At 47.3% G+C, this 57,671-nt stretch carries 59 protein-coding genes and 1 pseudogene (2 of these 60 only partly in view); 36 read left to right on the top strand and 24 right to left on the bottom strand.

Annotated features, from left to right (window positions below):
- On the top strand, positions 1-117 hold the end of the coding sequence (locus EKM92_RS03140; RefSeq protein ID WP_054715814.1) for a nucleoside triphosphate pyrophosphohydrolase family protein. 171 nt of this gene lie to the left of the window's left edge; the window shows 117 of its 288 coding nt (coding positions 172-288); its start codon lies off the left edge, out of view; the stop codon is at positions 115-117.
- 637 nt (positions 118-754) lie between these two features.
- Here EKM92_RS03140 and EKM92_RS13545 read toward each other — a convergent pair.
- Complete coding sequence (locus EKM92_RS13545) at positions 755-925, bottom strand: SPJ_0845 family protein (protein ID WP_164480464.1); 171 nt, start codon at positions 923-925, stop codon at positions 755-757.
- A 99-nt stretch (positions 926-1,024) separates the two neighbouring features.
- Here EKM92_RS13545 and EKM92_RS03145 point away from each other — a divergent pair, with 99 nt between their 5' ends.
- The 8 genes from EKM92_RS03145 (at position 1,025) to EKM92_RS03180 (ending at position 7,332) form a co-directional block, all read left to right on the top strand.
- Positions 1,025-1,480, top strand: coding sequence for a GNAT family N-acetyltransferase (locus EKM92_RS03145; protein WP_225420704.1), 456 nt, complete (start codon positions 1,025-1,027; stop codon positions 1,478-1,480).
- A 102-nt stretch (positions 1,481-1,582) separates the two neighbouring features.
- Positions 1,583-1,939 carry a dihydroneopterin aldolase gene (gene folB / locus EKM92_RS03150; RefSeq protein WP_125707785.1) on the top strand — a complete coding sequence of 119 codons (357 nt, stop codon included), beginning with the start codon at positions 1,583-1,585 and terminating at the stop codon, positions 1,937-1,939.
- Positions 1,932-2,423 (top strand): 2-amino-4-hydroxy-6-hydroxymethyldihydropteridine diphosphokinase, encoded by a 492-nt coding sequence (gene folK / locus EKM92_RS03155; RefSeq protein WP_225420705.1) that lies wholly within the window; start codon positions 1,932-1,934, stop codon positions 2,421-2,423. The genes folB and folK overlap by 8 nt, the downstream gene beginning before the upstream one ends.
- Complete coding sequence (gene folE / locus EKM92_RS03160) at positions 2,423-2,998, top strand: GTP cyclohydrolase I FolE (RefSeq protein WP_125707789.1); 576 nt, start codon at positions 2,423-2,425, stop codon at positions 2,996-2,998. Before folK ends, folE begins: the two co-directional genes overlap by 1 nt.
- Positions 2,985-4,244, top strand: a complete 1,260-nt coding sequence (locus tag EKM92_RS03165; protein WP_125707791.1) for a bifunctional folylpolyglutamate synthase/dihydrofolate synthase — start codon at positions 2,985-2,987, stop codon at positions 4,242-4,244. Before folE ends, EKM92_RS03165 begins: the two co-directional genes overlap by 14 nt.
- Entirely contained in the window at positions 4,241-4,780 is a 540-nt protein-coding gene (locus EKM92_RS03170) for a non-canonical purine NTP pyrophosphatase (RefSeq protein ID WP_125707793.1), read from the top strand. The genes EKM92_RS03165 and EKM92_RS03170 overlap by 4 nt, the downstream gene beginning before the upstream one ends.
- A gap of 24 nt (positions 4,781-4,804) precedes the next feature.
- Entirely contained in the window at positions 4,805-5,926 is a 1,122-nt protein-coding gene (folP, locus tag EKM92_RS03175) for a dihydropteroate synthase (RefSeq protein ID WP_125707795.1), read from the top strand.
- Between the two features lie 134 nt (positions 5,927-6,060).
- Positions 6,061-7,332, top strand: a complete 1,272-nt coding sequence (locus tag EKM92_RS03180) for a hypothetical protein (protein ID WP_125707797.1) — start codon at positions 6,061-6,063, stop codon at positions 7,330-7,332.
- A gap of 55 nt (positions 7,333-7,387) precedes the next feature.
- On the opposite strand, the gene EKM92_RS03185 is transcribed toward EKM92_RS03180, so the two are convergent.
- The 4 genes from EKM92_RS03185 to EKM92_RS03200 all read right to left on the bottom strand — a co-directional run bounded on the left by EKM92_RS03185 (position 7,388) and on the right by EKM92_RS03200 (position 10,820).
- The gene (locus tag EKM92_RS03185; RefSeq protein ID WP_125707798.1) at positions 7,388-8,764 is read right to left on the bottom strand and encodes an APC family permease; all 1,377 of its coding nucleotides are present in this window, start codon (positions 8,762-8,764) and stop codon (positions 7,388-7,390) included.
- Positions 8,765-8,782: 18 nt separating this feature from the next.
- Positions 8,783-9,436 (bottom strand): lysophospholipid acyltransferase family protein, encoded by a 654-nt coding sequence (locus EKM92_RS03190; RefSeq protein ID WP_125707800.1) that lies wholly within the window; start codon positions 9,434-9,436, stop codon positions 8,783-8,785.
- A 66-nt stretch (positions 9,437-9,502) separates the two neighbouring features.
- Positions 9,503-10,519, bottom strand: a complete 1,017-nt coding sequence (locus EKM92_RS03195; RefSeq protein ID WP_125707802.1) for an NADP-dependent oxidoreductase — start codon at positions 10,517-10,519, stop codon at positions 9,503-9,505.
- The gene (locus EKM92_RS03200; protein WP_125707804.1) at positions 10,512-10,820 is read right to left on the bottom strand and encodes an ArsR/SmtB family transcription factor; all 309 of its coding nucleotides are present in this window, start codon (positions 10,818-10,820) and stop codon (positions 10,512-10,514) included. Before EKM92_RS03200 ends, EKM92_RS03195 begins: the two co-directional genes overlap by 8 nt.
- A gap of 145 nt (positions 10,821-10,965) precedes the next feature.
- Here EKM92_RS03200 and EKM92_RS03205 point away from each other — a divergent pair, with 145 nt between their 5' ends.
- Complete coding sequence (locus EKM92_RS03205) at positions 10,966-12,903, top strand: GTP-binding protein (protein ID WP_125707806.1); 1,938 nt, start codon at positions 10,966-10,968, stop codon at positions 12,901-12,903.
- Between the two features lie 47 nt (positions 12,904-12,950).
- Here the strand turns inward: EKM92_RS03205 and EKM92_RS03210 are convergent, their stop codons facing one another.
- Complete coding sequence (locus tag EKM92_RS03210; RefSeq protein WP_125707808.1) at positions 12,951-14,129, bottom strand: MFS transporter; 1,179 nt, start codon at positions 14,127-14,129, stop codon at positions 12,951-12,953.
- A gap of 112 nt (positions 14,130-14,241) precedes the next feature.
- On the opposite strand from EKM92_RS03210, the gene EKM92_RS03215 reads away from it, so the two are divergent.
- Positions 14,242-14,616 (top strand): winged helix-turn-helix transcriptional regulator, encoded by a 375-nt coding sequence (locus EKM92_RS03215; protein WP_125707809.1) that lies wholly within the window; start codon positions 14,242-14,244, stop codon positions 14,614-14,616.
- Between the two features lie 30 nt (positions 14,617-14,646).
- On the opposite strand, the gene EKM92_RS03220 is transcribed toward EKM92_RS03215, so the two are convergent.
- Positions 14,647-15,060: a pyridoxamine 5'-phosphate oxidase family protein gene (locus EKM92_RS03220; protein WP_125707811.1), complete on the bottom strand. Its 414-nt coding sequence runs from the start codon at positions 15,058-15,060 to the stop codon at positions 14,647-14,649.
- 103 nt (positions 15,061-15,163) lie between these two features.
- Positions 15,164-16,204, bottom strand: a complete 1,041-nt coding sequence (locus tag EKM92_RS03225) for an SDR family oxidoreductase (protein WP_125707813.1) — start codon at positions 16,202-16,204, stop codon at positions 15,164-15,166.
- A 114-nt stretch (positions 16,205-16,318) separates the two neighbouring features.
- On the opposite strand from EKM92_RS03225, the gene EKM92_RS03230 reads away from it, so the two are divergent.
- Complete coding sequence (locus EKM92_RS03230; RefSeq protein ID WP_125707815.1) at positions 16,319-16,861, top strand: TetR/AcrR family transcriptional regulator; 543 nt, start codon at positions 16,319-16,321, stop codon at positions 16,859-16,861.
- Between the two features lie 24 nt (positions 16,862-16,885).
- Positions 16,886-17,218 (top strand): DUF1648 domain-containing protein, encoded by a 333-nt coding sequence (locus EKM92_RS03235; RefSeq protein ID WP_164509876.1) that lies wholly within the window; start codon positions 16,886-16,888, stop codon positions 17,216-17,218.
- A gap of 53 nt (positions 17,219-17,271) precedes the next feature.
- Here EKM92_RS03235 and EKM92_RS13550 read toward each other — a convergent pair whose 3' ends face one another.
- Positions 17,272-17,409, bottom strand: coding sequence for a hypothetical protein (locus tag EKM92_RS13550; RefSeq protein WP_164509877.1), 138 nt, complete (start codon positions 17,407-17,409; stop codon positions 17,272-17,274).
- 566 nt (positions 17,410-17,975) lie between these two features.
- On the opposite strand from EKM92_RS13550, the gene EKM92_RS03240 reads away from it, so the two are divergent.
- The 11 genes from EKM92_RS03240 to EKM92_RS03285 all read left to right on the top strand — a co-directional run bounded on the left by EKM92_RS03240 (position 17,976) and on the right by EKM92_RS03285 (position 29,951).
- Positions 17,976-18,365 (top strand): tautomerase family protein, encoded by a 390-nt coding sequence (locus EKM92_RS03240; RefSeq protein WP_125707819.1) that lies wholly within the window; start codon positions 17,976-17,978, stop codon positions 18,363-18,365.
- A gap of 356 nt (positions 18,366-18,721) precedes the next feature.
- Positions 18,722-18,898, top strand: coding sequence for a hypothetical protein (locus tag EKM92_RS13555; RefSeq protein WP_164509878.1), 177 nt, complete (start codon positions 18,722-18,724; stop codon positions 18,896-18,898).
- A 201-nt stretch (positions 18,899-19,099) separates the two neighbouring features.
- Positions 19,100-19,960, top strand: a complete 861-nt coding sequence (gene ylqF / locus EKM92_RS03245; RefSeq protein ID WP_125707821.1) for a ribosome biogenesis GTPase YlqF — start codon at positions 19,100-19,102, stop codon at positions 19,958-19,960.
- Positions 19,941-20,702 carry a ribonuclease HII gene (locus EKM92_RS03250; protein ID WP_125707823.1) on the top strand — a complete coding sequence of 254 codons (762 nt, stop codon included), beginning with the start codon at positions 19,941-19,943 and terminating at the stop codon, positions 20,700-20,702. Before ylqF ends, EKM92_RS03250 begins: the two co-directional genes overlap by 20 nt.
- 42 nt (positions 20,703-20,744) lie before the next feature.
- The gene (dprA, locus tag EKM92_RS03255) at positions 20,745-21,584 is read left to right on the top strand and encodes a DNA-processing protein DprA (protein ID WP_125707825.1); all 840 of its coding nucleotides are present in this window, start codon (positions 20,745-20,747) and stop codon (positions 21,582-21,584) included.
- A 126-nt stretch (positions 21,585-21,710) separates the two neighbouring features.
- Positions 21,711-23,792 (top strand): type I DNA topoisomerase, encoded by a 2,082-nt coding sequence (topA, locus tag EKM92_RS03260; RefSeq protein WP_125707827.1) that lies wholly within the window; start codon positions 21,711-21,713, stop codon positions 23,790-23,792.
- 130 nt (positions 23,793-23,922) lie between these two features.
- The gene (trmFO, locus tag EKM92_RS03265; protein ID WP_125707829.1) at positions 23,923-25,224 is read left to right on the top strand and encodes a methylenetetrahydrofolate--tRNA-(uracil(54)-C(5))-methyltransferase (FADH(2)-oxidizing) TrmFO; all 1,302 of its coding nucleotides are present in this window, start codon (positions 23,923-23,925) and stop codon (positions 25,222-25,224) included.
- A 679-nt stretch (positions 25,225-25,903) separates the two neighbouring features.
- On the top strand, positions 25,904-26,800 hold the full coding sequence (gene xerC / locus EKM92_RS03270) for a tyrosine recombinase XerC (RefSeq protein WP_125707831.1): 897 nt from the start codon (positions 25,904-25,906) through the stop codon (positions 26,798-26,800).
- Between the two features lie 72 nt (positions 26,801-26,872).
- Positions 26,873-27,397: an ATP-dependent protease subunit HslV gene (gene hslV / locus EKM92_RS03275; RefSeq protein WP_125707833.1), complete on the top strand. Its 525-nt coding sequence runs from the start codon at positions 26,873-26,875 to the stop codon at positions 27,395-27,397.
- A gap of 226 nt (positions 27,398-27,623) precedes the next feature.
- A complete protein-coding gene (hslU, locus tag EKM92_RS03280; RefSeq protein ID WP_125707835.1) occupies positions 27,624-29,027 on the top strand; it encodes an ATP-dependent protease ATPase subunit HslU in 1,404 nt (467 codons plus the stop codon).
- 42 nt (positions 29,028-29,069) lie between these two features.
- Entirely contained in the window at positions 29,070-29,951 is an 882-nt protein-coding gene (locus EKM92_RS03285; RefSeq protein ID WP_125707837.1) for an aldose 1-epimerase family protein, read from the top strand.
- 55 nt (positions 29,952-30,006) lie between these two features.
- Here EKM92_RS03285 and EKM92_RS03290 read toward each other — a convergent pair whose 3' ends face one another.
- On the bottom strand, positions 30,007-31,227 hold the full coding sequence (locus EKM92_RS03290) for an ROK family transcriptional regulator (protein ID WP_125707839.1): 1,221 nt from the start codon (positions 31,225-31,227) through the stop codon (positions 30,007-30,009).
- Positions 31,228-31,451: 224 nt separating this feature from the next.
- Between EKM92_RS03290 and EKM92_RS03295 the strand changes: the two genes are divergently transcribed.
- Together EKM92_RS03295 and EKM92_RS03300 are read left to right on the top strand one after the other, a co-directional pair.
- Entirely contained in the window at positions 31,452-32,792 is a 1,341-nt protein-coding gene (locus EKM92_RS03295; RefSeq protein ID WP_125707841.1) for a PTS sugar transporter subunit IIC, read from the top strand.
- A gap of 44 nt (positions 32,793-32,836) precedes the next feature.
- The gene (locus EKM92_RS03300; protein WP_125707843.1) at positions 32,837-33,766 is read left to right on the top strand and encodes a DUF7916 family protein; all 930 of its coding nucleotides are present in this window, start codon (positions 32,837-32,839) and stop codon (positions 33,764-33,766) included.
- Between the two features lie 115 nt (positions 33,767-33,881).
- Here the strand turns inward: EKM92_RS03300 and plsY are convergent, their stop codons facing one another.
- Positions 33,882-34,502, bottom strand: a complete 621-nt coding sequence (gene plsY / locus EKM92_RS03305) for a glycerol-3-phosphate 1-O-acyltransferase PlsY (protein WP_125707845.1) — start codon at positions 34,500-34,502, stop codon at positions 33,882-33,884.
- A gap of 253 nt (positions 34,503-34,755) precedes the next feature.
- Between plsY and parE the strand changes: the two genes are divergently transcribed.
- The 10 genes from parE (at position 34,756) to EKM92_RS03355 (ending at position 49,748) form a co-directional block, all read left to right on the top strand.
- Positions 34,756-36,771: a DNA topoisomerase IV subunit B gene (gene parE, locus EKM92_RS03310; protein WP_125707847.1), complete on the top strand. Its 2,016-nt coding sequence runs from the start codon at positions 34,756-34,758 to the stop codon at positions 36,769-36,771.
- Positions 36,771-39,224: a DNA topoisomerase IV subunit A gene (gene parC, locus EKM92_RS03315; protein WP_125707849.1), complete on the top strand. Its 2,454-nt coding sequence runs from the start codon at positions 36,771-36,773 to the stop codon at positions 39,222-39,224. Before parE ends, parC begins: the two co-directional genes overlap by 1 nt.
- Positions 39,225-39,603: 379 nt before the next feature.
- On the top strand, positions 39,604-40,773 hold the full coding sequence (locus EKM92_RS03320) for a 2-isopropylmalate synthase (RefSeq protein ID WP_125707851.1): 1,170 nt from the start codon (positions 39,604-39,606) through the stop codon (positions 40,771-40,773).
- Positions 40,774-41,112: 339 nt separating this feature from the next.
- Complete coding sequence (pflB, locus tag EKM92_RS03325; protein ID WP_125707853.1) at positions 41,113-43,371, top strand: formate C-acetyltransferase; 2,259 nt, start codon at positions 41,113-41,115, stop codon at positions 43,369-43,371.
- A 317-nt stretch (positions 43,372-43,688) separates the two neighbouring features.
- Positions 43,689-44,483, top strand: a complete 795-nt coding sequence (gene pflA, locus EKM92_RS03330) for a pyruvate formate-lyase-activating protein (protein WP_420812556.1) — start codon at positions 43,689-43,691, stop codon at positions 44,481-44,483.
- Between the two features lie 105 nt (positions 44,484-44,588).
- Positions 44,589-45,557 carry a LysR family transcriptional regulator gene (locus EKM92_RS03335; protein ID WP_125707857.1) on the top strand — a complete coding sequence of 323 codons (969 nt, stop codon included), beginning with the start codon at positions 44,589-44,591 and terminating at the stop codon, positions 45,555-45,557.
- A gap of 35 nt (positions 45,558-45,592) precedes the next feature.
- Entirely contained in the window at positions 45,593-46,519 is a 927-nt protein-coding gene (locus EKM92_RS03340) for a manganese-dependent inorganic pyrophosphatase (protein WP_125707859.1), read from the top strand.
- A 55-nt stretch (positions 46,520-46,574) separates the two neighbouring features.
- Positions 46,575-47,660: a M42 family metallopeptidase gene (locus tag EKM92_RS03345; protein ID WP_125707861.1), complete on the top strand. Its 1,086-nt coding sequence runs from the start codon at positions 46,575-46,577 to the stop codon at positions 47,658-47,660.
- Positions 47,661-47,887: 227 nt separating this feature from the next.
- The gene (locus EKM92_RS03350) at positions 47,888-48,187 is read left to right on the top strand and encodes a hypothetical protein (protein ID WP_125707863.1); all 300 of its coding nucleotides are present in this window, start codon (positions 47,888-47,890) and stop codon (positions 48,185-48,187) included.
- 1,051 nt (positions 48,188-49,238) lie between these two features.
- Positions 49,239-49,748 carry an AAA family ATPase gene (locus tag EKM92_RS03355; protein WP_225420706.1) on the top strand — a complete coding sequence of 170 codons (510 nt, stop codon included), beginning with the start codon at positions 49,239-49,241 and terminating at the stop codon, positions 49,746-49,748.
- 76 nt (positions 49,749-49,824) lie between these two features.
- Here EKM92_RS03355 and EKM92_RS13875 read toward each other — a convergent pair.
- From EKM92_RS13875 to hisB, 13 genes and pseudogenes are all read right to left on the bottom strand, one after another.
- Positions 49,825-50,338: pseudogene (locus EKM92_RS13875) on the bottom strand (NUDIX domain-containing protein).
- Between the two features lie 97 nt (positions 50,339-50,435).
- Positions 50,436-50,732, bottom strand: a complete 297-nt coding sequence (locus tag EKM92_RS03365) for an ArsR/SmtB family transcription factor (protein ID WP_125707867.1) — start codon at positions 50,730-50,732, stop codon at positions 50,436-50,438.
- Between the two features lie 106 nt (positions 50,733-50,838).
- A complete protein-coding gene (locus EKM92_RS03370; RefSeq protein ID WP_125707869.1) occupies positions 50,839-51,273 on the bottom strand; it encodes an NUDIX hydrolase in 435 nt (144 codons plus the stop codon).
- A 125-nt stretch (positions 51,274-51,398) separates the two neighbouring features.
- Positions 51,399-51,737: a hypothetical protein gene (locus EKM92_RS03375; RefSeq protein WP_125707871.1), complete on the bottom strand. Its 339-nt coding sequence runs from the start codon at positions 51,735-51,737 to the stop codon at positions 51,399-51,401.
- A gap of 173 nt (positions 51,738-51,910) precedes the next feature.
- Positions 51,911-52,450, bottom strand: coding sequence for a hypothetical protein (locus tag EKM92_RS03380; RefSeq protein ID WP_125707873.1), 540 nt, complete (start codon positions 52,448-52,450; stop codon positions 51,911-51,913).
- Between the two features lie 116 nt (positions 52,451-52,566).
- Entirely contained in the window at positions 52,567-53,382 is an 816-nt protein-coding gene (locus EKM92_RS03385) for an HAD family hydrolase (protein ID WP_164509879.1), read from the bottom strand.
- Between the two features lie 40 nt (positions 53,383-53,422).
- Positions 53,423-54,499: a histidinol-phosphate transaminase gene (hisC, locus tag EKM92_RS03390; protein ID WP_125707877.1), complete on the bottom strand. Its 1,077-nt coding sequence runs from the start codon at positions 54,497-54,499 to the stop codon at positions 53,423-53,425.
- 10 nt (positions 54,500-54,509) lie between these two features.
- On the bottom strand, positions 54,510-54,842 hold the full coding sequence (gene hisE, locus EKM92_RS03395; protein ID WP_125707878.1) for a phosphoribosyl-ATP diphosphatase: 333 nt from the start codon (positions 54,840-54,842) through the stop codon (positions 54,510-54,512).
- Entirely contained in the window at positions 54,835-55,167 is a 333-nt protein-coding gene (hisI, locus tag EKM92_RS03400) for a phosphoribosyl-AMP cyclohydrolase (RefSeq protein WP_125707880.1), read from the bottom strand. The genes hisE and hisI overlap by 8 nt, the downstream gene beginning before the upstream one ends.
- Entirely contained in the window at positions 55,164-55,916 is a 753-nt protein-coding gene (gene hisF / locus EKM92_RS03405) for an imidazole glycerol phosphate synthase subunit HisF (RefSeq protein WP_125707882.1), read from the bottom strand. The genes hisI and hisF overlap by 4 nt, the downstream gene beginning before the upstream one ends.
- A gap of 1 nt (position 55,917) precedes the next feature.
- Positions 55,918-56,637, bottom strand: a complete 720-nt coding sequence (gene hisA / locus EKM92_RS03410) for a 1-(5-phosphoribosyl)-5-[(5-phosphoribosylamino)methylideneamino]imidazole-4-carboxamide isomerase (RefSeq protein WP_125707884.1) — start codon at positions 56,635-56,637, stop codon at positions 55,918-55,920.
- Positions 56,615-57,241 (bottom strand): imidazole glycerol phosphate synthase subunit HisH, encoded by a 627-nt coding sequence (hisH, locus tag EKM92_RS03415; RefSeq protein ID WP_125707886.1) that lies wholly within the window; start codon positions 57,239-57,241, stop codon positions 56,615-56,617. The genes hisA and hisH overlap by 23 nt, the downstream gene beginning before the upstream one ends.
- Positions 57,241-57,671, bottom strand: the 3' portion of a protein-coding gene (gene hisB, locus EKM92_RS03420; RefSeq protein WP_125707888.1) for an imidazoleglycerol-phosphate dehydratase HisB. It continues 154 nt past the right edge of the window; only the last 431 of its 585 coding nucleotides appear in the window; its start codon lies off the right edge, out of view; it ends in the stop codon at positions 57,241-57,243. The genes hisH and hisB overlap by 1 nt, the downstream gene beginning before the upstream one ends.

A 57,671-nucleotide genomic window follows, 5' to 3' on the forward strand; every position in this document is an offset into this window, starting at 1 on the left:
ATGGGGGATGTGCTTTGGTATCTCTCCCAAATCGCTTTGTGGGCGAACATTGATTTGGATGACGTGGCCAAGACTAACTTAGAAACTTTAGCCAAAATGTATCCTCAACGCAACTAAATCATGATTTACCGCCAAGATGCTTCTGGATCTTGGCTTTTTTTATGCGTTCAGGTACCAAAAACGCCTACCGAGTCATCGATAGGCGTGAAAAGTCATCATTAAGTAAGGCCTAGTCCCAAAAAACTAGGGTAAAACTAACGTCACCACGGGCACTTTGGGGGCTGCGCCACAGCACCAAGATCACTGTGGGTAATGGTAGCACTTTGGATCCGCGTTGCACATGATCTGATCAATCAAACAATCGTCGAAGCGCACATCCACAACCTGAGGCCAACAGAGCTTTGTGAAGTTGAAGACCATCCATTTGAGGAAGCGTCGCCACGAAAATTTGTTTCAATAGAATAAATCAGCGGTGACTCACTTTGGCCGCAATAGGAAATTGATCGGCAGAACTTTGGCATACCGATAGACTAGCCCGCGGGGAGCAGTGCGTGCGTTCCAGCCGCCACACGTCACTTTGAAACCATGAGTCTGAAACTTTGCCAGGTTGACCCATACCATGATAAGCTGACTTAACATGGTACCGTCATTTTAGCAAACGCTTTCTAAAAAAGTCAAGATGAAACAAAGTGCAAAAGTGCGCAAGTTGATGACAACAAAAAATCCGACTCGTAAGGTCTGAGTCGGATTTGGTTTATTTGGTCGTTTTAGGTTCTGTGTCGCCTTTGGCAGCGGCTTGATCGGCCTTTTTCTTCGGGTCGTCAGTCATGGGAATGTTGACTTGCTTGTCACGCTCTTTGGGCATAGTGGCAAACTTGTCAAACATTTCGTTGAGATCGTTTTGCGCGTTGATATGCAGTGCCATGTTGACACCTCCTGTTTTTGTTAGTATATCACGCATGGCTTAAAGTGGCAAAAAGTCACGACCTGTGGTACGCTGGCGAAAACTGATGGAGGGATCCGCATGTCAATTTCAATTCGTGAAGCGGTTGTTACCGATATTCAAGCATTGCTATCACTGATCGATGGGTATTATGCGTCAAGTCCGGTGCCCCACACTCCAGATCATGAGCAACTCACCACTCACATCACCGCTTTGGTGCAGCCTGACAATCACTTTGGCGGTTTACTAGTGGCCGAGCGTAATAGCCAATTGGTCGGTTTTGCCTTTTTGTACTATCGCTTTGATAAGCGTCAATTGACACCAATCGTCGATTTGAATGATTTATATGTTGATCCCGACGCGCGGCGGTTAGGCATTGCCCGGCAGTTGATGACTGAGACGTTTGCGTGGGCGAAACAACATGGGGCGAATCAAGTGACGTGGATGACGCGCACTACCAATGTCAACGCCCAGCGATTGTATGATCAAGTCGGTGTGCGTGAGACTGGTTGGTTACATTATGGGCATCAGCTGTAAACCGAACATTAAATGCAGAGATAACGTTTTCATTCAGGTGAGTGGTAGTCCACAGCTGTCATCCACGGTATAATAAAAGCATTATGTAAGCGGAGGGCGAAAATGGGCGCGATTCGAATCAAAAATATGCAGTTTCATACGTACAACGGGGTGTTTGCTGAAGAGCAGAAACTTGGACAACGTCTGCAAGTGGATATTGAGTTACGGTTGCCGATCGAAACCCAAGTGTTGCACGATGACCTCAATGAAACCATCGATTATGGTGCGGTGTATCAAGCCATCAATGATTTCGTCACTACGCATCATTATCAGTTGATCGAAATGCTGGCCAATCAATTGCTGAAACATTTAACTGAGCGGTTTGACGTCAGTGGCATCACGTTGACGATCCGCAAAGGTGCGGTGCCGATCGCCGGTATTTTTGATGCCGTCGAAATCGAGGTGTCGACTGATGACTGAAGCTTATATCGGGTTAGGCGCAAATTTAGGCAAGCGGCTTGATCATTTGCAACAGGCGGTGCGCTTACTTGATCAAACGCCACAAATAAAAGTGGTGCGCCAATCGTTGGTGTATGAAACGCAACCAGTGGGTGATGTCCCGCAAGATGATTATTTGAATCAAGTGGTGGTTGTCGAAACTGACTTAAACCCGCAAGCTTTGTTATTGCGTCTGCATGAAATCGAAGCCGCCTTACATCGTCAACGGATCGTTCGCTGGGGACCGCGGAGTGTCGATTTGGATTTGTTGGTTTATGGTGATGTTCAGCTGCAGTCACCTGAGTTGACCTTACCTCATCCAGAACTTGCCAACCGCCGCTTTGTATTGGTGCCATTATTAGAGGTGATCGATGCGCACCATGCAACATGGATCGCTGAATTATTAATGCATACCCTAGATCACAACTGGGTGCGCCCATATTCTCAAGAGAAAGAAGAACTTTGATGGATCAACAACGAATTGAAAATGCTGTCCGGGAGTTATTAGATGCCGTCGGTGAAGATACAACGCGTCCTGGTTTGATCGAAACCCCTGAACGTGTGGCGCGGATGTACCAAGAAGTCTTCGGGTCATTGGATAAACCGGCGGATTTCAAAGATTATAAAGTGTTTGAAACCACTGAAGATCCAGGCTTGGTAATGGTGCAACAAATTCCGTTTTATTCAATGTGCGAACACCACTTGTTGCCGTTTTTTGGTCATGTCACGATTGGGTATATGCCTAGTCATAAACGTATCATCGGTTTAAGCAAACTCGGTCGGTTGGTAGATTTTGTGGCACGGCGCCCGAGTGTTCAAGAAGTGCTGACCACTAGCATTGTCGACCAGCTTCAACAAGTGCTTGACCCTAAAGGCATTGCGGTTTCTGTCACTGCCCGACACATGTGCATGGAAATGCGTGGCATCAACCGCGGCGACTTGTTTACGTATACTTCACGTTACACTGGTGTGTTCAAAACGGATCTCGCGTTGCGTCAAGAATTTCAACAGGAGGCGCAACATCGCAATGGCAACCGTTGATTACCAAAGCTTGCGGGTAAGCATGGATCATCGCATGTTAGCGGCGGATCCTAAACGGGTCGAGGCGTTAAGATCGGTGTTGCACCAAATCGGTGATCCAGACCTTGCATTTCATGTGATCCATATTGCTGGCACCAATGGCAAAGGCTCCACGGGTGCGTTTATCGCTCAAGCTTTACGCAATGCCGGGCATGTCGTCGGACATTTTGCGTCGCCTGCGATCCATGATGAATTAGATCAAAGTAAGATTGGTTCACAAAGTATTGCTGACAGCGAGTATGCGACCTTGATGCTGCAGATCATGCAACAGGCACAATTATCACCTGATGCATTCACTGATTTTGAATGGGATGTGTTGGTGACCCTTGCGTGGTTTGCTCAGCAGCATTGTGACTGGGTGGTGTTAGAAGCCGGTCTTGGTGGGGCGACTGATGCAACGAATGCCATTTCAGCCCCTGATTTGGCGGTGTTCACTCATATTGCCTTAGATCATACTGCGATTTTAGGAGACACCATCGAAAAAATTGCAACGAACAAAGCGCAGATCATCAAAGCTGGGACCCAAGTTGTCGTGGCTAGCCATCAAGCCCCTGAAGCTTTAACAACGATTCGAGCAGTTGCCCAAGCGCATCATGCTGCCGGGGTGATCGATGCCAGTGATGTCGTTTTAACGCCAATGACGACGATATGGACAGGGACATCAGCAGAATTGGCAAATGGTCGCACTGTCATGGTACGGATGCTCGGGGCCTTTCAACTCGCTAACGCCCAAACCGCGATCGCCGTCGGTCAGTGGTTAGTTGCCAATCATGCGTTGACTTCGATCTCCCAGGTGTTTGACGCCTTAAAAACGGTGCAGCTGCCTGGTCGCATGGAAGTAATCCAACACGATCCCATTGTGATCGTCGATGCGGGACATAATCCGGATGCATTTCCGCAGGCGTTAGGTCAAGTTCGGCAATTGTTACCGACTGGTGGCCGCCTGCTGTTAGTGGCAGGCTTTTTGAAAGATAAAGCGGTCGCCGAACTGGCAAAAATCGCCCAAACTGCTGATCAGGTGTGGGTCACCACGCCAAGTCATCCGACTCGTGCATTAGCTGGTGAGCAACTGCAAGCGATGATTCCAGGTGCTCAATTCGTTGATTCCGTTCAAGCAGGCCGTAATGCGGCAGTGGCAGCAGCAAAACCAGAAGATGTGGTGTTAGTCGCAGGTTCATTTTATTTGATCGGAGGGCTACTGCCATGACTGAGTTTTTGATTGCGACACATAACGTTGGTAAGTTCAACGAAATTGCCAAGTTGCTTGCGAACTTCGGGCACACAGCTGAGAAAATCGAAGCTGACTTGCCTGCAGAAGGGGATTTGGACTTGTTGACCAATGCCACTGCGAAAGCGCAAGCGACTCATCGCCTATATCCACATCAATATGTGTTAGGCGATGACTCGGGGTTATTTGTTGATGGCCATCCTGAATTATTTGGAGTGCATACCGCTCGCCAACTGCCTCGCCATGAAACCAACGCTGCGTTATTCACGAAAATTCCGGCAGGCACTGCGGTGAGCTTGCGTTCAACTTTAGTCTTGATCAGTCCAAGCAATCGAGTCCAATCCGCAACCGGGCAATTGCAAGCAACCTTAACCGCTCCGCAAGGCCAAGCAGGTACTGGCTTTGATCAAGTGTTGATCCCAAAAGGAGAAGCCTTGACGTTAGCGCAAATGCCGCCAGCGATCCGCACACCTTATTTACCAAGGCAGCGTGCTTTGGTGCAGTTATTTGCTTGACCCTAACCTTTTGAGGAGGCTATCATGAAAATTTCTGAATTCACGCTCACCCAAGGCAACACGTTAGCGACACAACAGCTTTATGTCTCTGCCCAGCGCCAACGACTCGTCGGCTTGCAATTCTACCCAGAAACTGAAGAAACTGAAACGTTACCGCAATTGCTGCGACACTTCGATGTGGTGCAAGTCGACAATCAAGCCGTCGTGCCGTTTACAGCGTTAACGCCTTTGACTAAGGCCTTTGCACAACGCGGTGATCAAACTGCTGTCGCTGATCTCAATGCGATCCATGACTCCCATCGTGTGTTTTGGCAAGCAGGGCGATTTAACTTTGACGTGACTGAAAAGCCATTGATCTACGGGATCTTAAATGTCTCACCAGATTCGTTTTATGATGGTGGTCGGTTTGTCGCATTTGATGATATGCAACAACAAGTGACCAAAATGGTCGATGCTGGTGTTGACGTGATCGAAATCGGCGGCCAAACCACCCGACCTGGCTTTACGGCAATCGATCCAGAAGTTGAATGGCAACGGGTGGCGCCGGTGATTGACTTTCTGACGAAGCACTTTCCGCATGTGCCACTGGCTTTGGATACCTATAAATACCCAGTGATGGCTAAAGCCGTTGAAGCTGGTGTCGATATCATCAACGATGTGAATGCTTTCGTCGATGATCCGCGGAAACTCAAGTTGATGGCAGACAGTGAAGTTGGGTTGTTGACGATGCACAGCAATCGCGACGTGGAATATACTGATCTTTCAACCGAAATGTTGGCGTTTTTCACGAAGAATCTCGATGATTTGGTTGCCGCAGGGATCAACCGCGACCGCATAGCCTTAGATCAAGGGATCGGCTATGCCAAAGTCGCTGATGGCCAACAAGATTACACCATGATGCGCAATATCGAGTTACTCAATCAATTCCAGCGGCCGCTGATGATTGCAATTTCTCGTAAAGGCTTTGGGGCACAGCTATTCAACTTGCAAAAAGATGATCGCTTGGCGGTGACGTTGATCGCGGAATCAGCGATGTTTTTGCGCGGCGGCAACATTTTGCGGGTCCATGATATTGCTGAAACGGTTCAGTTGCGTAAAATGTTACAAGTGATCGAATCGGCTTACTGGTTACCCACTCAAGCCTAGTTGATATGAAAATTCCGAAAACATCGATGTTTTCGGAATTTTTTTTGCGGTTTGGCGTCTACGAGAGTAAAAATTTGGTGACTTGACGACTTGCCATTATAATAAAGGTATCTCAAGGGAAATGAGGCGAGTTGATGAGACGCGACTTAGATACTGCGATGGTTGAAAACCTCGCAACTTTCCGTGAGGAACCCGAATATGCTGCACTGAGCACCCTTTATTCCGTGCAGATCATTGATATGACACTTTCAGCTTTTGTATTGGTGGTGACGTCAACAACAGAGCAGCCGCCAATCGCGTGGCATGATGTCAAGCTGATTTTAGCGGCTTTGGTTTTACAGTTACCGAACAATAGTCAAAAAAGTACAACCTTTATGATCATCAGTGCTTATTTGCGGTGGCTGTTGCCGACCCGTGTGGATCTAGATGAGGGTTTAACGCAGGTGATCCAAGATCAACGGTTGCGTTTGCCACATTTAGGGCTGGTGATCCCGCAATTACAACGCGATCACTTAAATGCTTGGCATCAAAGCCGATTGCAATTGTGTTGGGAGACGTTTGGCCAAATACGTGCACCGTTGACCATCGCCTCTGTCGACCCGATGTTTGCACGTCGCGTCGACGTCGCTTTGGTGGCGAAAATGTATTTGGAAGGTCGCCAAACCGTGCAACATTTTACCCCAGAAGTGTTGCAGCATGTGTTGCTAGGCGGGATGATCTTTGATGCCGAATTTTTACCCACTGAGTATCCCGCAGTGTTGAATTATTTAACCCAGCTATTTGCGGTATTACCGATTCCCCAAGCCGCGCAACTGCTAGCAGTGATCCCCAAAGTTCGCCCTTATGTCTTGAATGCCGTTCACGATAAAAAGTGGTTCTCGACCAATAAGCGCCAGTGGCTGGTGAAACAAAGTCGGATGCGTCAAGCGCGGCATTTGTTGACGGTGCGGGAAGAGGCAGAAAAGCGTGGGATCAAAATCGTTGGGACGGCCAAACGTTGGCGACTACAGTTAGAATCTGTTGAATCGTTTGACCATGTGGATAAAATCGCTGACCAACACTGGCATGCTAACAATGCGGGACGTGCTCGCAAGGCATTGCTGCCAACCGTGAAGGCAATGCCAGATTCACAATTTCCTGGTCGGATCAATTTACCAGCAGCGATGGCTGGTGCGTTGTTATTAGGAGATCTGATGTATGCCAAACATCTCCAAAGCTTGCGCTATTGGCAACCAGATGCTTTAGAAGATGTGTTGTTGACGATCACGCATCCGCTGCATCAACACACCAAAGGCGACTTTTGCCAGTTCACACGACAATTGCTCGAGGCGCTGGAGGACACTTGGTCGTCGGACCACGATCACGCGTTGATCGCAGTTGTTGATCATTTGTTGACGCAACTTTAATCACATCCATACAAATGGGCTCAAACCGTTATTGGTTTGAGCCCATGTTGTTGAGTTAAGGTTTTGCGTGGCGGAACCCGTAAGCGAAGTAGACGACCATCCCAAAAGCAAACCAGATCAAACTCATGATCCAGGTTTCTGCACTGAGTTGACTCATCAGCAACAAGCAAAATAAAAAGCTGATGATCGGGACGACGGGGTAACCTGGGACTTTGAAGCCGGCGTTATCTATTTTTTCATGCTTCCGTAAGGGAATGATCCCGATAGACACAAAAGCAAAAGCAATCAGCGTTCCGATATTGACCAAGTTGACTAACTGCGTCAACGGCACCAACCCACCCATGATTGCAATGATCAATGTGACTGTCCATAAGGCGTTGAGTGGCAGTTGATGGGTGACTTTCCCAAACCAGCGCGGCAATAAGCGGTCGCGGCCGATTGCATACACTAAGCGGCTGGAAGAATAAATCATTGTCACCATCATGGTAAACATCCCAGCCAATGCACCTAATGCGATGATGCCAGAAAGTTTTGGTTGATGGATCACATTCAAGGCAAAAGATACCGGATCGGCAACATCTAAGCGGGTGTATTTGACGATCCCAGTTAAGACGATCGCGACTAACACGTAGAGGATCGTTGCGACGATCAAGGTACCGATGATCCCGCGTGGTAAGGTTTTTTGTGGCTTTTTGACTTCAGGGGCGGAAGCTGACACTGCATCAAAGCCGAGATAAGCGAAGAACACTGTGGATGCTCCAGCTAAAATGCCTTTGGTCCCAAAAGGTAAATAAGGGTGCCAGTTGGCTGGTTTAATATAAAAAGCCCCGACTAACACGAATAAAATAATGATCCCAAGCTTCACCACGACCATGGCCCGGTTGACTGCCATTGATGTTTGCATCCCGCGTGATAACATTAACCCGATCAACAACACCACGATCACGGCAATCAAATTGATGTACGTGCCATGCGCTGGATCAAAGGCACCGGTGATGGCTTTAGGAATGTGTAAGCCGAACCCGCCGATGAAACTTTGGAAATATGCCGCAAAGCTGGTGGAAACTGCAGCAACGGCCAACATGTATTCCAAAATCAACGCCCAGCCAATGATCCAACCAAAGATCTGACCAAAGACGATGTTCCCATATGCATATGCAGAGCCAGCGACTGGTAATGCGGAAGCGAACTCGGCATAACACATCGCGGCTAACGAGCAAACAACTGCTGCTAAGATGAAGGCCAAGGTGATCCCAGGACCTGAAGTAGTCGCCGCGACGGTGCCTGGTAAGATGAAGATCCCAGTGCCGATCACTGCACCGATCCCTAACGCAATCAAGTCGCGAGTGGTCAAGGTGCGAGCTAATTGATGATCAGCGTTTAATGTTTGGTCAAGATCCGGTTTTGCCACAAGGCGCTGCCAAAAACTCATGAGAAAAAAGACTCCTTTTTATTTCAGCTTACCTGAGGCTTTTTCAGCGAGGTATTTGCTTTCGTCAGGGACATATTTGAACGTTGGATCGATTTCACGATCTAATTGATCAAACGCTGCTTGCATTTGATCACCGATTTGAACGGTGACGTCATCCGTCAACTTGCCAGCAGGCACCGTGATCGGTTCACCAAAGCGCACCGTCACACGTTTGCGTTTGAACAAGCCAGAGAATTTCACTGGGCCTTGATAAACTGCAGGGACGATCGGGACTTTGGCGAGTTTGGCGATCAGCATCGCCCCACCTTTAAGTTCGGAGGAGTAGCGTGTGCCGCTAGGGAAAATGATCACCCCAAGGTCTTGTTTTTTAAGCATTTTGACCGGGGTTTTGATCACTGATGGACCAGGATGCGCACGATCAACGCCAAAAGCATTGGCGTGTACCAAGATCCAGCGCAAAATTGGGTTATGAAATAATTCTTGTTTGGCCATGAAGCCAAATTTACGCGGAGAAGCCGCCACTGCAAAGTAAATCGGATCCCACCAAGTGCGGTGCGGGCCTACTAAGACGTAAGGGCCGTCAGGTAACACTTCTTTATTTTCGTAATGAGCGTTGCCGTTGATCACCAGTAAAATGAAGCGGGCGACAACACGAATAAATGAATAGAACATTTGCTTGCTCCCTTCTAAGGCAGATAGCCGAAACAATTATACCATGCCATTAACTACGGCGCTAATTTAGTGGATTATCACCACTTTACCTTGCGCGTGGCCAGATTCAACGTAATCCAGCGCCGCTTGCGTATCTTCGAAATCGAATTTGCGATCGATGGTGATGGGGATATGACGCGCTTGCATCAATGCTGCAATGATTTGCAGTTGCTTACCACTTGATTTGGCCAACATGAAACGATACCAAATATGTTGTTTGCGGGCTAGGCGCGTATGTTTGGCACTAACCAACTTTAAAAGTACGCGCTTCAAGCCATTCAAGTGATAATAGGCGCCTTGATCGGCGATGAATCGTGCTTCTGGTATTGCATTTAATGAAACCAAACGGCCATTTGGTTTGATCAGTGCAAAACTTGCGAGTAAGTCGTCACCGCCTCTGGTATCAAAAATCGCATCAAATTGAGGTTGCGTTGACAACGCGTGGCCATCATGATAATCCAATACGACATCGGCGCCGAGCTGTTGTAGTCGGGCGAAGTTTTTGGGACTGGCAGTGGTCGTCACCCGCGCGCCCAAGGCTTTAGCCATGGGGATGGCGATGCTGCCGATGCCACCAGAACCGCCTGGGATCAAGACGGACTGGCCAGGTTTGAGCTGTAAGTTGTCATGTAACGCTTGATAACTAGTTAACGCCACTAACGGCACTGCTGCGGCTTGTTCAAAGGACCATGCTGTCGGTATTTCGGCAATGTATTTGGTGTTCACACAGACAAAATCGGCAAAACTGCCGATATGCCAATCCTCTAATTTACCAAATACGCGCTGTCCAACGGTAAAATCAGTGACGTTGGTGCCGACTGCCGTCACCACGCCAGCGAAGTCGTGACCAGTGGCAGCGGGATGTTTTTCTGGTAATAAGAAACGCAAGTCACCGTTGCGTTTTTTAATGTCGACGGGATTGACACTAGCGGCTTTGATTTGAACCAGAACTTCGTTAGCCGCAGGTGTAGGAATCGCGACTTGATGTTTGGCGAAGGGGTGTTTGCCATAACGGTCGAACATGAAGCTGGTCATTTTAGGCATGTTGCGCCTCCTTTAAAGCATCGAGTAAGTGTTGCATTGCGTCGAGTTGGGTGAATACGCTGGGATAATAAAAATGTTTGGTCCCGACTTTTTCCATGCGGACTAATTGCGCGTCACGCAAGATTTTCAGGTGATGCGATACTGCTGGCCGCGATAAGTTGACGGCTTGGGTTAAATCACCGACACGCAGGCCTGATTCACAACCATGTTCTAACATCGCTGAGATGATGGCTTGGCGACTGGGATCACCTAAAGCAACTAAGGTGGTTTGCGCTGATCGAAATTCACTTAATAATGTCATTGTTTCCTCCGTTTAAGCTGATGAACCGATGATACGCCTTTGGGTGAAGGTGTGCCATATCGGGAAAGAAAATCGAGACGATTGGCACATTCTCTGCTTCGGCGGTACTATATAAATAGAAGCTTAGTGAAATTCGAGGAACAAGATGAAAACTTTTGGGATCGTCGCGCATGTGGATGCCGGCAAAACAACCCTTTCAGAAGCCCTACTTTATCAAAGTGGTCAACTGCGGACACTTGGTCGCGTGGACAATCAAGATACCTTTTTAGACCCAGACGCTTTGGAACAAGCCCGTGGGATCACGATTTTTTCTCATGCGGCGCAATTTAAGTTAGGGGATGCGCCAGCAACCCTATTGGATACACCAGGACATTTGGATTTTGCGGCGCAAGTGGAACAAGTTTTAGACGTATTGGACTACGCCATTTTAGTAGTGGCAGGCAATGCACCACTTTCTGGCCACACCCGCACGCTTTGGCAATTATTGCAAAAATATCAAGTCCCGACGTTTATTTTCGTCAACAAAATGGATGCCGTTGGGGCAGACGCTGATAAAACGTTAAAGAGCTTACAACAAGATCTAGATGCTGGATGTTTGCCATTAGCACAACTAGATGATGACGCCAAAGAAGCCATCGCCGTATTAGATGATGACGTGTTGCAAGCTTATCTCGATTCTGGTGACTTACCTTTGGCCACCATTCAGCACTTGATCGCTAAACGTCAACTTTTCCCTGTGTATTTTGGGGCGGCGCTGAAACTCGATGGGGTATCGGCATTACTTGATGGCTTATCGACTTATACTGTCGAAACGCCAGCGCGTCCAGAGTTTTCTGCCCGGGTGTTTAAAATTACGTATGATGCAGGCGTTCGGTTAACTTGGTTGCGGGTATTAGGCGGCAAGCTTGTCCCCAAACAAATGCTAGGCGAAGAACAAATCAATCAACTGCGCGTTTATAACGGTACAAAATTTACCGTCGCTAATCAAATCAACGCAGGTGAAGTATGTGCGATCCCGAATTTACAAAATACTCGCGCTGGCATGGGTCTAGGCAGTTTACCTGATGCGCCAAGTCCGGTGCTACAGCCAGTGTTGAGTTATGCGTTAGACCCTCTGGAAGAAGACCTGCACGCTTGCCTGCAAGCCATGCAAGAACTCGGGGATGAAGATCCGCAATTACATGTCACTTGGTCTAAGACGTTACAAGAAATTCGGTTGCAAGTGATGGGGCCGATCCAAATTGAAATTTTGACGGCGTTGTTGCATGACCGCTTTCATTTAACCGTTCAGTTCGTTGCCGGTGGTGTGTTATATCGCGAAACTGTGGATCAAGTGGTAGAAGGCGTCGGCCATTTTGAACCGTTGCGGCATTATGCAGAGGTCCACTTGCGCATCGCGCCAGGCCAACTTGGCAGCGGCTTAGTGTTTGACAGTGCCTGCTCACCTGATGTGTTGACGCAAAATTTTCAACATCAAATCTTAACGGCTTTGCAAGCCAAAACCCAACTTGGCGTTTTGATTGGCGCACCATTGACGGACTTGCACGTCACCTTGATCTCAGGACGTGCGAGTGTGAAGCATTCGGTTGGCGGCGACTTTCGACAAGCCGCTTGGCGAGCATTGCGGCAAGGGTTGATGATGTTGCACGACCATGGCGATGTGTTGCTGGAGCCTTGGTATCGCTTTGAGTTGGTGGTTCCAACCGAAAACATCGGTCGCGCCATGACAGACATTCAACGGATGCAAGGGGAATTCGGTCAACCTGAACAAAATGGGGAATTGACCCGCTTGACTGGGACTGCGCCAGTTAGTGAAATGCAAGACTATGCCACTGAATTGCGTGGGTATGCGCATGGCTTAGGCCAGTTGAGTTTGGTGCCTGATGGCTATCGTCCGGCGCATGATCAAGAGGCAGTCGTCACTGAACGCGCATACGATGCGAAAGCTGATGTTGAAAATACACCAGATTCAGTATTTTGTGCGCATGGTGCTGGCTATCCAGTTGCTTGGCATGAAGTGCCTGATATGGCGCATGTCCCATACCTTGATCATGATGCATTGACTCAACTCACAGTGAAATGAATTCAAAAATTGCCTGCAAGCTTGACGACTTGCAGGCAATTTTTCAATTATTTTTCATTGCGAGCTAACCCTAAGGTGATGATCAACGCTAAGGCTGCAAACAAAACGCCTCCAAATGGCGTGGCCCATAAGCCAAAGGCATCGAGTAACTTACCACCAAGGGTACTGCCTAACATAATGCCGACATTGAAGGCCGCAATGTTTAACGCTGAGGCGAGTGGCGCGTCTTCTGGGTGACTCGCTTCGGCGGCTTGCATCGTGAATAATTGCAAGCCAGGGACATTCATAAAGGCGAATAATCCCATTAACATGATCAAGATCAACCCGCTGATCAAATGACTCAAGCCCCAAGGCATCACCACCATGATCAACAAATCAGCGCCAAACATCCATGCTAAAGCATGTAGCGGCTTGCGGTTGGCCCATTTGCCACCTAATGTATTGCCGATTGCAACGGCAATGCCGTAAACCAATAACACGATGACGCGAGCACTGGCATAAAAGCCTAGTTGTGCCAGGATTGCAGAGATATAAGTGTAAACCGGGAAGCTAGCGCCGTAGCCTAACGCTGTGATCACTAAACCGGCAATGACTTTGTGATCAGTTAACATGCGTTTAAAGCCACCGCGTGCAGTTTTGGTTGGTTGCGGCAAGTTACTTGGGACCAACGCTAAATTGCCGAGCAGTGCCAGCACACCAAAAGCTGCGATTAATAAGAAAGCGACGCGCCAGCTGGCAACTTGCGCGATCATTGTCCCAAGCGGAACCCCAGTAACAGTCGCCACAGTCAAACCAGTAAACATCGTGGCGATGGCACTAGCGCGGCGATCGTCAGATACAACGGAAGCGGCAATGACGGTAGCAGTCGACATGAACAACCCATGGGCAAAAGCTGCGATCACCCGACCGACAAGCATCACGGCAAAACTTGGCGCAATGGCGGTAAGTCCGTTGCCAATAATGAACAACCCCATGACCCCGAGGAGTAATTTCTTCCGTGGCAGGCCGGTAGTCAGTGATGTCAGTAGCGGTGCACCAACCATGATCCCAGCGGCGTAAACTGAAACGGTCAAGCCAGCGGTACTGAGCTTTAAATCAAAGGCTGACACTAACATCGGCATAACACCGACTGCGATGAATTCGGTGATCCCGATGGCAAATGCGGAAATCGCTAAAGCAAGTAGCGTCCAAGTTGCGGTACGTTTTGAAAAAGTTGTGGTTTCCATAATGATCCTCCAGATGATTTGCTTACGAAAATATAGTATACTGGAGGCATTCAGAAAAACTAGTACGCACTATTTTGTGCAATACGCACCAAAAAGTACCTATGGAGGAGCTATGACAACTTATAACATCGGCGTGGAAGCCACCATGCAAGTGATCGGCGGCAAATGGAAAGCGATCATCTTATGTCATTTGCGCAATCAAACCATGCGCACTGGGGAACTGCGCCGCGCGATTCCCCAAATCACTCAAAAAATGCTCACCCAACAGCTACGGGAATTAGAAGATGATGGGATCGTCGCTCGCCATGTTTACCAACAAGTCCCTCCGCGCGTGGATTATTGCTTGACTGATCGGGGTGAAAGCTTGAACGAGATCTTAACGGCGATGTGCAAGTGGGGTGAACACAATATTCATGAACGACAAGCTTGTGGCGAAGCCATTGAATTGATCCATGAAGATGAAGTCCTCGGCATCCCACAAAAATAGCGCTGAACAAATTCAGCGCTACGATGGTATTTAGAATGTGAGCTTGGTGTCACCACGGAAGAAAAGATCCGCTTCTTTGTAAGTCAACGCGTAAGCATTCATGCCGGCGCGCATTTCTGGGGTGAACATTTTGAAGCTGGCGTACTTTTGGTCCATTAAGGCTAAAAGTTCCGGCTTTTTTTCATTGACTAACGTGGCAGTGGCACCAGTGACACGCACTGTGCCTGCTTCTAGTGGCGTCGTCGTGAAGGAAACGGTATTGTTGGCCGCAATTTCTTTGACTTTATCGGCGCGACTGTCGGTGCAGAAGTACACGGTGTTGGCGTCTTTGTCGAATAAGAAGTTGGTGATACGCACTGATGGCGTGTGATCGCTAGTTTCAGTGGCTAAGGCGATGTTTTCTGCAGTGGAGAGAATGGTTTCATATTGTTCTTGAGTTGACATATTGACAAGTCCTTTCCAAATCGGATAGGTCTATTGTAACGGTTAGCGGGCAATTTGTGAACGCATTCAAGCAATTGTCGAACTGATCGTCATCAACTGGTGCTTAATCCGCAGAAACAATGCCTAAATCGAGCATCGACTGGGCGGTGGCAATGATGGCTTCTCGAGCTGAGCGGGGATGCCAACCTAATAACGTCACCGCTTTTTCATTGGATGTTTCGGCGTAGGTCCCAGCGACTGATGCCACCATTTTAAGCATCGGATCAGCTTTGGCGGCCAGCTTTAACGCTACAGTTGGGATCTCATGTTTCGGCAACTTGGACGCGAACGCTGGGAAGGCATCGCGTAAAATGTTAGCAACTTCAAGCATCGACAAGGTTTCGCCAGTGGTCGCCAAGAAGCGTTGACCGTTAGCTTCTTGGCGCGTCATGGCCAGCAAATGTAAACTTGCGACATCGCGGACATCCACATAACCGGAATCGACTTTAGGCACCAGTGGCGTTTTGCCAGTGAGGTAGTCTTTGATCTGAATGTTGGAATGTGAATAATCATTGGCCAGCACAGGACCCATCACCGCAACCGGATTAACCGTCGCGAGTTGTAAACCGGACTCGTCGTGTTTAATGAAATCCCAAGCGGCGCGTTCAGACATGGTCTTAGATTTCTGATAAGGATGAACGCCAGGCTGTGTAAGATCAGACCAATCTTTTTCAGTAAAAGGAGTCTTTTGATCACGATGTCCAGCGAAAATTGCGCCATATGCTGACGTCAACACCACGCGTTTGACGTGATGATGGGCGGCGGCGCGCAAGACATACAACACGCCGTTGATCGCCGGTTCGATCATTTCACGTTCATCTTTGAAATTTAACGTCGGAGTTGGCGATGCCGGATGAATGACATAATCTGCGCCGTCGATCGCGTCATCCCAGTGATCGGGATTCGTTAAATCGGCAGCGACGTAACTCAAATCGCTGAGATCAGTGATGCCAGCTTGAGTCATCATCTGTACGATCAGTGGACGTTTTTTCTCAACATTGCGAACCGTGGTGCGAACTGCGTAGCCTGCTTGTAACAGTTGGACAATGATGTGGCTGGCGATAAAACCTGAGCCACCGGTGACGACAACTAATGATTTTGGCATAAATTTTCTCCTTTAGGTGTGATACAGTTGTAACTTCAGTGCCAATACTGTACCTTGTAGAAAAAGGAGTCGCAAGGGAAATGGCGGCATCTGTGACAGAATGGAGAAATTGTGATGGCAGCGACCAAACATGCGCAAGCGATTCAACAAGACTCGCAAACTTACTTAACTGAGGCGTTATTTCAACTACTGGAGAAGAAAACACTCAGCGAGATCAAAATCACTGAGTTAGTGGCACGTGCCGGTGTCAGTCGCATGGCATTTTATCGTAATTACGACAGTGTTGAAGATATTTTACGGCAACATTTTGCGCCGAAGCTCACGCATTTATTTGATAATGTGATTTTTGAACAATCTGACACCGTCAAATATGATGACATGCAAGCCTTCTTTGATGCCTTCGCTTCGGAACTCCGACTCTCACTTAAAGCGCACTTTGAATATGTGATCCGTGATTTGTTTACCGAGAACATGGCGCGGTATTATGCCAATTGGCCGAATTTGTCACCTGAACAGTTGAAGTATTGGCAAGTGTTCATGACCAACGGTGTTTATGGCATTTGGCGTGAGTGGCTGTTGACTGGACAGAAAGAATCATTGACTGATTTGCATGCTTTGATCAAAAAGTTACAAGCAAGTACGGAATCCGCGCTATAATGTTGGCAACAGGAGATGAGCGTGATGAGAAAGTTTCGCTTGTGGATTTGGAGTATTGTGTTATTAAGCGTGGTAGTGACGATCGGGTTGATGCTGATCAGTCCGCAAACCATTGTGCTACATTTTAGTGGCACTGGCGCCGCAGATAGTTGGGGTGGACGCTGGGGTTTGTGGTTGTCACCGGTGATTTTGATCGTGGTCGGGGCAATTTGTGATCAAGTCGCGGTACATCAACGTAAACGCGATGGGTTGCTCGCGTTGCCAGCGATTTTAGTCGGGGAATGGCGGAATATTTTGTTGATGGGTATGATCTTTGTGGTGTGCACGTGGCTGCAACTGAAACAAATCGGATTGTAAAAAAATCAGCGTCGATCGAATATTGAATTTCGATCGACGCTGATTTAATCTAATCAGATGACGCGCGGATTTTTGATATAGTGTCCGTGCGCTAGTGCTTGCTTTTGCACATCGCGGGTTTTGGCGTCGGTTTGGCGCTGGATCTGTTTCTTGCGAGCTGCATTGGATTGATGTTTGTTTTTCTTCGCCAAGTCGTATCGCCTACTTTCAGAAACATCATACCATATTCGCAGCGCCAGGGGATTGGTTGAAAAATCATAGAACGCAAGTTAGTGAGCTGCGATTGTTTGCATCGAAGTGCAGAACGTTCGTTCGATGTTTGCTTTCATTTCACAACTCATGTTGATGTTGCTGTGTGCAAACTCCCGAGACGCACTAGTACGCGGCTGCCAACGGACTGAGAAAAGTAGTCGAATTACCATAATTTCAATTGCAATTTTCCCGCATTTTATGATTGACAACAACACAATCTTCCAAAACTGGTTTACCACCGACCACAGGTGGACATTTAAAAGATAAGTATGATGAGCATGTGACCTTGCCGCGCGCAACTGGTAAGATTATCAATATAAATTGATCAGATATTACAAAGTAAATCGTTGTACAATAGGTAAGTAGCTTTTATTAGTTAATTGTGCAGCTAGTGTTGGTTCTGGTAAAAGACTACTTAATGATAACTGAGGAATGTTGATAAAAGCAGTTATTTATATTAGTAATTCTTGCTGCATAAAATAAAGAAGAAATAGGAGAACTTTTTATGCCATTAATGAGAATTGATGTTATTAAGGGCCATGATCAGGCTTATTTAGAAAAATTATTGAAAATCGCTTATGAGGTTCAAATAAAAACACTGAATACACCAGAAGGGGATCGTTATCAAATTTTGACCCAACATGAACCTTTTGAAATGCAGATTTTTGACACAGGGTTAGGGATTGAAAGAACTAAGGATATCGTCGTGTTCAATCTTGTGACCCGACCACGAGCAACTAAAAATAAGCTTCAATTTTATCAACAATTAACACAACGACTTAACCAAGAGTTAGGGATTCGCAAGGAAGATATTATGTTTAGCCTAGTTCCGAACAATGATGATGACTGGAGCTTCGGCAATGGCGAAGCTGAGTTTTTAAATGGCAAACTTTAACCACTAGATGTTCGATATCCATGGTAATAATGGGAGTTTTGTCAACTGGTGTCGAGGATAATTGTTGTCCTTTGAAGGTTTCTCAGAAATGAGGAGCCTTTTTGTTAGCTGATAAAATTGAGCGATTGACGAGAAAATATGGCGGGAATATAATCGCCTTGAGTCAACTAATGCACAGCTCACTATGATGGACTTCGCATGAAAGTGGCCAAGCTCATTTTAGGAATCATCGTTTTGTTGCGGTGATTTTGGTCGGGGTGGACTATGAGTGCAACAGCAGGTTAAACGCGTAATAGATTTTTCCGATTTCAGTCATGACGACGCAGTTCATTCACTCATCAAATGGAGGAAAAGATATGAATGAATCACGGCAACGTTGGTACCGGCTAATTCTGAATATCATCAGTGGATTACTTGCTGTTGCCGGCTTTATGCTGATTTTGCTTGATCAAGTTCAAATCGGGTTCAGTCTGATCGTGATCGCTTTGGTCGCGTCGATCGTGAGGCATCATTTTCCCACGATCATGATGTGATGTCGGTGCTGAAAAAGCTGTTTACGACGATTTTTTTAAACGTTAGCCATATGCCCTGGAAACCAGTTAACGGCCACATCATGTCGACTGATTGGCATCCCCACCTTTTCTACGTTATAATTAACTTATCTATTTCCAGTCGCGGCTTCTCACTTGGGGAGGCCGCCTTTTCATGAGCAAGTTATCTAAGGAGAAATTAAATTGGCTATTAACTGGTTTCCAGGGCACATGGCAAAAGCCCGCAATCAAGTCCAAGAAAAACTCAAACAAGTCGATGTTGTGTTAGAAATCGTCGATGCTCGCACCCCTGAGGCATCGCGGAATCCGATGATGAACCAAATCGTCGGCCAAAAGCCTCGCATTATGGTTTTAAACAAACAAGATCTCGCTGATCCTGAAATCACAAAAGAATGGGTGGCTTATTACAAGGGCTTAGGCTACGAAGCCATCGCCATCGATGCGCAACACGCCAAGCGACTCAACCAGATCCCGCAATTGGCCAAGAAGTTAATGGCGGCAAAAATTGCCAAGCAAAAAGCTCGCGGCATCAAAAACCCGGCGATCCGCGCCATGTGTATCGGCATCCCTAACGTCGGCAAGTCCACCATCTTAAACCGCTTGATCAAAAAGAATGTCGCTGTCACTGGCAATCGTCCCGGCGTCACCAAAAATCAACAATGGCTCAAAGCAGATGAAAGTTTCTTTCTACTGGATACCCCTGGGATCTTGTGGCCGAAGTTTGAAGATGAATTGATCGGCAAGAAGCTCGCCTTAACTGGGGCGATCGCCGACTCCGTTTATCAAGAAGACATTGTCGGGATGTATGGCTTGCAATTCTTCCGGGAAAATTACACTGAAAACTTCCGCCGCGCTTATGGCTTGAACGCCGATGATTTGGCGTTGTCTGATGCTGATTTGATGGTGCACCTCGCCAAGAAGAATGGCTTTGCCGACAACTACAATCGCATGGCCGAACGGATCATTTTTGATGCACGACAAGGGAAATTTGGTCGCTACACTTTAGAAAAACCAGAGGCCACTGATGACACAGACACTGAGTGAACTGCGCGCATTGCTACAAGCTGATCACGTTGATGACGCGGTGTTACAAGCTCTCGCCCAAGATTCCCGCGTCGGGGCACAAAAACTCCTCGATCAATATCAAAATCGCCAAGCGAAGCGTGAAGCCGAAGCCTTGGCACTAGATTATCGCACACGTTTTGAACGCGAATTGTGGGCGCAGTATCCGCATATTGCTGGGATCGATGAAGTCGGTCGGGGCCCTTTGGCCGGTCCGGTGGTGACGTGTGCGGTGGTATTGCCGCAAGACTTTGACTTAGACGTCAACGATTCTAAGCAACTCACTGCCCATAAGCGCGAAGCATTATTCCCACAGATCATGCATGAAGCCTTAGCCGTGAGCCTGGGTGTCGCTGATAATCACGAAATCGATCGTAAAAACATTTATCATGCGACAGAATTGGCAATGGGGCGCGCAGTGGCAAGTTTGCGAGTGCAACCTGATTACTTATTGGTCGATGCAATGACCGTGCCGACAATTATTCCGCAACGGAAGCTGATCCATGGGGATGCCAACTCGATCTCCATTGCCGCAGCGTCGATCGTCGCCAAAGTCGTGCGAGATCGATTGATGGTGATGTATGACCGTGTGTATCCAGGCTATGATCTGGCTGACAACATGGGCTATGGCACGGCCAAACACCTTGCCGGCCTAAGAGAATGCGGCGTTTCCCCGATTCACCGCATGAGCTTTTCACCAGTGCGAGAAGCCGCAAAACTTTAACTTTTACAAAAATCACGTATCGTATGGTCAGGAGGTGTGACCATGCAAATACGTGATTTTTTATTTTTGTGGCATTTGGCCACCTATACCAAAGGCTTTGAAACTCAAAATTTAGCGTTTAAGGAATTGCACACGCATGCTGGGACTGACGAGTTGGAGCCGATGCAATTAAGTTCAGAATTGTATGCTGTTTATACTGATGATGATTTGAAAGCTGAAGCTCGCCATCAATATCGTCAACTTCACTTCATTACGTGCCTAGATCCTGAGTATCCTGAGCGACTGAAAGAAAGCTTTGAGCCGCCGTCAGTGTTATTTTATCTGGGGAATATCAAGTTATTAAACACGTTGAGTTTAGCGATCGTCGGCGCCCGCAATGCGACTGAATATACGCCGAACGCCCTCAATAAATTGGCACCGCAACTTAAAGCTGTGACCATTGTGTCTGGCTTGGCCCAAGGCGCCGACGCCTATGCGCATCAGTTTGCGTTGAGTCACCACTTGCCAACCATCGCGGTGATCGCCAACGGTTTGGATGTCGCTTATCCCAAAGCTAATCAACCACTCCAACAACAAATCGCCACCCAAGGTTTGTTGTTATCTGAATACCCACTAGGTGTGCGCCCACAGCGGTACATGTTTGTGATGCGCAACCGGATCATCGCCGGCCTTGTGCATGGCTTGTTGGTGACTGAAGCGGCGGAACGTTCAGGGAGTTTGATCACCGCCAATCTCGCCTTGCAAAACAATCGCGAGGTGTTTGCTTTGCCAGGGAACATCGACCACGCCAAAAGTGCCGGGACCAATTTGTTGATTCAAGCTGGGGCAAAATTAGTGACGACAGGTGACGATATAATAGAAGAAATAAAATTCTTCTCTTGAATCTGAAAAGACATTAAGCGATACTGTGACAAGTGTGATATTTTCAAATCGGTATTTGACAAACGCATTTTGTTTGCATATGATAGCCGAGTTTAGAGCAATCCGCTCAGTGAAAGGAGGGCGAACATGACCGCCAAGAATTTGGTCATCGTGGAATCGCCAGCAAAAGCCAAAACTATCGAGAAGTACTTGGGTCGCAATTACAAGGTGGTTGCGTCTCTGGGCCACATTCGCGACTTACCCAAAAGTCAAATGGGGATCGACTTCGAGCACGATTATGAGCCCAAATATATTTCCATTCGCGGCAAAGGCGATGTCATTAAAGACCTCAAGAAAAACGCCAAAAAAGCTGACCACATTTATCTAGCCGCCGATCCGGACCGTGAAGGGGAAGCCATTGCTTGGCATGTGTCCCATATTTTAGGGTTAGATCCTAAAGGTAAAAATCGTGTCGTCTTTAACGAAATCACCAAAGACGCTGTGAAAAATGCTTTCAAGACGCCGCGCTCCATTGACATGAATTTAGTGGACGCCCAACAAGCACGTCGGGTGTTAGATCGCTTGGTGGGGTATTCCATCAGCCCGCTGTTGTGGAAGAAAGTCAAAAAAGGCTTATCAGCCGGCCGCGTGCAATCCGTTGCTTTGAAATTGATCATCGACCGTGAAGAAGCGATCCGCGCCTTTGTCCCAGAAGAATACTGGACGTTAGATGCCGAATTTAAAAAAGGCACTGCCAAGAAATTCGCTGCCAGCTTCTATGGTCAAAACAATAAGAAAATGGCGTTGAAGAACAACGACGCCGTTCAAGAAGTTTTACGTGGGATCGACCGCAAAGCACCTTTTGACATCACCAATGTCGTCAAGAAAGAACGCAAACGTTATCCAGCCCCGCCATTTACCACTAGTTCCTTGCAACAAGAAGCCAACCGTAAGTTGAACTTCCGGACTCGCAAAACGATGATGTTGGCCCAACAGCTTTATGAAGGGATCAACTTAGGTGGCAAGCTCGGCACTGTCGGGTTGATCACTTATATGCGTACCGACTCCACGCGTGTGTCAAACGTCGCGAAGACTGAAACTTCTCACTTTATTCATGAAAAGTACGGTGAAGAATACGCCGCTGTGAAGATCCGTCAAGGCAAATTGCAAGAAGGGGCGCAAGACGCCCATGAAGCGATCCGCCCAACGTCGACATTGCGGACGCCTGAAAGCTTGGAGAAAGTCTTAGACAAAGACCAAATGAAGCTTTATCGCTTGATTTGGAGCCGCTTTGTCGCTTCTGAAATGACGCCTGCTGTCATCGACACGGTGGCTGTCACCATTGATCAAAACGGCGCGACCTTCCATGCTAACGGCAGTCAAACCAAGTTTGCTGGCTTCACCACGCTTTATGTGTCTAGCCGCGACGCTGATCAAAAAGATAACTTGTTGCCAGATCTTGAAATCGGCGATCACGTCACCTTAGTGAAAACCGATCCTGCCCAACATTTCACCCAGCCACCAGCCCGTTATTCTGAAGCCAACTTAGTGAAAGCGTTGGAAGAAAACGGCGTCGGCCGGCCTTCAACTTACGCGCCAACGATCGAAACCATTCAAAAGCGCTATTACGTGAAACTCAATGCCCGGCGTTTTGAACCGACGGAACTTGGTGAAATCGTCAACTCACTGATCTGCGAATTCTTCCCAGACATCGTCGACATTAAGTTCACCGCCTCTGTCGAAGGCGAACTCGACTCGATCGAAGCAGGGCAAATGCCTTGGGTCAAAGTCATCGACCAGTTCTATCATCCTTTTGAAAAAGAATTGAAGCATGCCGAAGCTGGCATTGAAAAAATTCAAATCAAAGATGAACCAGCTGGCTTCAACTGCGATATCTGTGGGGCGCCAATGGTGATCAAGTTAGGCCGTTATGGCAAGTTCTACGCTTGTTCACGCTTCCCAGATTGCCGCAACACTAAGGCTATCGTCAAAGAAATCGGTGTGATCTGTCCACAATGCCACAAAGGCCAAATTGTGGAACGCAAATCCAAGAAGAATCGCATTTTCTACGGCTGTGACCGTTACCCAGAATGTGACTTCGTTTCATGGGACAAGCCAGTCGGTCGCAACTGTCCAAAGTGTGACCACTACTTGATCGAAAAGAAATCCCGCGGCGGCAAGCAAGTGCTTTGTCCAAACGGTGATTACTCCGAAGCCGTTCAGAAGTAAACCAAGGCGACAATTTCAACAATCTAAACGTTTCAAACACAGGGACCACCTCAAAAAGGTGCGCCCCGTGTTTTTGAATCAAGAAGAAAGCGTTATACTAATTTTAAGTACCAACAAGGAGGAACTTAATATGCCGATCGTAAACGTCGTCGGTGCCGGTTTAGCCGGTGCTGAAGCCGCTTGGCAAATTGCCAATGCCGGCGTGGAAGTGAATTTATACGAAATGCGTCCCGTTAGCACGACCCCTGCCCACCACACCGCCAACTTCGCAGAATTGGTGTGCACCAACTCCTTGCGGGCTAATCAAATCACCAATGCCGTCGGGTTGTTGAAAGAAGAAATGCGCCGCCTGAATTCTGTGATCATGACTGCTGCTGACGCCAATGCCGTCCCTGCAGGTGGTGCATTGGCGGTGGATCGGGAACCATTTTCCCAAGCGGTGACAGAAAAACTCCGCGAACATCCCTTGGTGCATGTCAGCAATGAGGAACTCACGGATTTTCCTGAAGGGATCACCGTTGTCGCCACTGGGCCGTTGACAGCGGCAGGCTTAGCGGATAAAATCGCTGAACTCAACGGGGCAGAAGGGCTGCACTTCTTTGATGCCGCGGCTCCGATCATTGATGCCAATTCCATTGACATGGACATCGTCTACAAAAAGTCGCGCTACGACAAAGGCGAAGCGGCATATTTGAACTGTCCGATGACTAAAGATGAATATTTCGCTTTCCAAGATGCCTTGGTGCACGCCGAAGTCGCCCAAGGTCACGACTTTGAAAACATGACGGTGTTTGAAGGGTGCATGCCGATCGAAGTGATGGCAGAACGTGGTGCGCAAACCATGTTATTTGGGCCTTTGAAGCCTGTCGGTTTAGCCGATCCGCGTACTGGCCGCGATCCTTATGCGGTGGTACAGTTGCGTCAAGATAACGCCGCGGCCAGCTTGTTTAACATTGTGGGCTTCCAAACGCATTTGAAGTGGGGCGAACAAAAACGCATTTTCCGGATGATCCCAGGTTTAGAAAACGCGGAAATCGTCCGTTATGGTGTGATGCACCGCAACACATACATGAATTCACCACGAGTGCTTGAAGCCACGTATCAAAGCAAGTTGAAGCCTGGGCTGTTCTTTGCTGGTCAAATGACTGGTGTCGAAGGCTATGTGGAATCAGCAGCTAGCGGCTTGATCGCTGGTCGCAACGCTGCCCGCATGGCACTCGGTCAGGATTTATTGACGTTCCCAAAAGCCACGCAAATCGGTGCCATGGCGCAATATATCACCAATGCGTCACCACAACACTTCCAGCCGATGAACGCAAACTTCGGCATTATGCCAGGGTTGCCAGGCCGGATCAAAAATAAACTTGAACGCAATCAAGCCATTGCTGATCGTGCGTTGGAGAAATTAGCAGCATTCACCGCTGAAGCATAACCACCAATCAAAAAATAGCAGGTCCGCTACCACTTCATGGCGATATGGTAGGGGATCTGCTTTTTATTTGGAGCAGCAATAGTGTGCCTTGCGTCAGCGCACAACAAATCCACGAAACAAGATTCTGCTTCGTGGATCTGCGGCTTTTATGCCATTTAATTACGTTAATGCAGTTCAAACAATATCAAGGGCGTTGCTGCGGGCCTTGGCTTATTAGACCTTAACCACGTTCGTTGCTAATCGGCTTTGCACTGCCTTTCGCAAACAGACGTCGCCTTGCGTCTCACGTCACCGTGAGGGCACTACTCCCGGCTGTAACTGGTTTGAGTCCACGACTGGGACCCTTCAGTACCGGCACTTTGGAACTGGAGATCTAGCAGCGCTCGACAGTTAAGCCCAGATGCTACGGGATGGTCTCCGAGAGTTTAGCGGGCACTTCCACCCGTCGCGAAGTGATACGAGTGACCTGCGCTCAGCCACCCACTCCTCATAGAATTCAGTGACATGATAACGCCTCCATAAAATAATTGCAAGTACTAATAGTGTGGAATTATTGTAAATGTTTGGTATCATTTGTGTAAAGGTTAAGGAACTGCGACGCGATCAAACAAGGTGGGCCGTGATTTTTTTGGTCTAGACAAGAAAATTGTGTTAAGGTATTTTCATAGGGGGAAAGCGTATGCAAGTCGTGAACGAATTTTTGCAGTTTTTACTCGTCGAGCGGCATTACTCCGCTGAAACCAAAAAAGCTTATCAAGAAGACATTGACGATTTTGTCGAATTCCTGAAAGCTAACGGCGGCTTTACAGATTTTGCCCATGTCGATCACCTCGACGTGTCCACTTATCTCACTGAGTTGTCTGATCGCAAATTATCCCGTGCCAGCATTGCTAGGAAAATGAGCAGTTTGCGCAGCTTTTACCGTTATTTGATCCGCATGAATCAAGCTAAAAGCGATCCTTTTGAGTTAGTGGAAACCCGCAAAAGTCACCATCATTTGCCAGATTTTTTCTACGAAGAAGAGATCCAAAGCTTGTTTGCCACAGTTGACGGGGATACGCCACTTGATCAACGGAACCGGGCGTTGTTGGAAGTGCTGTATGGCACTGGCATTCGGGTCAGCGAGTGCGCGAATTTGACGCTTTCGCAAATCGACTTTGATTTGGAATTATTGCTGGTGCATGGTAAAGGCAACAAAGATCGCTATGTGCCGTTTGGCTCGTATTGCAAACAAGCACTGCACACTTATTTGGACGATGGCCGCTTGATGTTGATGGAAAAGCTTGACCAACAACATGACGCGGTGTTCGTCAACCAACATGGCCGACCGATCACGTCGCGCGGCATTGAGTACATTCTCGATCAATTGATCAAGAAAACCAGTTTAACTAGCGGGATCCATCCCCATATGTTGCGGCATTCTTTTGCGACTCACTTACTCGACCACGGCGCAGACTTACGGTCAGTTCAAGAGTTACTGGGACACGCAAGCTTATCGACGACGCAGATCTACACGCATATGACCACAGAACATTTAAAAAACGACTACATGAAATATTTTCCCAAACACAATTAAGACTTCAGACGGATGCATGTGACAGCTTGTCACCATATACTAGTCACATTCACAATTTTCGGAGGTAAACTTATGACAACCATTGCAGCAGTTCGAAAAGACGGCCACACTGCCATCGCCGGTGACGGCCAAGTCACCATGGGCGAAAAAGTGATTTCTAAAGGCAACGCGCAAAAAGTTCGCCGCATCTTTGGCGGCAAAGTCGTGATCGGCTTTGCTGGCGGCGTCGCTGATGCCTTCACCTTACAAGACTGGTTTGAAAAGAAACTTGAAGTCCACGCCGGCAACTTACGCCGCGCCGCTGTCGCTTTAGCGCAAGACTGGCGCAAAGATCCCACCTTACAAAAACTCGAAGCCTTGATGATCGTCATGGATGAACACGACTTATTGATGGTATCAGGTAATGGTGAAGTCTTAGAACCTGATGAAGATGTGGTTGCCATCGGTTCTGGTGGTAACTACGCCCAAGCCGCAGCAATGGCGATGATCCGCCACACTGATCTTGATGCCAAGCAAATCGCTAAAGAAGCGGTCGACATTGCTGGTTCGATCGATATTTTCACCAACCACAATATCATCGTCGAAAGTTTCGATTAACATCCCAGAGCGAAGTGGCGCGGTTTTAGCTGACCGGGTAGCCTGGCTTCAAGGTTTGCGCCTGGTTTTGACGCGAATCTTGAAGCGTAGCTAGACGTGTTAGCGTTGCACCACGCAGCTCGACGAAGTAACCCAGAGCGTAGCTAGTCGCGTTCGCGTTGTTCAGCGGCGCTCGACGACAAGTCAAGTAAGCAAACACACCTCACAACTTGAGAGGAGCCTATTCATGGTCAAAACCCCAAAAGAAATCGTCGCCCAACTCGACGCTTATGTCATCGGCCAAGATGACGCCAAAAAAGCCGTCGCAGTGGCATTATATAACCGTTACCGCCGCATGCAATTATCTGAAACCATGCAGCGTGAAATCACCCCAAAGAATTTACTGATGATCGGGCCTACTGGTGTCGGGAAAACTGAAATTGCCCGTCGCTTGGCTAAGGTCGTCAATGCGCCGTTTGTCAAAGTTGAAGCGACGAAATTCACTGAAGTCGGCTATGTCGGCCGTGATGTGGAATCAATGGTCCGCGACTTAGCTGATGTCGCGGTGCAAATGGAAGAAGCCAAGCAGTTTGAAGGCGTTCGTGGCCGCGCGACTCGCGAAGCAGACAAACGCTTGGTCAAGTTGCTGGTGCCAGCAATCAAAAAAGAGAAGAAATCCAACAGCAACCCGATGGCTGACATGATGAGCATGTTGCAAAACATGCAAAATGGTGAAATGCCACAACCTAAAGCTGAAGACGGCGAAGTCACGGATGAAGTCCGCAACCAACGCTTAACGGTTGCCGAACAACTGGAAAAAGGCCTGCTTGAAGACCGCGAACTGCAAGTCACTGTCGCTGATGCGAAGAAACCAACTGGTGGCAATGACATGTACGGTCAAATGGGCATCGACATGGGTGAAATGCTTGGCAACATGATGCCACAAAAGAAAGTTCAGCGCACCATGACGGTTAAAGAAGCCCGCGAAGTCTTCATCAAAGAAGAATCCGATAAATTAGTCAATCACGCTGATATTTATCATGATGCGATCAAGTCTGCAGAAAACAACGGGATCATTTTCATCGATGAAATTGATAAAATTGCTAGCGGCGACAAACGCACCAGCGGCGAAGTCTCTCGCGATGGCGTCCAACGTGATATTTTGCCAATTGTTGAAGGCTCCACAGTCAACACCAAATACGGTCCCTTGTCTACGGAACATGTCTTATTTATCGGCTCTGGGGCTTTTGCCACTGCTAAGCCATCAGACTTGATTCCAGAACTGCAAGGGCGTTTTCCAATTCGTGTCGAACTCAAAGATTTGACAGAAAACGATTTCGTGCGTATTCTAACAGAGCCGGATAATGCGTTAGTCAAGCAGTATATGGCCTTGATCGGTGCCGATGGGGTGCATGTCACCTTCACCAAAGAAGCAATCGAATCTATCGCCCAAATCGCTACTCGTGTCAACCGCGATACCGACAATATCGGCGCGCGGCGGTTAGCGACGATTTTGGAAAAACTGCTGGAAGATGTATTATATGAAGGGCCGGACATGGGCCTTGGCGATATCACCATCACTGCGAAGTACGTCGACGACAAAATCGGCAATATTGCCGCTGACAAAGATATGACGCGGTTTATTTTATAATTGAAATTCCCATCGGGGTATAAAGGTAAAGGAAGTCACAACATGGCACAAACATTGAAGAACGATTTTTTGACGGTCACCATCGACGAAAAAGGTGCTGAAATCACCAGCATCATCAACAACCACACAGGCCAAGAGTATAATTGGCAAGCAGATCCTAAGGTGTGGAAGCGCCATGCGCCGGTATTGTTCCCAATGGTTGGCGCCTTGAAAAACGACACCTATCAATATAACGGTGAAACATATCACATGACCCAACATGGCTTCGCCCGTGATATGGAGTTTGAAGTGGAACAAGCCACCCCAACGTTTGTGACCTTTTTGTTGCAAGACTCAGAAGCCACTCGCAAGCTGTATCCTTTTGTGTTCAACTTGCGGTTGACTTTCACCTTGACCAACAATGTTTTAGACGTGACTTACCGCGTTGACAACCCTGATGAGAAAGATCCGTTGTACTTTGGGATCGGTGGCCACCCTGGCTTTGTCGTCCCATTAACTGAAGACACCAAGTTTGAAGATTACTATTTGGAATTCAAGCCCCGCAAATCTCGCGTTCAAATTCCATTGATTGCCGGCGTTGGCATCGATTACGAACACCGCACCTTAGCGGCCACTGACGTCAACCAACAACTCTCCCATGAACTGTTTAAAAACGACGCGATCATCTACGAACTCAAAGGGGAAACGATTTTCTCCATTCGCTCTGAAAAAACCCGTCACGGCGTTGAAGTGACTATGCCAGATGCCCCATTCATGGGCGTTTGGAGCCCATACCCAACTGAAGGTAGCTTTGTTTGCATCGAACCTTGGTGGGGCATTGCCGATACCATCGACGCTGATGGGGACTTCACGCATAAGCTTGGCATCAACAAGCTTGAACCAGGTGAAGTATTCGATCACGGCTATTCCATCGCGATTTTCTAACGCATGAACGCAAAATCACCTGCTCATCCAATTGAGCAGGTGATTTTTTGTCATATTAGTGGATTTCTGGTGGGCAATTAAAATACTTCCCGTCGCTTGTCAATAACATGCGAGATACAGCTAACATCGCACCGCCGATCGCCCCATCCATCGGGTCGAAAGGCTTCACATATAATTGTTGTGAAGCCACTGCGGTCAGTTGGAATTGATTTTGATCTAAGAACATTTGCAGGCGATGAAATAAATCCGGTTGATCAAACAACAAGCCGTGAACGATCATCCGCCGCGCATCGATCACCAATGCCAAATTATTTAACACTGCAGCAATTGAGCGTACTGCATTGGTCAGCAGCGTGATGATCCCCAAATCGCCCATTTGATAAGCGGTGATCACTGTTTCGATATGAATATCATCAGGTTTTTTCACCAATTGATGCAAAATCGTATCAGGGGAGTTCGCGTATAACAGGCGCGCTTTTTTAACGAGCCATTCGTGACTGGCGTAAGTTTGCAAACAGCCATGGCGACCGCAATCGCAAAGTTCGCCTTCAGGGTTAACGATGGTGTGAGAAATTTCTCCAACGGCAAAATTTTTAGTGCCGTACATTTTATGATCGTGAATCGTGGCACTGAAGATCCCACGGGCGACATGAACATAAACAAAGTTCTCGCCATTGCGATTGGGGCCGATCAAGCTTTCTGCCAAGGCTTCGCAGTTGACGTTGTTTTCATAAAATACTGGGACATCTAATGCCGCTTCTAGTGGATTCAAATCAAAATACGCCCAAGTGACATTCGCCGATGAAATCCGATTCGTCGCTTCAATGTGATGTCCTGGCAATGCGACACCACAAGCCACTGGCGGCAGGTCTTGGTGCGCGGATAAGAATTGTTTGAGGTAGCGGATCAAGGTTGCCACATTTAAAAAATCACGTTGATAAGACTGATTGCGACTGATGATTTGTTGTGCCAGCAAGTGTCCCGTACGATCACTTAAACAAAAAGTGTAACTATTGGCAGTCAATTCAATCCCGAGATACGCTGAACCACCACTAGCAACTCGCAGCAACACTTGTCGAGGGCCTGGGTGGTGCGTCGGTAAGGGTTCGAGGCCGCATTCCTCAACCAACCCCCATGACAACATGATCGCCGTATCGCGGCTGATCGTCGCTGGCGTTGTTTTAGTGCGAACAGCAAGCTGGGCTCTTGATTGTGTGCCTTGTGTGTAAAGGTGTCCAAGGATGTGTTCCATTCGTTTGATTTGAGTAGGTGTCATAAACTGCCTTTCTAATCGTTGCGAAAAACAACCATTAAGCGATATTCTTAAACCTGAATCTGTTGAACTATGCAACCGTTACCACTAACATAGGTAGTGGTGATAGGGATTGATTAAATTATACAAGTCCACAACGGATTTGTTAATTATTAATTGTTAAATGAAATTATTAGGCGGGCCCGCCGATGATCCCACACCACACTTTGAGGAAAGAGGGAGTTTACATGAGCAAAGACAGCCAAGAAGGTAAGGCTGGTTTCATCGAACGCTATATGATGCCAGTTGCCGTTAAACTCAGTCAAAACAAACCACTGATCGCCATTCGTGACGGGATCACGTTGGCGATGCCAATGATCATCATCGGTTCCATCTTCCTGATTTTAGGGAGTTTTCCAATTACGGCCTGGACCACATGGATCGCCGCGACGATGATCCATGGTGTGTCAGTCGCAGCCATTTTCACCAAAATCGTCAACGGGTCCTTCGGGTTGTTGGGGTTGATCGGGTGTTTCGGGATCGCCTCCAGTTATGCCGAACAACATCACACTGATGGGAAATCCGCTGGTGTGATCGCCTTAGGGTCATTTTTCGTGGTAACGCCTAGCATCATGAGCGGTGATAAAGTGCCACTTGAAGGGATGCCTTATGGGTATTTAGGTTCCAAAGGCTTATTCATCGCCATTATTATTGGGTTAGTCGCTGGGGGGATCTTCCAGTGGTTCATTAACCATAACGTTCAAATTCACATGCCAGATACGGTGCCACCGGCTGTTGCCAAGAGTTTCTCTGCGTTGATCCCAGGTGCTGTGATCATTACCTTGTTCGGTGCCGTTTATGCGATCTTCACTTGGACTGGCCTGGGTAACATTCATGATTTACTGTTACACATTCTCTCCAAGCCATTAGGATTGTTAGGTGACACTTATGGTGGGACGTTAGTTGCCGTACTGCTTAACAGTGCTTTCTGGTTTGTTGGGATCCATGGTGCTAACGTTGTCAACAACATCATCAGTCCAATTTGGTTGATGAACACTGATGCCAACCGTTTGTTGTTCAAAGCTGGTAAGTTGACCATCAACCACGGTGGCCACGTCATCACCCAACCATTTATCGATAACTTCGTCTTTATGGGCGGCGGCGGTGCCACTTTAGGGTTAGTTTTAGCCATTGGGATCATCGTCTTCTCCAAACGTGCTTCTAAACAATTGGAAGTTCTGGCACCATTGACTATCACCCCTGGGATCTTCAACATCAATGAACCAACAATGTTTGGGATGCCGATCGTGTTAAACACTAGCTTGATCATTCCATTTATCTTAGCCCCAATGATCAATGTCACCACCACTTATATCGCCATGGCCACTGGCATTGTGCCACTGTGTATCGGTGCGGTTGTGCCTTGGACAATGCCGCCGATCATTTCTGGATTCTTGGCCACCAATGCTTGGCAAGCGAGTGTCTTGCAAGCCATCAACATTGTCTTAGACATTTTGATCTACTTGCCATTCTTAATGGTTGTCAATAAGCAACAAAAGCTTGAAGAAGCCGGTCAAGAACCTGCATAATTTCCTCGGTTTCGAAAAACATTTTGAAAGGTTGATAATAATACATGGTTAAACGTTTGATTTCTGCAGATACCAGCGACATGCTGGCAATGGATGGGGCGCAGTTGAAGCAAAGTATCAAAGCTTCTGAAGGGCGCGTGATTTTATCCGAAAACGTCGTGGTTCACGAACCAATGGATGGCATCACCACCAGTGAATATGCCGCAGCATTTGGCGCTGACATGATCTTGTTGAACGCTTGTGATGTCCTCAATCCTTTGATCGTCGGGTTGTATCCTGGCGAAACCAGCTTGGCAACTGCCAAGGTTCACCGCGACGGGGAATCGATCCATCGCTTGCAAAAACTGGTTGGACGCCCCATCGGTGTGAACTTGGAACCAGTTGATCCCAATGCGGACATGGCTGAAGATCGTTTGGTCATCCCAGAAGGCCGCATGGCTAGCGAAAAGACGTTGAAGGCTGCTGAAGCCCTCGGGTTCAACTTCGTTTGCTTAACTGGTAACCCTGGTACTGGGGTCACCAATGCGCAAATCGCGGCGAACATCAAAGTGGCAAAGTCTGTGTTCTCTGGTTTAGTGATCGCCGGTAAAATGCATGGTGCTGGGGTCAACGAACCGGTCGTATCCGTTGAAGCAACGCAAGCCTTCTTAGATGCTGGCGCAGATGTGATCTTAGTGCCTGCTGTTGGGACTGTCCCAGATCTCGATGATGCGGAACTCAAGGAAATTGTCCATCTTGCCCATGCTAACGGTGCGTTAGTGATGAGCACCATCGGTACCAGTCAAGAAGGCTCAGGCGCTTCTTACATGGAGCAAATCGGCATCCGCAACAAGATCTGTGGCGTCGACATTCAACACGTCGGCGATGCGGCTTGGGGTGTGATTTCACCAGTTGACACCATCTTCGCTTTGAGCAAAGCGATCCGTGGTGAACGTCACGCCTTGCAGCGGATGGCTCGCTCGATTTATCGTTAATTAAAACAAGATACGTTTTCAAAAACACCGGCGGTTTCCGTTAGCAGAAATCGTCGGTGTTTTTTGGTGGGCGACGCCAATAAAATAGGTCAGGCACTTGGCCCGACCTCATCATTTATTTGTTTCGGTGATTCCTGAGATATAGTCCCAATCCAAACGGCACCATATTTTCTGTGCCTGCTTTAATGCGGGCGAAGTTTTGTTTGTGGCGGATCAAGAACACCACCCACAACGCACAAGCCACGATGGTCAACAACCAATCATGCCAAAACAAACTGACAAACGTGACTAAACCCATGCCGACAGTGGATGCGATCGACACCATCGACGTTAAGATCACGAGACTGATAAAAATCGCACAGCAGATCAAGAAGAACTTCCAGTCATAAGCTAAGCAAATGCCCGCACTAGTGGCCACGGCTTTGCCGCCTTTGAAATGAATGAAAATTGAAAAGGTGTGACCAGCCACTGCTGCTAAGCCGACGATCAAGACCAACCAGTGTTGCTGAATCCCAAAGAAAATTGGGAGGCTTGCACCAAGGGTCCCTTTTAAAATATCCATCACCAACACGATCGAGCCACCGGCTGGACCTAGCACCCGATAAGCATTGGTGGTGCCGATATTATGGGAGCCGGATTCGCGAATGTCTTGGTGAAAAAATGCTTGGCCGACCCAAACGCCGCTGGGGATGGAACCAATTAAGTACGCGAGGATGAAACATAGGGCGATTGTCAAAAAACTGCCTCTCCTTTGTTGCCGCACCCAAGGGGTACCGCATATAGTCGTGGTGCTATTGTAGCATTTTTTTGACGATTGCGAAAACGACGCGTAAAATAGTTTAGGCTTGCAAGTCGTGATCCAACGGCCTGTCCAATTCATCGCCTGCAGGAGATAAGTTGGACAGGCCCCTGGATTTCTGGGAAATCGCTTTAGTTTCTGGGCTCACAAGTGTACATTAGTAACATGTTGTAAAGAGAGGAAGAATTGAATGGATACGCAAAGTTCAGCTTACACGGATTCATCGATCCAGGTGCTGCACGGGCTAGAAGCCGTGCGCAAGCGTCCCGGGATGTATATCGGCTCGACTGATACCCGAGGCTTGCATCACCTCGTTTATGAAATCGTTGACAATGCCGTCGATGAAGCATTGGCGGGATACGGCGATAAAATTAAAGTCACCATCCACAAAGACAACTCGATCACTGTCCAAGATCATGGGCGCGGGATGCCAACTGGGATGCATGCTAGCGGCAAGCCCACCATTGAAGTCATTTTAACGGTGTTGCACGCTGGTGGGAAATTTGATCAGAATTCTTATAAAACTTCAGGCGGGTTACATGGGGTCGGCTCTTCTGTCGTTAATGCTTTATCAGAAAGCTTGACGGTACGCGTGGTGCGCGACAAGCATGCGTTTGAAGAACACTTCATTGCCGGCGGTCATCCAGATGGCGGGTTGCAAAAGCTCGGTAAAGTTAACGAACCTAATGGCACGACCATCACCTTTAAACCAGATCCGACAATTTTTACCACCACGGTGTACTCATTTGACACTTTGGCGGAGCGTTTGCGTGAATCAGCGTTCTTGTTGAAAAACATTGAGATCTCGCTAACTGATGAGCGCACTGATCGCGTGGAGATCTATCACTATCCAGATGGCCTGGTATCCTTCGTTAAATATTTAAACGAAGGCAAAGACACATTATCTGACGTTTTCAACTTCGAAGGCGAAAAAGACGGCGTAGTAGTTGATTTTGCTGGGCAATACAACGACGGCTACTCTGAAAACTTGATCTCTTTTGTTAACAACGTCCGCACCGGTGATGGTGGGACTCATGAAGTGGGCTTGCGTTCTGCAATGACCCGCGCGTTCAATGATTTTGCCCGCAAAGTCAACATTCTCAAAGACAAAGATAAAAACCTTGAAGGCTCTGATGTCCGCGAAGGCTTGGCTGGTGTGTTAGCGGTTCGGATTCCAGAAGAGATCCTGCAGTTTGAAGGCCAAACCAAAGGCAAGCTCGGCACGCCGCAAGCACGCTCTGTCGTCGATGCGGTCGTTTACGAACAACTCAGCTTTTATTTAATGGAACAAGGCACAGCGGCCCAAGAATTAGTCCGTAAAGCCGTTAAAGCGCGTGAAGCGCGTGAAGCAGCCCGGCGCGCTCGTGATGATTCCCGTCATGGTAAGCGTAAGAAGAAAGACACTAGCTTGTTGTCAGGCAAGTTAACGCCTGCTCAATCTAAAAACGCCAAAAAGAATGAATTGTACTTAGTCGAAGGGGATTCTGCCGGCGGCTCTGCTAAACAAGGTCGCGATCGCAAGTTCCAAGCGATTTTGCCATTGCGTGGGAAAGTTTTAAACACCCAAAAAGCCAAACTCGCTGACATCACCAAAAACCAAGAAATCAACACCATGATCTATACCATCGGTGCTGGCGTCGGCGCAGAATTTGATATTGACGCGGCAAATTACGATAAAGTCATTATCATGACCGATGCGGATACTGATGGTGCGCATATTCAGATCTTGTTGCTGACTTTCTTCTACCGTTACATGCGGCCATTGATGGATGCAGGGAAAGTCTACATCGCCTTGCCACCGTTATATCGCCTGCAAAAAGGCAAAGGCGCCAACATTCAAATCGCTTATGCCTGGACTGATGAAGAACTGGAAGCCGAAACCAAGAAAATGGGTAAAGGCTACACCTTGACCCGTTTTAAAGGGTTAGGGGAAATGAACGCCGATCAATTGTGGGAAACCACGATGAACCCAGAAACTCGCACGTTAATTCGGGTGCGGGTTGAAGATGGGGCGTTAGCAGAACGTCGGGTCACCACCTTAATGGGCGACCGGGTTGAACCACGTCGTGAATGGATCGAACAAAACGTCGAATTTGACCTCGATGATGAAGGGTCGATTTTGGAAACGAAAACGGTTGACCATGCCAATATGCAATTTGGGGCGACCAAAATCAAACAACAACTGCGAAAGGGGAAGCGTAAGTAATGGCGAATCAAATCCAAGAAATGACCCTGGAACAAGTCATGGGCGAACGCTTCGGCCGCTATTCCAAATACATTATTCAAGAACGGGCGCTGCCTGATGTCCGCGACGGCTTAAAACCTGTACAACGCCGGATTTTGTTTGCGATGAATGAAGACGGCAACACCTTTGACAAAGGTTTTCGTAAATCCGCCAAATCCGTTGGGAACGTCATGGGTAACTACCATCCCCATGGTGATAGCTCGATTTATGAAGCAATGGTCCGCTTGTCTCAAGATTGGAAACTCCGGGCCCCATTAATTGAAATGCACGGGAATAACGGGTCGATGGATGGCGATCCGCCTGCTGCCATGCGTTATACCGAAGCGCGATTATCGAAGATCTCAGCAGAAATGCTGAAAGATATCGATAAAGATACCGTTGATATGGTATTGAACTTTGACGACACGGCGCAAGAGCCGACTGTTTTACCCGCAGCGTTTCCTAACTTGCTCGTCAACGGCGCCACTGGGATCTCCAGTGGGTATGCCACAGACATCCCGCCGCATAACTTGCGAGAAGTGATCAATGCAATTTTATATTTGTTGAAGCATCCTGATGCCGATCTGGATGCCTTGATGAAGTTTGTTCAAGGCCCAGACTTCCCAACTGGTGGGATCATTCAAGGGCTTGCTGGCATTAAGCAAGCTTATCAAACTGGCCGCGGTAAAATCGTGGTCCGCTCGCGTACCCATGTGGAAGACTTACGCGGCGGCAAACAACAAATCGTGGTTTCTGAGTTACCTTATGAAGTCAACAAAGCAGACCTTGTCAAGAAAATCGATGAGATCCGCGTTGCCAAAAAAGTCGATGGTATCGCTGAAGTCCGCGATGAATCTGATCGCTTTGGGTTAAGCGTGGTCATTGAACTGAAAAAAGAAGCCAATGCTGAAGGCATTCAAACTTACTTGTTCAAAAACACAGACTTGCAAGTGACTTACAACTTCAACATGGTGGCCATTGCTGACATGAAGCCTAAGCAATTAGGCTTCAAGCCGATGCTTGAAGCGTATATCAAACACCGCCAACAAGTCGTCACACGCCGCACGCAATATGACTTGGCCAAGGCGCAAGCGCGTGAACACATTGTGCAAGGCTTGATCAAAATGATCTCAATTTTAGATCAAGTGATCAAAACCATTCGTGGATCTAAAGATAAAGCTGATGCGAAGAAGAACTTGGTGTCTGAATACGACTTTTCGACGGCGCAAGCAGAAGCCATCGTGTCCTTGCAATTGTATCGTTTGACCAATACCGATATCACTGCCCTTGAAGCAGAAGCAGCCCAATTGGCAAAAGCGATTGCCGGCTACCAAGCGATCCTCGGTGATCCGCAAGTTCGCGACCAAGTGATCGAATCAGAACTTTCTGACATTGCCAAAACTTATGGGGATGACCGCAAGTCCACCATTCAAAATGAAATCGAAGCTTTGGAAGTCGATACCACTGTGACTGTCGCCGATGAACGCGTCATGGTCTTAGTTTCTCGCGACGGTTACATGAAACGTTCGTCATTGCGGAGTTATCAAGCAGTCGACGCCTCAGATAACGGCCTCAAAGACAACGACTTCCCAATTTTTGATCGAGAAATGGGGACGTTGCAACACTTGTACATCATTACTAACCACGGGAATGTGATTTATCGCCCAGTGCATGAAATCACTGACGCGCGTTGGAAAGATGCTGGGGAACATTTGTCACAAACTGTTGGCATCGATGCAGACGAACAAGTGATCGCAGCCTTTGGTTTTGATGATTTGACTCAAGCTGGGAACTTCGTCTTAGGTTCTAGCGACGGCTATATCAAACAAACCGCACTTGCAGACATGCAACCACAGCGCAACTATAAGAGTCGCCCAATGGTGGGGATGAAGCTCAAAGCCAAAGATGCAGTAGTGACCAATGCGTACTTCGTAGCACCTGAGTCTCAGCAAACCGTTTTTGCTGTTACCAATCAAGCTTATGGTTTGCAGTTTGCGTTGAGTGAAGTTTCTGTGATCGGCGCTCGCGCCACTGGGGTCAAGAGCGTCGACCTGAAAGATGGCGATTACGTCGTGAACTTCATTTTAGCGGAGGATCCAGAAAACACTGAAGTTGGGATCTTGACCCAACGTGGTGCCTTCAAGAAAATGAAACTCAAAGAAATGGGTGTTGCTACCCGGGCTCGCCGTGGTTTGATGGTGTTGCGTGAATTGAAGAAAGCCCCACATCGCATCGTCGCCATGAATGTCGTGGATGATAACACCGCTTTAACCGTATTAACAGATAACGATACGTTGGTGCCACTGGATCCAAATAGTAGTCCTGATGGCGATCGTTACTCCAATGGGTCATTTGTGATCGACACGGAAACACAAGGTGTCCCAACTTATGTCCATGGTGAAACCATCATCGATTTACCTAGCGCGGAAAACTAATCGATTGATCAACAGTCCTGATCTCATTCAGGACTGTTTTTTGTTGGATAAAAAAGAATTTGATGAAACTGTTGACAAAACAATGAGAAACGTTTAATCTTAACTTCATCAAATAACAACACGCGGAGGAAGTTCATCATGAAAAATGCCATTATTATTACGAATCAAAATACTGCGTTGTTGCGTGATCGATTGTTGATTTAGTCGATCGCGGCATTTGAGATGCGGCCATCGACGAACGGTGGCTGCAACGCCACTGAAGCGAATTCGGTGGCTAGGCAAGCAATAGGGTCCTAGCTATACACAGATGATGTGTGAGTTAGGGCCCTATTTTTTATTCATTTAAATCAGCAAAACACAATTTATGGAGGGTCTACTTATGACAAAACAAATCAAATTCTTCGATACCACTTTACGCGATGGTGAACAAACCATTGGGGTCAACTTCTCCGTGGCACAAAAAGTTGAAATCGCCAAAGCCTTGGAAGCATGGGGCGTCGATTACATTGAAGCTGGCTTTCCAATTGCAAGCCCTGAAGACTTCCGCGCTGTCAATGCGATCGCCAAAACCATCAAGCACACCACCGTCACCGGCTTAGCTCGCCTAGTGCGCAAAGACATGATCGCGGTGCGCGATGCAATTGCCCCAGCACCTCATCAAATGCTGCACACCTTCATTGCCACCAGCCCGATCCACCGTGAATACAAGCTGCACATGACCAAGGAAGAAATGATTGCGAAGATCCGATCAGATGTGGCCTATGCCAAAACCATGTTTGACGTGGTAGAGTTCAGTCCCGAAGACGCTTCCCGCACTGAACCTGACTTCTTAGTTGAAGCTGTGCAAGCAGCCATTGACGCCGGTGCCACCATGATCAACATTCCAGACACTGTCGGTTACGATGATCCTGAAGAATTCGGGGCGATTTTCGCGAACCTCAAAGCCCATATTGCTGAATTTGACCAAATCGAATGGGCGGCTCACACGCACAACGATTTAGGCATGGCGATGGCCAATGCAATGGCCGCCATTAAAAACGGTGCCACCCAAGTGCAAGGTACGATCAATGGCCTAGGCGATCGCGCTGGGAACGTTGATGAAATTCAAGTCGCGGCAGCAATTCATGTTCGTGGCGACTTCTATAATGCGCAAACCAACATCAACCTGCCACAAACCAAGCATGTCTCAGAAATCGTCGCCCAAGCTTCTAGCATTGCGGTTGGGCCCAACCGTCCGATCGTTGGTGCCAATGCCTTTGCCCATGAATCAGGGATCCATCAAGATGGCATGCTGAAAAATCGTCAAACTTATGAAATTCTGGTCCCAGAAGATGTTGGGATGCACACCAGCCTACCTTTAGGGAAGCTGTCTGGTTCTCATGCGGTGATGAACAAACTCAATGAAATGGGCTACCAAGTGAACCGTGAAATGATGACGGACATTTTCCCAATGTTTAAAGCCATTGCCGATGAAACGGATCTGGTGACCCCTGATGAAATGATCGCGATGATGCAGGACTACAAGACACAACAGCAAAAACGCGCTTAAGGCCAAAGTCGACTGTGAATTCAGTCGGCTTTTTTCGTGCTGTATCGCGATTTCGGAGAAACTGCTATGGAATTTCGACATGTGTTGTATCACTACACAAATTGGAAAACTGTATTATTATATGTGATTAGTACAGGCCGTTAATGAGAACGATGTCATTTTAAATGTAACCGCAATCTCGTGAAACAGCGAACGGAGTAGTGGTTTCACACCGTAACGCGAAAAGAATTTATATTCGCATGAGAAAGCGAAAGAAAAGGCTTGCAAGATTGTCGGAGTGTGTTATAGTAAGAATGTAAAATCTGTGACATGGTAATCACATTTTAGGAGGCAACTCAGATGAAACAGTTAGACAAAACCGAAACCAACTACTGGGAAGGTTTCAACGGCGGCAACTGGCAAAGCGAAATCAATGTCCGCGACTTCATTCAACAGAACCTGACCCAATACAATGGTGATGAAAGCTTTTTGGCAGGGCCAACTGAAGCAACCACCACTTTGAACAACCAAGTCCTCAACCTCAAGAAACAAGAACGTGCTGCAGGTGGTGTGCTTGATGCTGACACCAATGTGGTTGCCACGATCACAAGTCATGGTCCTGGCTACTTGAACAAAGATTTGGAAACCATTGTTGGTTTGCAAACTGATAAGCCATTGAAGCGTGCGTTCATGCCATTCGGTGGGATCCGCATGGCTGAAGATGCGTTGGAATCTTACGGCTACAAGCCAGATCCAGAAATGCATAAGATCTTCACTGAATATCATAAGACGCATAACCAAGGGGTCTTTGATGTTTACACCCCTGATATGCGTAAAGCGCGTCACTACAAGATCGTCACTGGTCTTCCAGATGCATACGCACGTGGCCGGATCGTTGCTGACTTCCCACGGATCGCCATTTATGGGATCGATCGTTTGATGGCTGACAAGTTCAACGACTTCCAACACATCGGCGATGGCGAAATGACTGATGATGTGATCCGTCTGCGTGAACAAGTTTCTGATCAATATCGTGCTTTAGGCGACATCAAGAAGATGGCTGCTAGCTACGGCTACGATATTTCCAAGCCTGCGACTAACGCCCAAGAAGCCATCCAATGGATCTACTTCGGCTACTTGGCAGCCGTTAAGACTCAAAACGGTGCCGCAATGTCTGTTGGCCGTATCGATACCACAATCGATGCCTTCATTGAACGTGATATGAAGCGTGGCTTGATCAACGAAAGCCAAGCCCAAGAATTTATCGATCACTTGGTTATGAAGTTGCGTATGGTTCGCTTCATCCGGACTGAAGAATACAACTCCCTGTTCTCAGGCGACCCAATTTGGGCTACCTTGTCCTTAGGTGGTGTTGGCTTTGATGGTCGTCACCATATCACCAAGACTGCCTTCCGCTTCTTGAAGACTTTGGACAACATGGGTGCCGCCCCAGAACCAAACATTACCTTGCTTTGGTCTGAAGCATTACCAGAAGGCTTCAAGCGCTATGCCACTGAAGTTTCCATCACTTCTTCCACGATCCAATATGAAAACGATGATCTGATGCGGACTGAATGGGGCACAGACTACTACGGCATTGCTTGCTGTGTTTCCGCACAACCAATTAAAGACGGGGTTCAATTCTTCGGTGCCCGTGCTAACTTAGCCAAAGCCATTTTATACGCCATCAACGGTGGTGTTGATGAAATCGGCGAAAAGCAAGTTGGTCCTGAAACGAAGCCGATCACTACCGATGTCATCGACTACGACGACTTCATGAAGAAGTTCTCTGTTCAAGCTGACTGGTTAGCAGACGTTTATGTTAACGCCTTGAACGCTATCCAATATATGCATGACAAGTACTACTATGAAGCTGCGCAATTGGCCTTGAAGGATACCCATTTGGATTACACCTTCGCTACCGGGATCTCTGGCTTCTCCCATGCGGTTGACTCCATTTCTGCCATCAAGTATGGTAAAGTGCATGTTATCCGTGATGAAAAAGGCGTTGCCGTTGACTTCAAAGCTGAAGACAATGACTACCCACGTTATGGGAACAACGATGATCGTGCCGATGAAATTGCGGTTTGGTTGATCAAGTGGTTCTACGGTAAGATGAACACGCATCACTTGTATCACAATGCGAAGTTGTCTACTTCCGTATTGACCATCACTTCCAACGTCGTTTACGGCAAGAACACTGGTACCACGCCTAACGGTCGTCAAAAAGGCGAACCATTCTCACCTGGTGCCAACCCAGCTTACGGCGCTGAAAAGAACGGGGCTTTGGCATCCTTGATGTCCACCGCCAAGATCCCTTATCACTACGCCACTGACGGGATCTCCAACACGTTTGGTGTGACCCCTAACACCTTGGGTCACGACGACGAAACTCGCAAAGACACCTTGGTCAACATGATCGATGGTTATATGCACAACAACGGGATGCATTTGAACATCAACGTCTTCAACAAGGAAACTTTGATCGACGCGCAAAAGCACCCAGAAGAATACCCAACCCTTACTGTGCGGGTATCCGGCTACTGCGTATACTTCGCTGACTTGACGAAGGAACAACAAGACGACGTTATTTCTCGGACCTTCTTCGAAGAAATGTAGCCCAGAGCGCAGTTGAGGCGGTTTTAGCCCAACAGGTAGCGTAGCTCGACGCTTTGAACCCGGGTTTGGTTCGAAGCGTTGAGCGTAGCTAACTGCTTGGGCGTTGCCTTAACGGAGCTCGACGACGAAAGCGTCACCTTAAACACGTCACAATAGGCAAGAACTCAACAGTCATGCAGCGGGAGTCGCATTGCGACTCCCGTTTTGCCTAAAGGGCCAAAATAATTTTGGACTTTTAGGCAGAACGACCTGCTACGACTGCATTAGGGGGAGTAATCATGAAACTATTTGAGAATACCAACACACCAACCAACTTGATGGATGTGGTGGATACACCTGAAAACGGCCCGATCAAAGGCTATGTGCACTCAGTCGAAAGCTTTGGCGCGGTAGATGGCCCTGGCATTCGCTTCACAGCGTTTTTACAAGGTTGTCGGATGCGTTGTCAGTACTGTCATAACCCTGATACTTGGAACATCGGCGTCGGCGAAGAAATGACTGCCGACCAAGTCTTAGATGATGCCGAACGCTATAAGGCATTCTGGGGCGATACTGGTGGTATCACATGCTCTGGTGGGGAATCACTGGTCCAAATCGACTTTTTGCTTGACTTGTTTACTAAAGCCAAAGCCCGTGGGATCTCCACTTGCTTGGATACGTCAGGTAATCCATTTACTCGCGATCAACCATGGTTTGGTAAATTCGAACAACTGATGGCAGTCACTGATATTTCTTTGGTTGATATCAAACACATCAACTCCGCAGAACACAAGAAGTTGACTGGGTTTGGCAACGAGAACATCTTGGATATGATCCAATATATGTCTAGTCACAACTGCGATATGTGGATCCGCCATGTTCTCGTTCCAGAACGTACTGATTATGATAACTATTTAACTGAGTTAGGCGATTACATCAAGACGTTAAATAATGTCCAGAAAGTGGAAGTGCTTCCTTATCATACGTTAGGCGTTAAGAAGTATCACGAGTTGGGCATTGCTTATCCGCTTGAAGGCATCGAACCACCAACCCCAGATCGGATCAAAAACGCCGAGAAACTCTTGCATACAGCAGATTACACCGGTTACAAGACTTGGAAGCCTGGAAAGTAACAACTTAACACAACAATAAGCTAGAAGTAACTTTTATAGTTGCTTCTTTTTTTGTTTTATCTTATCATTAAGAAAGCATCTACTAACTTTAAGGAGAATATCGCCATGAAAACCCCTCAAGAAAGCATTTTCTCGTCGAAGACCCTGACATATTTTCTACAACTTGCAGACACGATGAATTACACTCAAGCTGCACAATTGTTAGGGATCACGCAACCAGCGTTGACCCAACAAATCAAAAAGCTTGAACGGACAGTTGGTGCACCGTTGTTTTATTCCATTGGCAAAAAGCTGCATTTGTCCGAAGCTGGCGTCACCATGTTGGAAGCCACGCAACAGATCTATGAGGTCTTAAACGTGGCGACTGATCGCATTCAAGAAGCCTCTGACGCCTCTAACGGGAAAATTAACATTGGTTTATTGGCCTCGATCGAAGACTCAGCGTTCAACTCATTTATTGCAGACTATTATCAACATAACGAACATGTCCAAGTGACTTTGCGAATGATGACGCGGCATGAGATCTGGGATAAATTGGAAAACAACCAAATCGACTTGGCCATTATGTACTTACCAGATGAAACTATCAAACATTGGGATCCATATGCGACCAAGAAGATCATCGATGAATCTTTGGTATTTTTGCATCATGATGAAGAAATGTCACATCGCAAGCGAGTCAAGCTCGCAGAAACTATTGCGCAACCTTGGGTAACTTATCCAGAAGGGTATTTCTTGAATCAATTCATTCATGAGAAATTCAAGAATAAACTGGTCAACGATCCGCAATCTGTTGCACAATTCACCACGCCTTATCAATTGATGCAATTTATCAATCGCACAGGGGTGAATACCGCGTTACCGAATAGTTTCTATCAAGCCCATCAAGATCAGATCCATGCGTATGCCGCAAGCTTTGAGCCTGGGATCAACTTTGAACTCTCATTTGTTTATCGTAAAGGCAAAGATGATATTCCACGGATCGCACAATTTCTGGAATCGTTTGACAAATATTTCCAAGATTCAGATTATTTATCGCGGGTCAAAGAAAACCGTGTTAAACTGAATGAGTAATGTGAAAATCGTTTCAATTAAAGGAGCAATTACTAATGACGACATTGATTTTTGGTCACCAAAACCCAGATACTGACGCGATCACCAGCGCCATCACTTGGGCTGAATTTCAGCGTTTATCTGGCAACACGGATGTTGAAGCAGTCGCTTTAGGCACCCCAAATGACGAAACTAAATTCGCCTTGGATACCTTCAAAACCGCAGCCCCACGTGTCATTGACGCCGCTAACGGTGCTGATGTGATGTTGGTGGACCACAACGAAGCACAACAATCTGTTGCAGATCGCAAAGATTCTACGATTTTATCTGTTGTGGATCACCATCGTTTTGCCAACTTTGAAACTGCGGCACCATTATTCATCCGTGCTGAAGCAGTGGGTTCTTGCAACTCCATTATCTACAAGATGTACAAAGAAAATGGTTTTGAAATTACCCCACAAATTGCTGGTTTGATGTTGTCTGGTGCCATTTCCGACACCTTATTGCTCAAATCTCCAACCACTACTGATCTGGAACGCGAGATCTTACCAGAACTTGCCAAGATTGCTGGCGTTGATTTGCAAGAATACGGCTTGAACATGTTGAAAGCTGGGACCAACCTCGCTGCTAAGTCTGACTTAGACATTGCTGAAGGCGACGCCAAGTCCTTTGATATGGCAGGCAAAACGGTTCGCATTGGCCAAGTAAACGTGGTTGACTTAGAAGAAATCTACGCTCGCCAAGCAGACATTGAAGCCACTTTGAAAGCTGAAAGCGAAAAGAACGGGTACGACTTGTTCTTGTTAGTTGCCACTGATATTTTGAACTCCAACTCCACTGGTCTTGCATTCGGTGAAGGCAAAGACAAGCTAGAAGCAGCATTCGGCGGCAAGTTCGATGCTAACGGCCGCTTGGCATTGCCTGGTGTGGTATCTCGTAAAAAGCAAGTGGTCCCACCATTACAAAAAGCTTTTGAAGCTTAATTGAATCACTGAAGTCGCGCTTCACGCGCGGCTTTTTTGCTAGGAGGGGAAATTCATGGAAAAAGCCCAACAAATCGACAGTATCATCAAATTCTCAAATGCTTTTGGTCCCAGCGGCTTTGAACAACCGGTGATCCGCGCTTATCGTGATGCGGTGAAAGATTTTGGGACGACTGAAATCGATGGCATGTTCAATGCTATTACCAAGCGGAAGGGGAACACAGGGGAGCGCCCTGTCATTCAATTAGACGCACATGCTGATGAGGTCGGTTTATTAGTGCAAGCGGTGCGTCCTAGCGGCTTGTTGAAGTTTGTGACGCTCGGCGGCTTTGTTCCCACTAATGTGCCAGCGATGCGCGTGTTGGTGCGTAATCGTCGTGGTGAATATATTCCAGGTGTTGTTGCCACCAAGCCGCCACATTTTATGACCGCAGCAGAACGCAACGCCGTGCCGACGATCGCTGAAATGAGTGTTGATGTTGGCAGCACCAGTCGCGACGAAACGATCAACGATTATGCCATTGATACCGGCTGTCCGATTGTTCCTGACGTTTCATGCACATATGATGACGCACATGGCATGTTTTTCGGTAAAGCGTTTGATGATCGTGTTGGTGTCGCTGCGATGGTAGATACCTTGACCACATTGCATGGTGAAGATCTCAATGTTGATGTGGTGGCAGGTTTGTCGACACAAGAAGAGGTCGGGTTACGCGGTGCTTATGTCACAGCTCGCAAAATTCAAGCAGACTTGGCGATCGTGTATGAAGGCGTACCGTGTGATGACACGTTTGAACCTGATTGGTTGAGTCAAACCCGGTTAAAAGCCGGTCCAATGCTACGCGATTTGGATACCACATATATTGCCAATCCGGCATTTCAGCAGTTTACCGCAGACTTAGCTGATGAATTACATTTGCCATATACGCGCGCTGTGCGCACTGGTGGCGGTCAAGACGGCGCGGCGATCGGTTATTGGCAAGGGGTACCAACTATTGTTGTCGGCATTCCAGTGCGTTATGAACACACAGCTTACAATTACACGGCACTAAGTGATTTCCAAGCCGCGACAAGTTTGGTGAATGAGTTGTTGCGGCGGCTAGATGCTGAAACGATTGCAAGCTTTAATTCGGTCGATTAATTGCTCAAAACGTCTGTAAACACTGGTAAAGCGTTTGCGGACGCTTTTTTGTATCGAGAGATGCACAAGAGTATGATTTGACGTGTGATTGTCCATTTTGGCAGGTTGACATACCTCACAGAACGCGGTAGCAGAAGCGATTGTAATCGCTACCATGTTGCGCTATGATATGAATGATCAATGACTGGTATCAGTTGCGGTGAGCACAATTTGGGAGAAAACATGATATGACAAACTTCGAAACAGCAATTGTGAGCGCCGTGTTTATTTGTGGGATTACAGGCATTGCTTTATCAGTGATGGCCATTATCAAGCGCCATCGTGTAATCTCATCAGATTTATTGATCGCAAGCCAAGTATTTTTGTATCAGCTGGTGACGTTATTAGCGGTTATGCAAAAGTCGTGGATCTACTTGGCGATTGCGATATTGTGTGATGCATTGTTGGCCATCAGCATTTTACTCCGGGCCCACAAAAAACGACATCCACACGATAGCAAGGATTCTTCAGCAAATTTTGAAGGATAATCAACGAAAATGGCCTTAAGCATGAATCAGTGCTTAAAGGCCATTTTTTGATTCGATCAAATGTAGCTCACGTGAACGAGAAAGTTGTTTGGCATATCGTCGGTGATCAAAACTAAGTTGCGTGGCTCACAGCGCGCTGTGACGCACAAGATGAAACTGGTAGCGAGGCTGAGGCCAGAACTCGTATTGCAAAAGTGCAGCGGTAAGCGAATTGCAAGTTTTCGTTTAAATCGGATGATCCAAGTGATTTATGCTTGGATTAACTCCGGTTGCGTTACTTCGTATAATATATATTATGTAAACTAGAAAAGGCGAAAAATATCAAGGTGGTTTTGACAGCTACTCTCACCTAATTTGCCGTTAAAAGTTTAAGTGATATTTGAACTGATTCCGGTTATCGTCCTTGAGTGATTTACCACGATCAACAGATCTTCGACAAGACTTGTGACTCACAAAAACCTTGTCAATCAATTTAGATTCAGGACGAACGTCATCATCGTTTTGCTTTTCAACAATAAATCTGCTGCAACATCGCACTTAGCTGGTTTCATTCATCAAGATGATGATCACCAGCGGCAATGATGAATGAATTGAACCATGGTTGCACGATCATTGCTGGCAGTTCAGTGACTTGCAACGATTGCTAACAGTTTAAGTGACAGATTCGTGCAGATGTCTAACGTCAACCTAGAAGTCAGAGTCTCGTAGTTTGCTTCCGATATCCGCTTCTCAATGCTAACTGATTCATAAATAGCCATCAAAACAGCCGGAAGTCAGAATCGTGATCAGCATGTTGCGATGATCCGATGCGATTGCAGGTGGTGCGAACGTTTGCCTGCGGTAGATGCGTAACGAATGATCGGCAAAGTCTCTTTGATGTGTCTTGATATCATATCAGTGAAGTGAAAATCAGTCAATTTTTTTGTAATAAAGTCACCGCTGCCCCCTTTTGCCAAACTGCCGTATCATCGTCAGTTCCTATGAGCGTTAGTATTTTTGCATCTGAATGCCGAAAAGGCTTACAATAGACTAAATCTTGAAGGAGACCGGCATGATGCAGAAAAAGAAGTTGATCTTGATCGGTGGCACGATGGGCATCGGGAAAACGACCTTAGGCCAATACTTAGTTGAAAAACGCTTAGATCACGCCGTTTTTCTTGATGGTGACTGGTGTTGGTGTATGCATCCTTGGGTGTTTAATGATGAGAATAAAGCGATGGTGATGCGCAATATTCAATTCTTGTTAAACGCATTCATCGCCAACACCACCTTAGAGAACATTGTTTTTGTTTGGGTGATGCATCAACAAAGCATTATCGATGATTTGCTAAACGGCTTAAACGGCGACTTTGACGTCTATTCTTTTTCTCTTGTCGCAAGTGAAGCGGAGCTGACCACCCGCTTTAGCCAAGATATTGACGCTGGGACGCGTGATCAGGCCGCTTTGCCAGGCGCCATCGCTCGCCTTTCAATGTACGATGCTGTTGATTCTATTAAAATCGATGTGACCGGGAAAGATTATTCAATGAATGCGGATGCGATTGTGAATCAACTGAGATAGGAATGAACATCAGCCCAAAGTGGCTGTTTTGTTCCTCGCGTAACCTGTGAAAATGAAATTTGATGAACTCAGGACACTAATCAGGATACGTCTGCCAGTGAGGGTAATGTTTGGCGGTTGAATCAAGGACGCCTGTTTGTAAATAATCTCGTGCCCATAAGACTAAAGGTGAGGCGTTTTGTTCTGAGAAATCAGTTAGTGCAACTGCCTGTGCCCCAAGTGAATCTTGCCCGATAAATTGAACCGGATGCACTAATAAGTCAGTTTCTGGCGCTTGTAAGCGATAAAACACACCAAGGTGTTGGTTATGATCCCAATGTTTGTAGCGTCAAGGATAATCAAAACTGACCGTCCCAAGCTTGTTGCTGGATGGTTGCAGCGAGCCCAGTTTCCTCATGAACTTCTCGCAACACGCATGCCGCTAGATCCTCTGGTCCATCTAAACTGCCACCATGCAAATCGAAGTGACCGGTATATGGGCCACCATGCTTGTGAATGACAACCAGCTGGTGATGCCAAGTTAAAATGCCATAGCAGCCAAACGCACGATGCAATTTCAATTGAGCGCCTCCCGACTTTAAAAATAACATTCTAATCAAACGGCAAAAATTGTGTACTGCAATCCGAAATATGCGTCAAAATCCAGAACAATTCGATAATTCGACAACTTTAGAATCATCGAACAGCCTATGATAGCGTCTTTAAAAAACCTGGCAGCACCCCATCAAAGACAATTTGATTGAGCTCAACAAGTTTAGACTGGCCTTGCCGAGATGTGGTCACCAAACCGGCCTCTTGCATAATTTTCAGGTGATACGAAGCAGTTGATTTGCCACAGTTGAGTTGGTCAACCAAGATTGCGTATGCCATTTTATTGTGATGTTCATGCAAAGCGCGCACGATGGCCAACCGACTTTCGTCAGCCAGTGCTTTGAAGATCTTGACGCGCCATTCATCATTACTGATTGATTGTTTGATATTCATAGAACTATCATACCATATCCTTTAATCCTTTGTGTGTCAGGATTTAACTCGGTGAAAAGTAATTTGCTTAGATTCTATTAAATAACATTTTTCCGTAGCGATCCGGTCACGGGAAATACAGTTCCCGAGGGTTTTGATTTGTGTAAGCCTCAAATACAGACCGCACCACTGGGTTCATCAGTTCAGAGTCGATGCCGTTAATCGGTTGCCACTGTGTTTCTCCTTCGTTGTTCCCCATGGCAACATGTGTCGATAAGGCTTCAGGTAACGCGTTGGTACAAATAAAAATCAGTTCGCGCTTCCCGTCATTGCGTTGAAAGTTGACGAATCCGAGTTGTTGCCAATCATCGATGCGCAAGCCACATTCTTCGAATAATTCTCGAGATGCTGCTTGGGTGACGGATTCATTCGGTTCGACGTGGCCTCCAGGAAACGTCAAACTCGGTTCAAATTCACTATCTGTTTTTGCTTGCATGAGTAATTGACCTTGGCTTTCAACAATGCAAAAACAAGTCCATTCAGTCGGATAAAAGCGATCCATGGCATGCCATCATTGATTTAGTCATAGTATACCGCGGCTAACAAGTAAATGCGCTGACTGAATCACCCGTCTTTAACTTAATCCCATAAAAAAACGGTACTGAGCCGGTACCGTTTCAATGGTGGTTATTGGGATGCTAATAGTTGCTCGAGTCGATTTAGATTAGGCGCAAATGCGGCATGCACTAATGGCGTCAACACTAATGGTGGTAGCACTGGTGATTTGGTGACGAGCAAGACTTGATCAACGCGCGTCCCAAGCGGCGTTTCATTCAGCGTGAAGATCAATTGAACGTGGTGATCGTGGCTGCGATAACCGACAAATTTGCTACCGGCAAATACCTCCCAATGGAATTCATGTGTGATCGGTGACAATTGCTTGAAGCGCGCAGGATCGCTTAGCCATGCTTTGACGGTGTGAAAAGTGGCGTTGATGTGATGTGAATTGGTGAATAGAATCTGCATACGGATCCCTCCTGTGATTTTTTCGGCTCATTAATAAATTACGCAATCGAAGGCCGTTTCATCTTTGCGGTCGAAAGTTTTTTTAAACGAGCGAGCAAAGCCTTTGATGCCAGGCTCTCAGTTCTATTCCAATTCCGGATACTAAAAAAGCCCGCCTAGGCGGACTAATGATTTTACCAGAGGATCATGCAACAGATCACTGCAATGAAGAACAATGCCAGAGCTGCAATCAAATATTTTTGCGTGCTTTGTAGTTGCGCATACCAGCGACCATCGCCAAACAAGTGCAAATCGTGAAGTTCTGCTTGATGATCATCAGCTAATGCACCGACGGCGTGTGCTTCAAGCGTCAATACTTGATGATGCAACCAAACGCTTGCCAGATGCAAGCACAACGCGATCAACAACCACCACCATGTGGCAAACAAACCACTCCAGTTGGTCACTTCTGGTAACCAAGCCCCAAACGTGGCGACATAAGCAAGCACTGTTAAGGCAGTGACGGTCCAGTAGCGATGTGTCGCCACTGCGAGTTTTGGTTCCACCTCAGCTAAGCGCAAGTAAGCTTTCAATCGCAGATCAAGGCCGGCTTTGGGCGTGCCTTCGGGAATTGGCAAGGCTTTTGCGGCTTCGCGGCGCATAAAGGCATACAAGATCAACGCTAAAACACCGAGGATGGCTGGGGCATATGGAATAAGTTCAGAAATAGACATGAGTTCCCTGCTTTCTATGTTTGTTAACAAAACCAGCATAACAAGGAAAGTGGTGTAGACTTTTGGCAGTTTGTGACGATTTTATGGGCAAACCTTGAACAAAAAAACTCGCGACGTTAATCGCGAGTGTCAAACTTGCCAGCAAGCACCTGATCAAGCACTTGTACGACGCCATATTCATCATTAGAGCCAGTGTGCAAGTGAGCATATGAGGCCATACCAGGGTTGGCATTGGCCATTAAATAGCCGTATTTCACAAAACTCAGCATTTGCGCGTCGTTGAAAGTATCCCCGAAGGCCATCATGTGCTCAGGCGCAATGCCGCGTAATTTGCCGATTTGTGCCATGGCGGTACCTTTGTTGACGTTTTGCGGCATAATGTCGATCCACACTGGACCGGATACCGCTGCAGAGAATTGGTCCCCAAATTGCGGTTGAATGATTTCTGCAAACACGCGTTCGGCATCCCCATTTGGCAGATACAACGTCACTTTATCGGCTTCGCCTTGCCATTGGGTTAAATCATCGAGGTAATCCAAGTTGTGGTAGAATTCACGGTACACCGTATCATATTGACGATCCACTGTTGGTGCAATCGCACCGTTGATGCCACAGATCATTGGGCGAACATCCGTGTGGGCTAACGCGGTTTGGACCATTTGTTGGATTGCTGATTGTGGTAACAAGTTTTTGGCAACGATTTTGCCCCGGTCTGCGATCACCCCGCCGTTATCTGAGATCAAAACCAGTTGATCGGCGTGCTTTGGGAAAATGGCTTTCAGTGTATATAGCGGTCGCCCTGAGGCAATGGCAAATTGAATTCCAGCAGCAGCTAAAGCATCGAGTTTTTGATCAAAATGTGGTGGTAACTCTCCAGCTTCGGTGAGTAAGGTGTGATCCATATCAGTGGCGATTAATTGTACGTCTAGCATCATGTGCTCCTTTACATCAGTCAATCGCCATCATATCACATTATTTAGTTGCGTAAAAGCGGTTCATCAAGGCTTGGATCTTGGCATTTTCTTCCGCACTACCAAACGTTAACCGCAGCCACCCTGGTTTTAAGCCATTGCGCAATAAGAAGCCATGCTGCAACAAGTATTGATGTAAGTCATTGGCTCGTGGCGCTTGAAAGAAAATGAAGTTGGCTTGGCTTTGATCATAGGTGATGCCAGCGTCATCGAAGAACGCTTCGAATTTTTCCCGAGCACTGGCGACTTTCGCTTGCATGGTGGTCACAAACTGCGTGTCATTCAGCGCGGCTAAAGCAGCAACTTGAGAGACACTATTCAAGTTATATGGTAAGCGGACGGCTTGCATCGCTGAGATCAACGCTTTGGGGATGATCGCATAGCCCACGCGCATCGCTGCTAAACCATAAATCTTTGAAAAAGTGCGCATCACCACAATATTGTCGAACTCATTTAACAATTGAATGGCGGAACCATTTTCTTGGGTGACGAATTCCATATAGGCTTCATCGATCATCACTAACACATGCTGCGGTACTTGCTTGAGCAACGCTCGTAAATCAGCGAGTGGCGTGTAAGTGCCAGTTGGGTTGTTCGGATTACACAACCACATTAGCTTCGTTTTTGGGGTGATGGCAGCCACTAAGCCTTGCAAATCGAAGGTCCCGTCTTCTAGTACCGGCACATCGACAATATTAGCCCCTTCGATTTGGCAGTGGAGTTTGTATTCGCCAAATGTTGGCCAAGGTTCGACGACTTCATCACCAACTTCCAAGAAGGTCCGCGCGGTAAGTTCAATCACTTCGTCTAAGCCGCAACCAAATAGTAGCTGTTCAGGATCGACGTTGAGTTTCTCTGCAACAGCCTGACGCAGCGCATTGGCATCCCCGTCTGGATATAGGCGTGTGGTGGTGAAGTCGAAGTTTTGAATGGCTTGTTTCACTGCGGGTGACGTACCGAAAGGATTTTCGTTGGCAGACAAGCGGGTGATTTTTGCCACGCCAGTTTCTTTTTCGAGGTCAGCTAATGGGGTTTCTGGAATGTAAGGATCAAGTTGGGCAATGGTTTTCTTGAGCATAGCAAACCTCCTAAAGTTTTTTGATCGCTGGGCGTTCTTTTAATTTCTTGGCATCGCTTGGGCCGATGCGACTGGCGAGCTCTGTTTGAATTTGATCAACTGTAACCCCGCGTTGCGCCATTAAGACTAAAACGTTATACGCGAGGTCGGCAATTTCTAAAATTAAGTCAGAATCGGAATCGTTTTTGGCAGCGACGATCACTTCTGTTGCTTCTTCGCCAGTTTTCTTTAAGATCTTATCGAGGCCTTTGGTGAACAAGTAATCGGTATAAGAGCCAGGGATGGGATTGGCTTTGCGATCAGCGATCACAGCTTCAAGTTCATGCAACGATTGTTTAGCCATTAAGTTCCACCCCTTCTTTATCGCGATAAAAACAACTGGTGTGGCCGGTGTGACAAGCTGGACCGGCTGGAATCACGTTGATCAACAAACAATCTTCATCACAATCGACAGCAATGCTTTGTACTTGTTGCGTGTTGCCAGAGGTTTCCCCTTTGTGCCACAGCTCTTGTCGAGACCGTGACCAAAACCAGGTTTCACCAGTTTCGTTAGTTTTTTGCCAAGCTTCTTCGTTGAGATAGGCCACCATCAACACTTGCTTGGTGTTGGCATCTTGGACGACAGCTGTCACTAAGCCATCACCTTTTTTAAAATCTAAAGCGATCAACGGACTAACACCCCGTTTTCTTTCAGTTCTGCTTTAACTTCTGGGATCGTCAACTCACCAAAATGAAACACAGAAGCGGCAAGCCCGGCATCGACAGTTGTTTGCGTGAATAAATCAGTGAAATCTTGAATTGAACCGGCACCACCAGAGGCAATGATCGGCACATTCACCGCAGCTGTTAACGCTTGATACAGTTGCAGATCAAAACCAGCTTTGGTCCCATCTTGATCCATTGAGGTGACGAGTAGTTCGCCGGCACCAAGGTCAACGACTTGTTTGGCCCATTCAACGGCGTCCAGATCAACTGGCGTGCGACCACCGTCGATCACGACTTGAAACGAGTCGTCTTTTTTGCGGACATCGATGGCGACGACGATACATTGGCGACCGAATTTTTCAGCGCCTTGGGTGATGAGCTCTGGTTGCCGCACTGCCGCAGAATTTAATGACACTTTATCGGCACCAGCCTTCAATAAAGCTTGCATATCGTCAACGGAATGAATCCCACCACCGACAGTCAGCGGCATGAACACTTGGCTGGCAACAGATTCAATGGTGTCGACCATGGTTTTGCGATGATCAACCGTGGCGGTGATATCTAAAAACACTAATTCATCTGCGCCTTGTTGTTCGTATGCCGCCGCAATTTCTGTAGGGTCGCCAACATCAGTCAAGTCGACAAAGTTGACGCCTTTTTTGACGCGGCCTTGATCCACGTCTAAACATGGAATAATGCGTTTGGTGATCATCTTATCCCTCCATGGCTTTCAAATCCGCTAAGGTGATGCTGCCGGCGGCTAAAGCTTTGCCCACGATTGCAACCGTGATGCCAGCATCTTTAAGCGCCGTTAAATCCTCAGGCTCATGCATCCCGCCAGATGCGACAAAGGTCAACGGTGGAAATTGTTGATGTAAATCTGCCAGCATTTGAACATTTGGCCCACTTAAGGTGCCATCTTTGGCAATGTCGGTGACGATAAAAGTTTGTGCGCCAGCATCTTGCATCGCATCGACCAGTTCAGCACAAGACACATCTGAATCTTCTAGCCAACCTTCTGTGGCGACACGATCATGTAAGGCATCAATGCCGATCACGATTTTGTTAGCCCCGAATTGTTGCAGCGCCGCTTTGGTGAGTTCAGGATCTTTTAACGCCACTGAACCTAAAATCACGCGATCGATCCCTAAAGCTAAATAGTCAGTGATCGTTTGTAGTGTGCGAATGCCGCCGCCAACTTCGATAAATAAATCAGTGGCTTCACGAATTTTTTTGATGGTGACTAAGTTCTTTGGTTCACCAGCTTTGGCACCGTCTAAGTCAACTAAATGCAAATGGGTCAACCCGGCTGCTTCAAAGCTTTGCGCTTGGGTGATAGGATCGGCTGCAATCGTGGTTTTTTGGTCGTAGTCGCCTTGGTACAAACGGACAGATTGACCGTTGATCAAATCAATTGCGGGAAAAATCTGCATCTTCTACCATCTCCTTAAACGCGTTTAAGCCGGCTAAGCCAACCGCACCGCTTTTTTCTGGGTGGAACTGCATCCCCACCACATTGTTTTGTTGAACGATGCTTGGGATCTGCACGCCATAATCGCAAGTCGCCGCAATATTTTTCGCAGCGGTTTGGACATAATAAGAATGTACGAAATAAGTCGCTTCACCATTAAACACCCGTCCGAATCGGTTATTGGTCCGACCATTGTTGGTGTCCCAGCCCATGTGTGGCACTTTTAAACCAGGCTTTTCAGGAATGGCAACAACTGCACCTGGCAATAAGCCTAAACCTTGCGTGTTCCCGAATTCTTCAGAGCGGTCAAACAATAACTGCATCCCCAAACAAATCCCTAACATCGGTTGACCGGCACGCGCTTGTGTTTGTAACACGTCTACCAAGTTGCGCTCAGCTAACGCTTGCATGGCTTTGGCAAAAGCCCCAACACCTGGTAAGATCAGGCCGTCTGCTTGTTTGATCACTTCAGGATCAGCGGTTAAGCAGTTGTCGATACCGAGATGGTCAAGGGCTTTTTTGACATTGCGGACGTTGCCGGTGTCATAATCGATCACTGCAAGCATTAAATCACACCTTTCGTCGATGGAATGCCTTTAACTTCAGGGTTTAAGTTCACCGCAGCACGCAAGGCACGACCGAGAGCCTTGAACAAGGTCTCAATTTTGTGGTGCGTGTTTCTTCCATATAAAACTGTCGCGTGTAAGTTGAATTCTCCGGCAAAAGCGATCGCTTGGAAAAAGTCTTGGGTGACTTCGGTGTCATAGCCGCCGAGCTTCGGGTTATCGAATTCTGCTTCAAACACCAAGTACGCACGACCAGATAAGTCGACGACCACGCGACTCAGGGTTTCATCGAGTGGGACAAAGGCAGTCCCGAAGCGTTCAATACCAGCTTTGTCGCCTAATGCTTGTTTGAAACATTCACCGATGACGATACCGACATCTTCAGTGGTGTGGTGTGGATCGACGTCTAAGTCGCCATCTGCTTTGACCA

The sequence above is a fragment of the Lacticaseibacillus porcinae genome, assembly GCF_003946305.1.
In the GTDB taxonomy this organism is placed as follows: Bacteria; Bacillota; Bacilli; order Lactobacillales; family Lactobacillaceae; genus Lacticaseibacillus; species Lacticaseibacillus porcinae.

Excerpts from the sequence above, each read along its gene's own strand:
- EKM92_RS13545 (WP_164480464.1), bottom strand. The coding sequence starts at position 925 with ATGGCACTGCATATCAACGCGCAAAACGATCTCAACGAAATGTTTGAC.
- EKM92_RS03145 (WP_225420704.1), top strand. The coding sequence starts at position 1,025 with ATGTCAATTTCAATTCGTGAAGCGGTTGTTACCGATATTCAAGCATTG.
- folB (WP_125707785.1), top strand. The coding sequence starts at position 1,583 with ATGGGCGCGATTCGAATCAAAAATATGCAGTTTCATACGTACAACGGG.
- folK (WP_225420705.1), top strand. The coding sequence starts at position 1,932 with ATGACTGAAGCTTATATCGGGTTAGGCGCAAATTTAGGCAAGCGGCTT.
- folE (WP_125707789.1), top strand. The coding sequence starts at position 2,423 with ATGGATCAACAACGAATTGAAAATGCTGTCCGGGAGTTATTAGATGCC.
- EKM92_RS03165 (WP_125707791.1), top strand. The coding sequence starts at position 2,985 with ATGGCAACCGTTGATTACCAAAGCTTGCGGGTAAGCATGGATCATCGC.
- EKM92_RS03170 (WP_125707793.1), top strand. The coding sequence starts at position 4,241 with ATGACTGAGTTTTTGATTGCGACACATAACGTTGGTAAGTTCAACGAA.
- folP (WP_125707795.1), top strand. The coding sequence starts at position 4,805 with ATGAAAATTTCTGAATTCACGCTCACCCAAGGCAACACGTTAGCGACA.
- EKM92_RS03180 (WP_125707797.1), top strand. The coding sequence starts at position 6,061 with ATGAGACGCGACTTAGATACTGCGATGGTTGAAAACCTCGCAACTTTC.
- EKM92_RS03185 (WP_125707798.1), bottom strand. The coding sequence starts at position 8,764 with ATGAGTTTTTGGCAGCGCCTTGTGGCAAAACCGGATCTTGACCAAACA.
- EKM92_RS03190 (WP_125707800.1), bottom strand. The coding sequence starts at position 9,436 with ATGTTCTATTCATTTATTCGTGTTGTCGCCCGCTTCATTTTACTGGTG.
- EKM92_RS03195 (WP_125707802.1), bottom strand. The coding sequence starts at position 10,519 with ATGCCTAAAATGACCAGCTTCATGTTCGACCGTTATGGCAAACACCCC.
- EKM92_RS03200 (WP_125707804.1), bottom strand. The coding sequence starts at position 10,820 with ATGACATTATTAAGTGAATTTCGATCAGCGCAAACCACCTTAGTTGCT.
- EKM92_RS03205 (WP_125707806.1), top strand. The coding sequence starts at position 10,966 with ATGAAAACTTTTGGGATCGTCGCGCATGTGGATGCCGGCAAAACAACC.
- EKM92_RS03210 (WP_125707808.1), bottom strand. The coding sequence starts at position 14,129 with ATGGAAACCACAACTTTTTCAAAACGTACCGCAACTTGGACGCTACTT.
- EKM92_RS03215 (WP_125707809.1), top strand. The coding sequence starts at position 14,242 with ATGACAACTTATAACATCGGCGTGGAAGCCACCATGCAAGTGATCGGC.
- EKM92_RS03220 (WP_125707811.1), bottom strand. The coding sequence starts at position 15,060 with ATGTCAACTCAAGAACAATATGAAACCATTCTCTCCACTGCAGAAAAC.
- EKM92_RS03225 (WP_125707813.1), bottom strand. The coding sequence starts at position 16,204 with ATGCCAAAATCATTAGTTGTCGTCACCGGTGGCTCAGGTTTTATCGCC.
- EKM92_RS03230 (WP_125707815.1), top strand. The coding sequence starts at position 16,319 with ATGGCAGCGACCAAACATGCGCAAGCGATTCAACAAGACTCGCAAACT.
- EKM92_RS03235 (WP_164509876.1), top strand. The coding sequence starts at position 16,886 with ATGAGAAAGTTTCGCTTGTGGATTTGGAGTATTGTGTTATTAAGCGTG.
- EKM92_RS03240 (WP_125707819.1), top strand. The coding sequence starts at position 17,976 with ATGCCATTAATGAGAATTGATGTTATTAAGGGCCATGATCAGGCTTAT.
- EKM92_RS13555 (WP_164509878.1), top strand. The coding sequence starts at position 18,722 with ATGAATGAATCACGGCAACGTTGGTACCGGCTAATTCTGAATATCATC.
- EKM92_RS03250 (WP_125707823.1), top strand. The coding sequence starts at position 19,941 with ATGACACAGACACTGAGTGAACTGCGCGCATTGCTACAAGCTGATCAC.
- dprA (WP_125707825.1), top strand. The coding sequence starts at position 20,745 with ATGCAAATACGTGATTTTTTATTTTTGTGGCATTTGGCCACCTATACC.
- topA (WP_125707827.1), top strand. The coding sequence starts at position 21,711 with ATGACCGCCAAGAATTTGGTCATCGTGGAATCGCCAGCAAAAGCCAAA.
- trmFO (WP_125707829.1), top strand. The coding sequence starts at position 23,923 with ATGCCGATCGTAAACGTCGTCGGTGCCGGTTTAGCCGGTGCTGAAGCC.
- xerC (WP_125707831.1), top strand. The coding sequence starts at position 25,904 with ATGCAAGTCGTGAACGAATTTTTGCAGTTTTTACTCGTCGAGCGGCAT.
- hslV (WP_125707833.1), top strand. The coding sequence starts at position 26,873 with ATGACAACCATTGCAGCAGTTCGAAAAGACGGCCACACTGCCATCGCC.
- hslU (WP_125707835.1), top strand. The coding sequence starts at position 27,624 with ATGGTCAAAACCCCAAAAGAAATCGTCGCCCAACTCGACGCTTATGTC.
- EKM92_RS03285 (WP_125707837.1), top strand. The coding sequence starts at position 29,070 with ATGGCACAAACATTGAAGAACGATTTTTTGACGGTCACCATCGACGAA.
- EKM92_RS03290 (WP_125707839.1), bottom strand. The coding sequence starts at position 31,227 with ATGACACCTACTCAAATCAAACGAATGGAACACATCCTTGGACACCTT.
- EKM92_RS03295 (WP_125707841.1), top strand. The coding sequence starts at position 31,452 with ATGAGCAAAGACAGCCAAGAAGGTAAGGCTGGTTTCATCGAACGCTAT.
- EKM92_RS03300 (WP_125707843.1), top strand. The coding sequence starts at position 32,837 with ATGGTTAAACGTTTGATTTCTGCAGATACCAGCGACATGCTGGCAATG.
- parE (WP_125707847.1), top strand. The coding sequence starts at position 34,756 with ATGGATACGCAAAGTTCAGCTTACACGGATTCATCGATCCAGGTGCTG.
- parC (WP_125707849.1), top strand. The coding sequence starts at position 36,771 with ATGGCGAATCAAATCCAAGAAATGACCCTGGAACAAGTCATGGGCGAA.
- EKM92_RS03320 (WP_125707851.1), top strand. The coding sequence starts at position 39,604 with ATGACAAAACAAATCAAATTCTTCGATACCACTTTACGCGATGGTGAA.
- pflB (WP_125707853.1), top strand. The coding sequence starts at position 41,113 with ATGAAACAGTTAGACAAAACCGAAACCAACTACTGGGAAGGTTTCAAC.
- pflA (WP_420812556.1), top strand. The coding sequence starts at position 43,689 with ATGGATGTGGTGGATACACCTGAAAACGGCCCGATCAAAGGCTATGTG.
- EKM92_RS03335 (WP_125707857.1), top strand. The coding sequence starts at position 44,589 with ATGAAAACCCCTCAAGAAAGCATTTTCTCGTCGAAGACCCTGACATAT.
- EKM92_RS03340 (WP_125707859.1), top strand. The coding sequence starts at position 45,593 with ATGACGACATTGATTTTTGGTCACCAAAACCCAGATACTGACGCGATC.
- EKM92_RS03345 (WP_125707861.1), top strand. The coding sequence starts at position 46,575 with ATGGAAAAAGCCCAACAAATCGACAGTATCATCAAATTCTCAAATGCT.
- EKM92_RS03350 (WP_125707863.1), top strand. The coding sequence starts at position 47,888 with ATGACAAACTTCGAAACAGCAATTGTGAGCGCCGTGTTTATTTGTGGG.
- EKM92_RS03355 (WP_225420706.1), top strand. The coding sequence starts at position 49,239 with ATGATGCAGAAAAAGAAGTTGATCTTGATCGGTGGCACGATGGGCATC.
- EKM92_RS03365 (WP_125707867.1), bottom strand. The coding sequence starts at position 50,732 with ATGAATATCAAACAATCAATCAGTAATGATGAATGGCGCGTCAAGATC.
- EKM92_RS03370 (WP_125707869.1), bottom strand. The coding sequence starts at position 51,273 with ATGGATCGCTTTTATCCGACTGAATGGACTTGTTTTTGCATTGTTGAA.
- EKM92_RS03375 (WP_125707871.1), bottom strand. The coding sequence starts at position 51,737 with ATGCAGATTCTATTCACCAATTCACATCACATCAACGCCACTTTTCAC.
- EKM92_RS03380 (WP_125707873.1), bottom strand. The coding sequence starts at position 52,450 with ATGTCTATTTCTGAACTTATTCCATATGCCCCAGCCATCCTCGGTGTT.
- EKM92_RS03385 (WP_164509879.1), bottom strand. The coding sequence starts at position 53,382 with ATGCTAGACGTACAATTAATCGCCACTGATATGGATCACACCTTACTC.
- hisC (WP_125707877.1), bottom strand. The coding sequence starts at position 54,499 with ATGCTCAAGAAAACCATTGCCCAACTTGATCCTTACATTCCAGAAACC.
- hisE (WP_125707878.1), bottom strand. The coding sequence starts at position 54,842 with ATGGCTAAACAATCGTTGCATGAACTTGAAGCTGTGATCGCTGATCGC.
- hisF (WP_125707882.1), bottom strand. The coding sequence starts at position 55,916 with ATGATCACCAAACGCATTATTCCATGTTTAGACGTGGATCAAGGCCGC.
- hisA (WP_125707884.1), bottom strand. The coding sequence starts at position 56,637 with ATGCAGATTTTTCCCGCAATTGATTTGATCAACGGTCAATCTGTCCGT.
- hisH (WP_125707886.1), bottom strand. The coding sequence starts at position 57,241 with ATGCTTGCAGTGATCGATTATGACACCGGCAACGTCCGCAATGTCAAA.